This window comes from Oceanisphaera arctica (assembly GCF_002936955.1).
GTDB lineage: Bacteria > Pseudomonadota > Gammaproteobacteria > Enterobacterales > Aeromonadaceae > Oceanimonas > Oceanimonas arctica.
In genome coordinates, this window is the sequence record NZ_MPZM01000002.1 from 57,672 (window position 1) to 115,342 (window position 57,671).

At 55.8% G+C, this 57,671-nt stretch carries 52 protein-coding genes, 1 tRNA gene, 2 pseudogenes and 1 riboswitch (2 of these 56 cut by a window edge); of the genes and pseudogenes, 28 read left to right on the forward strand and 27 right to left on the reverse strand.

Going from position 1 to position 57,671, the window contains the following annotated elements; translation table 11 throughout:
* Both UN63_RS01475 and rimO read right to left on the reverse strand, forming a co-directional pair.
* Positions 1-400 carry the 5' portion of a MurR/RpiR family transcriptional regulator gene (locus UN63_RS01475; protein ID WP_104485015.1) on the reverse strand. 452 nt of this gene lie to the left of the window's left edge, so 400 of the gene's 852 nt are visible here — the first part of the coding sequence; its start codon is at positions 398-400; its stop codon lies off the left edge, out of view.
* A 272-nt stretch (positions 401-672) separates the two neighbouring features.
* Positions 673-1,995, reverse strand: coding sequence for a 30S ribosomal protein S12 methylthiotransferase RimO (gene rimO / locus UN63_RS01480; RefSeq protein ID WP_104485016.1), 1,323 nt, complete (start codon positions 1,993-1,995; stop codon positions 673-675).
* A 736-nt stretch (positions 1,996-2,731) separates the two neighbouring features.
* On the opposite strand from rimO, the gene UN63_RS01485 reads away from it, so the two are divergent.
* The gene (locus UN63_RS01485) at positions 2,732-3,190 is read left to right on the forward strand and encodes an ATPase (RefSeq protein ID WP_104485017.1); all 459 of its coding nucleotides are present in this window, start codon (positions 2,732-2,734) and stop codon (positions 3,188-3,190) included.
* 123 nt (positions 3,191-3,313) lie between these two features.
* On the opposite strand, the gene UN63_RS01490 is transcribed toward UN63_RS01485, so the two are convergent.
* The 3 genes and pseudogenes from UN63_RS01490 to UN63_RS17430 all read right to left on the reverse strand — a co-directional run.
* Positions 3,314-5,617, reverse strand: a complete 2,304-nt coding sequence (locus UN63_RS01490; protein WP_104485130.1) for a copper-transporting P-type ATPase — start codon at positions 5,615-5,617, stop codon at positions 3,314-3,316.
* 165 nt (positions 5,618-5,782) lie between these two features.
* A pseudogene (locus tag UN63_RS01495) lies at positions 5,783-6,218 on the reverse strand (transposase); the annotation flags it as partial.
* A gap of 5 nt (positions 6,219-6,223) precedes the next feature.
* Positions 6,224-6,307: pseudogene (locus tag UN63_RS17430) on the reverse strand (transposase); the annotation flags it as partial.
* Between the two features lie 97 nt (positions 6,308-6,404).
* Here UN63_RS17430 and UN63_RS01500 point away from each other — a divergent pair.
* Entirely contained in the window at positions 6,405-7,136 is a 732-nt protein-coding gene (locus UN63_RS01500) for a Crp/Fnr family transcriptional regulator (RefSeq protein ID WP_104485018.1), read from the forward strand.
* A gap of 201 nt (positions 7,137-7,337) precedes the next feature.
* On the opposite strand, the gene UN63_RS17020 is transcribed toward UN63_RS01500, so the two are convergent.
* The 4 genes from UN63_RS17020 to UN63_RS01515 all read right to left on the reverse strand — a co-directional run bounded on the left by UN63_RS17020 (position 7,338) and on the right by UN63_RS01515 (position 8,923).
* Positions 7,338-7,487 carry a hypothetical protein gene (locus tag UN63_RS17020; protein WP_181068140.1) on the reverse strand — a complete coding sequence of 50 codons (150 nt, stop codon included), beginning with the start codon at positions 7,485-7,487 and terminating at the stop codon, positions 7,338-7,340.
* A 209-nt stretch (positions 7,488-7,696) separates the two neighbouring features.
* Positions 7,697-7,930 carry a Thivi_2564 family membrane protein gene (locus tag UN63_RS01505; protein WP_104485019.1) on the reverse strand — a complete coding sequence of 78 codons (234 nt, stop codon included), beginning with the start codon at positions 7,928-7,930 and terminating at the stop codon, positions 7,697-7,699.
* A 128-nt stretch (positions 7,931-8,058) separates the two neighbouring features.
* Positions 8,059-8,619, reverse strand: coding sequence for a lipid-binding SYLF domain-containing protein (locus UN63_RS01510; protein ID WP_104485020.1), 561 nt, complete (start codon positions 8,617-8,619; stop codon positions 8,059-8,061).
* A 145-nt stretch (positions 8,620-8,764) separates the two neighbouring features.
* Positions 8,765-8,923 carry a DUF3309 family protein gene (locus tag UN63_RS01515; RefSeq protein ID WP_104485021.1) on the reverse strand — a complete coding sequence of 53 codons (159 nt, stop codon included), beginning with the start codon at positions 8,921-8,923 and terminating at the stop codon, positions 8,765-8,767.
* A 318-nt stretch (positions 8,924-9,241) separates the two neighbouring features.
* Between UN63_RS01515 and UN63_RS01520 the strand changes: the two genes are divergently transcribed.
* Complete coding sequence (locus tag UN63_RS01520) at positions 9,242-9,604, forward strand: high-potential iron-sulfur protein (protein ID WP_104485022.1); 363 nt, start codon at positions 9,242-9,244, stop codon at positions 9,602-9,604.
* A 138-nt stretch (positions 9,605-9,742) separates the two neighbouring features.
* Here the strand turns inward: UN63_RS01520 and UN63_RS01525 are convergent, their stop codons facing one another.
* Complete coding sequence (locus UN63_RS01525) at positions 9,743-10,213, reverse strand: hypothetical protein (RefSeq protein WP_104485023.1); 471 nt, start codon at positions 10,211-10,213, stop codon at positions 9,743-9,745.
* A gap of 774 nt (positions 10,214-10,987) precedes the next feature.
* Between UN63_RS01525 and UN63_RS01530 the strand changes: the two genes are divergently transcribed.
* Positions 10,988-11,449: a hypothetical protein gene (locus tag UN63_RS01530; RefSeq protein WP_104485024.1), complete on the forward strand. Its 462-nt coding sequence runs from the start codon at positions 10,988-10,990 to the stop codon at positions 11,447-11,449.
* Between the two features lie 227 nt (positions 11,450-11,676).
* Entirely contained in the window at positions 11,677-11,790 is a 114-nt protein-coding gene (tnpA, locus tag UN63_RS17435; RefSeq protein WP_425320319.1) for an IS66 family insertion sequence element accessory protein TnpA, read from the forward strand.
* 76 nt (positions 11,791-11,866) lie between these two features.
* Here tnpA and UN63_RS01535 read toward each other — a convergent pair whose 3' ends face one another.
* From UN63_RS01535 to UN63_RS01555, 5 genes are all read right to left on the reverse strand, one after another.
* Positions 11,867-12,232 carry a hypothetical protein gene (locus UN63_RS01535; protein WP_104485025.1) on the reverse strand — a complete coding sequence of 122 codons (366 nt, stop codon included), beginning with the start codon at positions 12,230-12,232 and terminating at the stop codon, positions 11,867-11,869.
* Between the two features lie 25 nt (positions 12,233-12,257).
* Entirely contained in the window at positions 12,258-15,359 is a 3,102-nt protein-coding gene (locus UN63_RS01540) for an efflux RND transporter permease subunit (RefSeq protein WP_104485026.1), read from the reverse strand.
* Positions 15,360-15,367: 8 nt separating this feature from the next.
* Positions 15,368-16,462, reverse strand: a complete 1,095-nt coding sequence (locus tag UN63_RS01545) for an efflux RND transporter periplasmic adaptor subunit (protein ID WP_219821045.1) — start codon at positions 16,460-16,462, stop codon at positions 15,368-15,370.
* A 25-nt stretch (positions 16,463-16,487) separates the two neighbouring features.
* Positions 16,488-17,036, reverse strand: coding sequence for a hypothetical protein (locus UN63_RS01550; RefSeq protein WP_104485028.1), 549 nt, complete (start codon positions 17,034-17,036; stop codon positions 16,488-16,490).
* Positions 17,037-17,306: 270 nt separating this feature from the next.
* A complete protein-coding gene (locus UN63_RS01555; protein WP_104485029.1) occupies positions 17,307-17,990 on the reverse strand; it encodes a heavy metal response regulator transcription factor in 684 nt (227 codons plus the stop codon).
* A gap of 192 nt (positions 17,991-18,182) precedes the next feature.
* Between UN63_RS01555 and UN63_RS01560 the strand changes: the two genes are divergently transcribed.
* The 4 genes from UN63_RS01560 (at position 18,183) to UN63_RS01575 (ending at position 21,995) form a co-directional block, all read left to right on the forward strand.
* Entirely contained in the window at positions 18,183-20,003 is a 1,821-nt protein-coding gene (locus UN63_RS01560; RefSeq protein ID WP_104485030.1) for a copper resistance system multicopper oxidase, read from the forward strand.
* A 26-nt stretch (positions 20,004-20,029) separates the two neighbouring features.
* Entirely contained in the window at positions 20,030-20,989 is a 960-nt protein-coding gene (locus tag UN63_RS01565) for a copper resistance protein B (RefSeq protein ID WP_229793477.1), read from the forward strand.
* 40 nt (positions 20,990-21,029) lie between these two features.
* Positions 21,030-21,515 (forward strand): cupredoxin domain-containing protein, encoded by a 486-nt coding sequence (locus tag UN63_RS01570; protein WP_104485031.1) that lies wholly within the window; start codon positions 21,030-21,032, stop codon positions 21,513-21,515.
* A 132-nt stretch (positions 21,516-21,647) separates the two neighbouring features.
* Complete coding sequence (locus tag UN63_RS01575; RefSeq protein ID WP_244905166.1) at positions 21,648-21,995, forward strand: c-type cytochrome; 348 nt, start codon at positions 21,648-21,650, stop codon at positions 21,993-21,995.
* A 4-nt stretch (positions 21,996-21,999) separates the two neighbouring features.
* Here the strand turns inward: UN63_RS01575 and UN63_RS01580 are convergent, their stop codons facing one another.
* Complete coding sequence (locus tag UN63_RS01580) at positions 22,000-23,436, reverse strand: heavy metal sensor histidine kinase (protein ID WP_104485032.1); 1,437 nt, start codon at positions 23,434-23,436, stop codon at positions 22,000-22,002.
* A 403-nt stretch (positions 23,437-23,839) separates the two neighbouring features.
* Positions 23,840-24,421 (reverse strand): superoxide dismutase [Fe], encoded by a 582-nt coding sequence (gene sodB / locus UN63_RS01585; RefSeq protein ID WP_104485033.1) that lies wholly within the window; start codon positions 24,419-24,421, stop codon positions 23,840-23,842.
* Between the two features lie 361 nt (positions 24,422-24,782).
* On the opposite strand from sodB, the gene UN63_RS01590 reads away from it, so the two are divergent.
* Positions 24,783-25,121 (forward strand): Grx4 family monothiol glutaredoxin, encoded by a 339-nt coding sequence (locus UN63_RS01590; RefSeq protein WP_104485034.1) that lies wholly within the window; start codon positions 24,783-24,785, stop codon positions 25,119-25,121.
* 368 nt (positions 25,122-25,489) lie between these two features.
* On the opposite strand, the gene UN63_RS01595 is transcribed toward UN63_RS01590, so the two are convergent.
* The 3 genes from UN63_RS01595 to UN63_RS01605 all read right to left on the reverse strand — a co-directional run bounded on the left by UN63_RS01595 (position 25,490) and on the right by UN63_RS01605 (position 28,821).
* The gene (locus UN63_RS01595) at positions 25,490-25,819 is read right to left on the reverse strand and encodes a TusE/DsrC/DsvC family sulfur relay protein (protein ID WP_104485133.1); all 330 of its coding nucleotides are present in this window, start codon (positions 25,817-25,819) and stop codon (positions 25,490-25,492) included.
* Between the two features lie 42 nt (positions 25,820-25,861).
* Positions 25,862-28,042, reverse strand: a complete 2,181-nt coding sequence (gene yccS, locus UN63_RS01600) for a YccS family putative transporter (RefSeq protein WP_104485035.1) — start codon at positions 28,040-28,042, stop codon at positions 25,862-25,864.
* 119 nt (positions 28,043-28,161) lie between these two features.
* Positions 28,162-28,821, reverse strand: a complete 660-nt coding sequence (locus UN63_RS01605) for a Bax inhibitor-1/YccA family protein (RefSeq protein ID WP_104485036.1) — start codon at positions 28,819-28,821, stop codon at positions 28,162-28,164.
* Between the two features lie 247 nt (positions 28,822-29,068).
* Here UN63_RS01605 and UN63_RS01610 point away from each other — a divergent pair.
* The 6 genes from UN63_RS01610 to UN63_RS01635 all read left to right on the forward strand — a co-directional run bounded on the left by UN63_RS01610 (position 29,069) and on the right by UN63_RS01635 (position 36,328).
* Positions 29,069-29,159: transfer RNA gene (locus UN63_RS01610), tRNA-Ser, on the forward strand.
* 73 nt (positions 29,160-29,232) lie between these two features.
* The gene (locus UN63_RS01615) at positions 29,233-29,895 is read left to right on the forward strand and encodes a TIGR01621 family pseudouridine synthase (protein WP_104485037.1); all 663 of its coding nucleotides are present in this window, start codon (positions 29,233-29,235) and stop codon (positions 29,893-29,895) included.
* Between the two features lie 46 nt (positions 29,896-29,941).
* A complete protein-coding gene (locus tag UN63_RS01620; RefSeq protein ID WP_104485038.1) occupies positions 29,942-30,631 on the forward strand; it encodes an SDR family NAD(P)-dependent oxidoreductase in 690 nt (229 codons plus the stop codon).
* A gap of 165 nt (positions 30,632-30,796) precedes the next feature.
* On the forward strand, positions 30,797-33,646 hold the full coding sequence (ptsP, locus tag UN63_RS01625; RefSeq protein WP_104485039.1) for a phosphoenolpyruvate--protein phosphotransferase: 2,850 nt from the start codon (positions 30,797-30,799) through the stop codon (positions 33,644-33,646).
* Between the two features lie 13 nt (positions 33,647-33,659).
* Positions 33,660-34,604, forward strand: coding sequence for a 1-phosphofructokinase (gene pfkB / locus UN63_RS01630; protein WP_104485040.1), 945 nt, complete (start codon positions 33,660-33,662; stop codon positions 34,602-34,604).
* Positions 34,604-36,328, forward strand: a complete 1,725-nt coding sequence (locus UN63_RS01635; RefSeq protein WP_104485041.1) for a PTS fructose-like transporter subunit IIB — start codon at positions 34,604-34,606, stop codon at positions 36,326-36,328. Before pfkB ends, UN63_RS01635 begins: the two co-directional genes overlap by 1 nt.
* Positions 36,329-36,439: 111 nt before the next feature.
* Here UN63_RS01635 and ribA read toward each other — a convergent pair whose 3' ends face one another.
* A complete protein-coding gene (ribA, locus tag UN63_RS01640) occupies positions 36,440-37,033 on the reverse strand; it encodes a GTP cyclohydrolase II (protein WP_104485042.1) in 594 nt (197 codons plus the stop codon).
* Between the two features lie 215 nt (positions 37,034-37,248).
* Here ribA and cmk point away from each other — a divergent pair, with 215 nt between their 5' ends.
* The 7 genes from cmk to UN63_RS01675 all read left to right on the forward strand — a co-directional run bounded on the left by cmk (position 37,249) and on the right by UN63_RS01675 (position 42,926).
* Positions 37,249-37,926, forward strand: a complete 678-nt coding sequence (gene cmk, locus UN63_RS01645; RefSeq protein WP_104485043.1) for a (d)CMP kinase — start codon at positions 37,249-37,251, stop codon at positions 37,924-37,926.
* A gap of 165 nt (positions 37,927-38,091) precedes the next feature.
* Complete coding sequence (gene rpsA, locus UN63_RS01650) at positions 38,092-39,762, forward strand: 30S ribosomal protein S1 (protein ID WP_104485044.1); 1,671 nt, start codon at positions 38,092-38,094, stop codon at positions 39,760-39,762.
* 69 nt (positions 39,763-39,831) lie between these two features.
* A complete protein-coding gene (gene ihfB, locus UN63_RS01655) occupies positions 39,832-40,113 on the forward strand; it encodes an integration host factor subunit beta (protein WP_104485045.1) in 282 nt (93 codons plus the stop codon).
* Positions 40,114-40,221: 108 nt separating this feature from the next.
* Positions 40,222-40,509, forward strand: a complete 288-nt coding sequence (locus UN63_RS01660) for a LapA family protein (RefSeq protein WP_104485046.1) — start codon at positions 40,222-40,224, stop codon at positions 40,507-40,509.
* An 8-nt stretch (positions 40,510-40,517) separates the two neighbouring features.
* Positions 40,518-41,687 carry a lipopolysaccharide assembly protein LapB gene (lapB, locus tag UN63_RS01665; protein ID WP_104485047.1) on the forward strand — a complete coding sequence of 390 codons (1,170 nt, stop codon included), beginning with the start codon at positions 40,518-40,520 and terminating at the stop codon, positions 41,685-41,687.
* Between the two features lie 134 nt (positions 41,688-41,821).
* Positions 41,822-42,535 (forward strand): orotidine-5'-phosphate decarboxylase, encoded by a 714-nt coding sequence (gene pyrF, locus UN63_RS01670; protein WP_104485048.1) that lies wholly within the window; start codon positions 41,822-41,824, stop codon positions 42,533-42,535.
* A gap of 169 nt (positions 42,536-42,704) precedes the next feature.
* Entirely contained in the window at positions 42,705-42,926 is a 222-nt protein-coding gene (locus tag UN63_RS01675; protein ID WP_104485049.1) for a DUF3820 family protein, read from the forward strand.
* Positions 42,927-43,011: 85 nt separating this feature from the next.
* Here UN63_RS01675 and UN63_RS01680 read toward each other — a convergent pair whose 3' ends face one another.
* Entirely contained in the window at positions 43,012-43,419 is a 408-nt protein-coding gene (locus UN63_RS01680) for an H-NS family histone-like protein (protein WP_104485050.1), read from the reverse strand.
* A 380-nt stretch (positions 43,420-43,799) separates the two neighbouring features.
* Positions 43,800-43,973: riboswitch (Lysine riboswitch) on the forward strand.
* Positions 43,974-44,046: 73 nt separating this feature from the next.
* On the opposite strand from UN63_RS01680, the gene UN63_RS01685 reads away from it, so the two are divergent.
* Entirely contained in the window at positions 44,047-45,615 is a 1,569-nt protein-coding gene (locus tag UN63_RS01685) for a Na+/H+ antiporter NhaC family protein (protein ID WP_104485051.1), read from the forward strand.
* 611 nt (positions 45,616-46,226) lie between these two features.
* On the opposite strand, the gene putP is transcribed toward UN63_RS01685, so the two are convergent.
* From putP to UN63_RS01700, 3 genes are all read right to left on the reverse strand, one after another.
* Positions 46,227-47,690 (reverse strand): sodium/proline symporter PutP, encoded by a 1,464-nt coding sequence (gene putP / locus UN63_RS01690; protein WP_104485052.1) that lies wholly within the window; start codon positions 47,688-47,690, stop codon positions 46,227-46,229.
* 253 nt (positions 47,691-47,943) lie between these two features.
* Entirely contained in the window at positions 47,944-48,672 is a 729-nt protein-coding gene (locus tag UN63_RS01695) for a DUF3379 domain-containing protein (protein ID WP_104485053.1), read from the reverse strand.
* A complete protein-coding gene (locus UN63_RS01700) occupies positions 48,665-49,180 on the reverse strand; it encodes a sigma-70 family RNA polymerase sigma factor (protein ID WP_229793474.1) in 516 nt (171 codons plus the stop codon). The genes UN63_RS01695 and UN63_RS01700 overlap by 8 nt, the downstream gene beginning before the upstream one ends.
* A 337-nt stretch (positions 49,181-49,517) precedes the next feature.
* Here UN63_RS01700 and fadI point away from each other — a divergent pair, with 337 nt between their 5' ends.
* From fadI to htpG, 3 genes are all read left to right on the forward strand, one after another.
* Complete coding sequence (gene fadI, locus UN63_RS01705) at positions 49,518-50,831, forward strand: acetyl-CoA C-acyltransferase FadI (RefSeq protein ID WP_104485055.1); 1,314 nt, start codon at positions 49,518-49,520, stop codon at positions 50,829-50,831.
* Positions 50,832-50,863: 32 nt separating this feature from the next.
* A complete protein-coding gene (fadJ, locus tag UN63_RS01710) occupies positions 50,864-52,978 on the forward strand; it encodes a fatty acid oxidation complex subunit alpha FadJ (protein WP_104485134.1) in 2,115 nt (704 codons plus the stop codon).
* A gap of 586 nt (positions 52,979-53,564) precedes the next feature.
* The gene (gene htpG / locus UN63_RS01715) at positions 53,565-55,478 is read left to right on the forward strand and encodes a molecular chaperone HtpG (protein ID WP_104485056.1); all 1,914 of its coding nucleotides are present in this window, start codon (positions 53,565-53,567) and stop codon (positions 55,476-55,478) included.
* A gap of 383 nt (positions 55,479-55,861) precedes the next feature.
* Here htpG and hepT read toward each other — a convergent pair whose 3' ends face one another.
* Both hepT and mntA read right to left on the reverse strand, forming a co-directional pair.
* Entirely contained in the window at positions 55,862-56,212 is a 351-nt protein-coding gene (gene hepT / locus UN63_RS01720; protein WP_104485057.1) for a type VII toxin-antitoxin system HepT family RNase toxin, read from the reverse strand.
* Positions 56,213-56,263: 51 nt separating this feature from the next.
* Entirely contained in the window at positions 56,264-56,662 is a 399-nt protein-coding gene (gene mntA, locus UN63_RS01725; protein WP_104485058.1) for a type VII toxin-antitoxin system MntA family adenylyltransferase antitoxin, read from the reverse strand.
* A 731-nt stretch (positions 56,663-57,393) separates the two neighbouring features.
* Between mntA and UN63_RS01730 the strand changes: the two genes are divergently transcribed.
* Positions 57,394-57,671 carry the 5' portion of a hypothetical protein gene (locus tag UN63_RS01730; RefSeq protein WP_104485059.1) on the forward strand. Its footprint extends 43 nt past the window's final position, so 278 of the gene's 321 nt are visible here — the first part of the coding sequence; the start codon lies at positions 57,394-57,396; its stop codon lies beyond the right edge, outside the window.

Here is a 57,671-nt window from a genome sequence, read left to right on the forward strand (position 1 = left end):
AGAACGACAGCTTCTTGGCCTGAGTCAGCAAGTCGACGCAGCGATTGACCGCCTGTGGGTCCAGGGTGTTACGAGCCGAGTCCAGACAGGCCATGCTGGATTCGAAAATCTTGGCAGTATAAGACTCGGGACCGTCGTCGTCTTCCACATGACGGTTTACATAGGGAGTGCCGTTGGCCAGGCTCTGGGCCAGATGTAATTTGAAGTCCGGGAAGCCCTTGGTGTCGAGCCGGCGGCAAAAGCGATTGACGGTTGGCTCGCTAACATCCGCCAGCTTGGCCAGGGTTGCAATACTGGAGTGGATGGCAGTTTGTGGCGAGGCGAGGATCACTTCTGCCACTTTTCTTTCAGACTTGCTGAAATTCTCGATACTTTTTGTAATTTTTTCTAATGTATTCATCTGGACTACCGGGCTCGATGAGACGGGCCAGGACTGACCCTGGACGGCGTAAAAAACAGGAACCACTATACATGACAATCGATTGGGTGAAGAGTCTCACTCGACCAAAGTATGACTGAACTCGAGAAAAATCATCGCAAGCTGAAACCAGGAGCAACAGAAATGTTGTTTAGCAACAAAGGTGGTGAATTAATAACTGCCTGGGGCCGGATATAAAAAGACGGGCACAAAAAAGCCCCGTTGCCGGGGCTTTTGCATGAAGTGAATGGCTCTCAGGGCAGTTCGCCCCAGAGATCGTACTCGTCTGAATGGGTGATGGTCACCTGTACCATCTGGCCGGGGGTGAGGCCGGTTTCGCCGTTCAGATAGACTACACCGTCGATTTCGGGCGCGTCGGCGCTGGAACGACCGATGGCACCTTCTTCGTCCACCTCGTCGATCAGCACCTGTATTACCTTACCCACTTTTTGCGCCAGCTTGCGGGTAGAAATAGATTGCTGCAGCGACATAAAGCGCTCGAATCGTTCCTGCTTGACGTCTTCCGGTACCGGATCCGCCAGTTCATTGGCACGGGCACCGTCAACCGGGCTGTAGGTGAAGCAGCCAACCCGGTCCAGCTCGGCCTGCTCGATAAAGTCGAGCAGCAGCTGGAAGTCTTCTTCGGTTTCACCGGGAAAGCCCACAATGAAGGTAGAACGAATGGTGATCTCCGGGCAAACTTCGCGCCAGCTGCGAATACGCTCCAGGGTGCGATCTATGGCACCGGGGCGCTTCATTAATTTAAGAATGCGCGGGCTGGCGTGCTGCAGCGGAATATCCAGATAGGGCAGGATGATACCGTCGCGCATCAGCGGGATCAGGTTGTCCACGCTCGGGTAAGGATAGACGTAGTGTAACCGTACCCAAACGCCCATCTTGCCCAGTTCTTCGCACAATGCCTGAATGTGGGTCTTGACCGGCATGCCGTCGGCGAAGCCGGTTTTATGCTTGACGTCTACTCCGTAGGCGGAAGTATCCTGGGAAATGACCAGCAGTTCCTTCACGCCGGCATTCACCAGGCGGCGAGCCTCGCTCAACACATCGCCGATGGGACGGCTGTCCAGATCGCCGCGCATAGAGGGGATGATGCAGAAGGTGCACTTGTGGTTACAGCCTTCGGAAATCTTCAGGTAGGCGAAATGCTTGGGCGTGAGTTTGACGCCCTGCGCGGGTACCAGATTGACGAAGGGGTTGTATTCCGGACGCGGCACGTAGCGATGTACATGCTCCAGCACCTGCTCGTAAGAATGGGGACCGGTAATTTCCAGCACCTTGGGGTGCACTTCACGGATTTGATCTTCCTTGGCACCCAGACAACCGGTGACGATCACCTTGCCGTTTTCACTCAGGGCCTCGCCGACCGCTTCCAGGGATTCCTGCACTGCGCTGTCGATAAAACCGCAAGTATTGACGATCACCAGATCGGCATCATCGTAGGAAGGCACCACATCATAACCTTCGATACGTAGCTGGGTCAGAATACGCTCGGAATCGACCAGATTTTTCGGGCAGCCCAGGCTAACGAACCCAATACGTGGCACTTTGCTATCTATCATTGCTTGTTTTTTAACCAAATTGACGGGTAGGGCGGCAATTGTAGCGCAAACAGGCAGGTCAGGACAGTAAACCATCAAGGGCCTCACTGAGGGCTTAATTACCTTCTTCATTGACGGGGATGGCGGCAACAAACGGGGCTCTTGTTGTTTGGCGAGCCTCAGCCTACCTTACTGCCGTGACGTGCACCGCCTCAAAAAATGTCATCTAGCTGGCTTACGTAATCAATGCACTCTCGTGATGCCTTTATCAGGTGCGGATTGAGGGTGATGAGCACCTGGGGGAGGGGAGCAGCTGCCTGCATGGTGAGAATGCGCACTGGTGGCTATGCCGTGCCTGGGTAAAATCTCTTCCACACATTCGATGCAAATACGTTATACATCGTAGTCGAGCATCTTCATGCTGACCGCGCTTTCATCAAACCGGCTACAGCGCGGTTTAACCGAAAGTGGCAATATCAGCTCTGGCTGTTGAAAGCACAACTATAATGAGGGAGGTGAAGAGCTAGCAGGGAGTCGCAGTTTTTCAAGACTGCTATTAAATTGATTCTATCAACTCTAGATTCGTTTTGGCCCACCTATATCAGTTTCATTTCAGGCTGCTGTGGTCTGCTCGACGGAGAGTCCTGCATTGGTCTCCTTGATATGACTGCCGGGAATGTTGGGGTTTTACTAAGATTCTCGGGTACGACCCAAACTCATCACCCAGACATCACATCTACTTCAAAGGCCAATCAAAATGGATGTAAAAACATTTGGAGAACTGATCGACTGGACTCGTGACCTGCATGCCCACCTGGCGCGCTGTCTTTCCCATGGTGCGACACATAATGAGGAAGAAAGAGCCCGAGCGCTTCTGGGCTACCTGGCCGCCCACGAGTCTGAAATGGAACGTATTGTGAACGAGTTTGAGCGTCAGGCCGCCACAAAAGTTCTGGATACATGGGTTTATGACTATCAGTCTCATAATCCCATAAAAACTCACCGGACCTGTGACGAGCCATATGCAAAGCTTGATTTTAACGGTATTTGCCGAGAGGTATTCGACTTTCACGATCAAATTATTTATCTCTATCAAACACTGGTCGGAAAAGCCGCGATCCCGGAGGCAAAAGAGCTGATGGAGTCCTTATTGACGATGGAGCAAAACGAATTTCAGCGTCTGGTCCGTCAGGTTGGACGGATGGACGATCTCTGATTCTATAAGTACTGCGATGTAGAGCTTACCTGCTTTTAAGTATCAGTGTCGGCGGTCGGCTGAATCCCAGTGAGATCATACCCCTGGATCAGGAACTCAGGTTTAGAAACCAGCCTAACGGGACTAGATTTTCTCGTGTCGCAAACGTAAGGCGTTCATCACCACAGAGAGGGAAGACGCACTCATTGCAAAAGCGGCGAACATTGGGCTTATCAACATACCGGTAAAGGGGTAGAGAACGCCCGCAGCAATGGGAACACCTGCCCCGTTGTATACCAATGCGAAAAACAGGTTTTGCTTGATGTTACGCATCGTTGCAACCGACAGCTTTCTAGCTCGGACAATCCCGTCCAGATTTCCCTTAACCAGAGTAAATCCGGCGCTTTCAATGGCAACGTCTGCACCTGTCCCCATGGCAATACCCACATCCGCCTGAGCAAGAGCAGGCGCATCGTTCACACCATCCCCTGCCATAGCCACTTTTTTTCCCTGACTTTGAAGTTCACTGATAATCCTGGCTTTGTCTTCCGGCAGGACATCCGCCCGGATTTCATCAATGCCTAACTTGGCGGCAACAGCCTTAGCAGTTCGCTCGTTATCACCGGTTGCCATAATAATCCGGAACCCCAGTTTATGGAGCGCTCGCAGCGCTGCCGGAGTCGTTTCTTTGACCGGATCAGCCACGCTAACAAGACCGGCTACCGTACCGTCCAATACGACGAACATCACCGTTTCACCTTCGTCACGTCGGGTGTTGGCAACATCAACCAAATGGCCACCATCCAGTCCCAGTTCCTCCAACATTTTGGCATTTCCCAGTGCTACCGGTTTTCCATCAACCACGCCTTTGACGCCTTTTCCTGTAATGGCCTCAAAATCATCGGCTTTACCGAGTGTCACATTACGCGCTTCGGCACCCGTTACGATCGCTTCCGCCAGAGGATGTTCAGACCCCTTTTCCAGCGTGCCCGCGAGCCGCAGAACCTCTGTCTCATCATGGCCTGATTCTGGCAACACCGCGACGAGCTTGGGTTTTCCTTCCGTCAAAGTGCCGGTCTTGTCGACAATCAACGTATCAACCTTGGCGAAGCGTTCCAGGGCCTCTGCGTTCTTTATAAGTACTCCCAGTTGTGCCCCACGACCGGTGGCGGTCATGATCGACATGGGGGTTGCAAGTCCCAATGCGCACGGGCAGGCAATAATCAACACGGCAACCGCAGACACCAGCGCATAAGACAGTGCCGGCACAGGCCCCCAGAGCGCCCAGGCGATAAAAGACAGCACCGCGATCCCGATGACGGCCGGTACAAACCTACCCGCCACCATGTCGGCAAACTTCTGGATCGGAGCGCGGCTGCGCTGGGCATTGGCGACCATTTCGACAATTTGGCTCAGCATCGTATCGGCCCCCACCCGAGTGGCCTCCATGACGAAACTGCCGGTACCATTAATCGTGGCGCCTGTGACCTTCTCACCTGCTGCTTTTTCCACTGGCAACGGCTCGCCGGAAATCATCGATTCATCGATGGACGACCGGCCTTCGACAACCACACCGTCTACCGGCACTTTATCACCAGGGCGCACACGCAGGTGATCACCAACCCGTATATCTTCAAGAGGTACCTCTGCCTCGGTGCCATCGGGCCTGATCAATAGCGCCGTTTTGGCCGCCATATCCAGCAGTGCGCGTATGGCCTTGCCAGTGCCTTCGCGAGCCCGAAGTTCCATCACCTGGCCGAGAAGAACCAGCGTGACAATGATGGCGGCAGCCTCGAAATAGACACCAACATGACCATCAGCTCCGCGAAAACCGTTCGGAAATATACCCGGCGCCAGTACCGCAACGATACTGAAAACATAGGCTGCACTGATTCCCATACTAATCAGGCTAAACATGTTCAGGTTCATAGTGCGAAACGAATTAAAGCCACGAATAAAGAACGGCCAACCTGACCAGAGAATCACCGGTGTCGCAAGAACCAGCTCAATCCACTGCGATATCCTTTCACCAAAAAAGTCGCGAACCGCCATGATACCAACGAAGGGGGCCATGGTCAGAATCAGCAACGGTATTGAAAGCACCACTGCGACCCAGAAGCGACGGGTGAAATCCACAAGTTCCGGGTTGGGGCCCTCATTACCCATGGCTGTAGACTCAACCTCCAATCCCATTCCACAAAGCGGGCAGGCTCCGGGTTTGGCTTGGCGGACTTGAGGGTGCATGGGACAGGTATAGACGGTTCCCTCATACCCTGAAGGAACCGTATTGTACTTACGATCATCATCTGAAGATTTCTCCTCACTCCTGGGCTGCTGATGACAGGCGTGATCAGAATGCACCTTGCTACCCCCCTCTTCTAATGGCACAAGATGCATTCCACATTTTGGGCAATCACCAGGCTCATCCGAGATCACTTCAGGGTGCATTGGGCAGGTATACTGCGTGGCGGTCGTACTGGGCACGGACGTCCCAGAATTGGCTGTGTGATTTTTTGAGGACATAATTCGACTATCCTTTTGATTATCATCTTCAACCGGCGTTGTTGATCAAATCAAAGCCGGGGCAGCCTGTCCCTACAGGGCTTTCCGCCCTTAACTGATCGGCTGACGAACAGGCATACCAAGTCCTATGACTTTGTTCATGACCTGAACGCAGGCCAGGATTTCACCGACTTGGCCGTTGTATTTACGCAAGCTCAACTTGGGACTCACCAACTGTTTGTATCGGGACATCGCCGTTTCCGCCAGCGACCGCTGATGGTAGCCATACGTGGTTTTCCAGTCGGCCAAGTGACCTGATTTCAGCGCAGCAACGGCCTCGTTCCTCGGATGCCCTTCGTCCCAGTAGCCGGCATTCTTTCGGGGTGGGGGATCGTCGCGATACTGCCTTTTCTGAGCTGTAACTGATGGCACTCCTTGGTATCTTAGCACCATCGGCCGAGACCTGGTGCAACTGGCGCCGAAGCGGGTTGAGCAGCGTCGGCAGTACCTCGGTATCAACCACATTTTCCAGGCTGACTTCAGCGGCACGTCCATCAGCTGAAAAATGGAGTTGATAAAGCCTTCCAATGCCCGCAATGGCAAGCCGAAGAAGGCTTTGAGCATCAGCGCCGGTTCGCAGCCCCTTGTGCGCTTCACCGTGGTAAAAACCGTGCTTTCGCTCTCCAGCCCTTGCTTGACTAAAATGGTTATAAATCTAATCACGGAGGCGGATATGCCGAGCAAGCCCACCCCTTCTACACCTATGCAAAACCGCCTGCTGGCGGCATTGCCTAACGCCGTGCAGCAGCGGCTGTTCCCGTATCTTGAACCGATGTCGCTGCCGTTGGGAGAAGTGTTGTATGAATCGGGGAGCCGCTTGCGCTATGTCTATTTCCCTACCGATGCCATCGTTTCGCTGCTTTATGTCATGAAAAACGGCGCTTCGGCGGAAATTTCGGTCGTGGGTAATGAAGGTATTGTCGGCATTGCCGTTTTCATGGGCGGAGACAGTACCCCGAGCCGAGCCATCGTCCAGAGTGCCGGTAATGGCTACCGGCTGATAAGTTCTCGGTTCAAGGAGGAATTCTTGCGTGATGCCGATACGCGGCTACTGATGCTGCGTTACACCCAGGCGTTGATAACCCAGATGGCGCAAACGGCGGTATGCAATCGCCACCATTCGGTTGACCAGCAGCTGTGTCGCTGGTTGCTGCTGTCACTGGATAGGCTGCCGGATAACAGCCTGACCATGACCCAGGAGCTGATTGCCAACATGCTCGGGGTGCGCAGGGAAGGCGTTACCATCGCTGCCCACAAGCTGCAACAGCTCGGTATCATCGAATACCATCGTGGGCACATCACAGTGCTGGACAGGGTCAGACTGGAACAGCTGAGTTGTGAATGCTACGCCGTGGTCAAAAAAGAAACCGATCGGCTGCAACCTTCCCCCCATGGTGGCAAATAAAAACCATTTCCACATTGCTCTGAAAACAATTTTCCCTGACAAAAATTTATTCTGAAAACAACAAAGCGGGAGTCCGTCAAAGACGTCTCCCGAAGCTCTTGAACCTGGTCACCGACGTCCACCGTTCAAAGGTAAAAACGGCGGAAGTTAACGGTGATAATCAAGGTCTGCGTTTTTCGCTCAAGACCTTATCCCACTTTATTATTTTGCTTTTTGTGGGGGTTGCTGCTGTTGTTGAGCATCAGCCTTGGTCGCTGCCTTTGGTTCATTTTCTCCCAGCTTGCGTTTTTGCTGGGGATCTTGAGGCGCGTTTTTTTTCTCGGGCTGATTGGGGGTATGGGTTTTGTCCATGGTAACCTCTGGGTGTATCGCCCTCCGCGATATTGCGTTCTGACGATATGATAAGCATGACAGTGAACTGGTGCTGCGTCTGTATGCCATCGCACTCAGCACGCCAATAAGCGGTATATTTTCAGATTGTTTATATTGATTAGGCTTTGGCTCAGCCGATCTACAACCAATACCGCGAGATGCAGCCTCCGATATCACTGTCCGTATTTCTATCCTATTGCCGGATCATGTAACAAGGGTGCCATTATCATAACCGCTCCTACACGAATGCCATCCAGTGCACCCAATACGCCGAATGCCTGTAGTAACCAGATGACGACGGCAATCACCACCACAACATTCAAAATGTTCTTGATTTTCCTATCCATGGGAATATAAGTGTTGACCAGCCAGAGTAGAACACCTACCACGATCAATATAATAATGAGGTTAATAAGAGGCATGATAGTTCTCCTGTCAGGTTATTCAGCAGCATCCGATGTGTTATTACCATCGGCACTCTCTGGATGAGGTTGAATGAAGAACAGTGGCGAGGAGGAGCAGGCACCAATGGTGCCTGCTCCTTATTCGACTACTGTTTGATTTTGGTAATCTTGGTTCCCTCCAGACTTATCCCCGCCATCAATCCTTGCTGGCTGAAAATAAAAGCATAAGCATCATGTTGTAGTGATGAACTAGACAGGTTTTTGGCAATACCTTCGTCCACCAGAACCACGGTGGGGCCTATACCCATCTCCCAGCCATTGGTATCTTCAACATAGCGAACAGCCTCGTCCGTCATCAGTAAAACGGCATAACCATAAGTCTGGGCTCCTATTTGCAGTCCCCAGGAGCCGGTGACGGAGTTATAATAATCGACTACGGACGACCCTTTTATCAGGGTGCCTTCGCCATAGCTGCCACCGAACACAAAACCCGCCTTCACCATATTGGGAAAAACCAGTATCGCCTTTGCCGTATGAGAAAGCTGTTCGGCAACCGGCTCCGTTTTATAGAGCGTTTTCAGGGCCTGCCAGGAATCTTTGTCCAGATTTTCAGTGCTGGCGGCGGTGGCCTGATTAATCACTCCGATGGATAAAAATGCTGTTGTCATAAACATGATCGCAAAAAAGTCACGTCGAATGTTGTACATATCGTTACTCCTTCCAGTCAGCAAGCCCCGAGCAGGGTTTAACTTATTCGTCATTGATACGCCTGTTCAACGGCCATTTCGATACCCTGCCGTACAATAAGCGGCATGATTTTTGTGTCTTATACAGCCTGTTTTAATCGGCTGATCAGATCCTGCCCAGCAGCAGCAGCACCACAACCACCAGTAGCACAAACCCCAGAAGGCCGCTGGGGGCATAGCCCCAACTACGGCTGTGGGGCCAGCTGGGAAAGGCGCCGATAAGCAGCAAAATAAGCAGGATTAACAGAATGGTTCCCAATGTCATGTCTCCCGGCAGGGTGACTCACAAGGGTGCTGGTGAGCACGTCACCGGCACCAGCCCCGGGTGCCGCGACCCTTGGCAGCTGCGCCCGAGAGGAGGTAGTAACAACAGGGCGCCCTGCGTGACGCCTGTCGGTACTACCATCTCCTCGCGATTAGATTACTACCCAACCTTGGGGTGGTCTGTACGCCATCGTACATACGGTGCCGGCATGACTGGCTAGACTTCTATTCAGCTCTCTTGCGGTCCGTAGGTTATGGGCAAGGAGATGCTGGCCGTACCGGAAACGCCACAGGCCCTTTCGACCCGAAGGAGGTTGAGATGAAACATGAAAGTGATAACAGGCTGTCATATGGAAACCACGCGCCGGACCCCCTTTCCCGTAGGGCCGTATTGCGCAGAGCTTTGGCAATAGGGTGCGGGGTGCTGATCCCCTTTACCCTGATCGGTTGTGATAAAAAGGAAGAATCAGCAACCGGTATGGCACCGACAGGCGCCTACCCGAAGGCGTCTACGTCGACCAAGGTTCAGCAGGCCAGTGTTCATTATCAGAGTCAGCCCAATGAGAGCGGGCAAAAATGCAGTCAGTGCCAGAATTTTATCTCCGAGTCGAAGAGCTGCCAGCTAGTCGAGGGCGAGATCAGCTCCGAGGGCTGGTGCGATCTGTGGACGAAGAAAGTGTAATGTAACAAGGTAGCAATTTAATGGCTGAAAAACAGCAGGGCTCAGTCCAGCTGGCGGCGAATGGTCATGACATGAGCCACTGCATGCCTTGCTGGTCACTTGATGGCTGACCTCATGCGTCACCCCCCCATTACGGCTTCATCGAAAGAGGGGCTGGTGGCGCGGTCGGGAGTTCGTACTTGATGTACGGAAATCCCTGGCTGGCATGACAGCCATTGCATCCCAATATTCCAGCATTAAATGCTTTCTCGAACGCTTCAAAATTTTCCGCCAGAATAGTTTCGCCGAGCCTATCGAGATAGGCAGATTCAAACGCCTTAAGGGACATTCCTCGCTCGGGCGAGTTACTTCGGCAACTTCCTGGATCTCGAGCACCTCTTTGAGCTGGTAGGCGGCCAGTCCCCAGTTGCCACCTTTCGCGGCGTAGTAAATGTTGGTATAGCGATTCGCATATTCCACCATGACGGTACCGAGGCCAGGCTGGATACTTACGAGAGTCTCTATTTTCTCTTCGGTATTACCTTTGAGCCAGCCCGATGCGGCATAGCTTACTCCGGTGAGCGCGATTAGACAGGATGTGATTATTACTGCTTTGGTCATCTTGGACATGAGGTTTTCCTTTTTTGCTGTGGATTAACCATTTTCGACCCAGTTAGGAATCACGTGACTTTGGCTGTATAAGGAAAATTTGGTTCCTTACAAGATGTTTCCATATCAACAAAAAAGCATTGTGGGCGGCTTTGCCTGCCCCGTGAGGAAAGACATAATCTGCCAGCATCGAGGTGGAAAGGGGCTAGGGACGAGCGGCTACGACCAGCAGATGTGAATCTCTTATGAACGTCGTCACGCTAGGGCGGGGCCAGTCGAACTGGCCGTGCGCGCCACTTTCAGTTGAAGCTCTCCATCCATTGACGGCGACCAGCTCAAACAGCTCGCTGTGGGCACTCGCACGGGGAGCCGTTATGGCAGTCGCAGCACGGTCCGGGGGAGCTTGATCGTGTCCTTCATGGGCTTGCAGGGGCGCAGCTACGGATATCAGGGCACAGAGAAACAGAGCCAGGCCCGAGAGGCGGTTTAAACAAATTGCGGATAAGGCGGATAACAATGAAATATCTCCCTTCATTCATGCGGTCATGACGGCCCTGCGCACCGGGAACGTACTCGAATATGGTGGCCATCGCTGGCGCCGGAAGCATACCCGAGCGTGAGCCAGGATAATAATGAGAAATTTGTAATGAAGCGTTCACAGCTCTTCTGCCTAGACTCAACATAGAAGGTACAAAGAACAGATCTGGTTTCCATTCGGATGGCTTATGCCGAAAATTCCAGGTCGGATTACCCGGTTAGTTCCCGTGACAGCAGGAAACTGCTAAGGAAAGTATCATGAAAACATTGGTCAAGATGTTGATGGTCACCGCCGTGATGGCAGGCCCTGTCTTTGCTGACAGCCATCACCCGCAGGAAAGGGGACACAAGGGCGATGCCATGATGGGCATGATGAATCATGAACAGATGCAGACCATGCATCAGCATATGGAAAAGATGCAGGCTCTAATGGCAGAGATCAGACAGGAAAGTGACCCCGAAAAACGCACGGCATTGATGCAGACTCATATGCAAGATATGCAGGAGGGGATGCAGATGATGAGTAGCCAGGGAGGCATGAGCCCAGGAAGCAAAGGGATGTCACCCATGGGGATGGAAGAGCGCATGGGCATGATGGAGCAGCGTATGAGCATGATGCACATGATGATGCAGCAGATGATGGAGCATGACGTTGAGGAAAAAAATACGAATAAGTACCACCATCGCCATGGTGAGGACATTGAGTGGGTATTGGTCTGAATTACTTGGGACAACCGAGGCTGACAAACCCGATGCGGGGTACATTGTTGTCTATCATTGCTTGTTTTTTGACCAAGTAAACAGGGGAGGGCGGCAATTGTAGCGCAAACAGGCAGGTCAGAACAGTAAACCATCAAGGTCTTCACCAAGCGCATATGAACCATTACCAGCCATAGCTGAGTAGCAGAAGGTGAGTTAGATACAGCGCACATGATGGCTTGCAGCCAATGCCCCCACAGCAAAAACGCCAGTACTGGCAAGCACAACTGCAAGCCCAGGGAGACAGTGGTCTCAGCAAGGCAGCATTCTGCCAGCGCCATGGTTTCCGTTATCGACTATAAGGCTGAAATTAGTGGTGATTATGTGCCGCTCGGCGGCCCATGGTGGGCCTCCTTATGCATTTTCCTGCTGCCTGCCTCATTTTAATGCAAAGCGGATTTGCTCTTTACCCACATCAGGTACGTTTACCCTGATCACCGCCTTGGCATTTGGCTCAGGGGTGATGCCTGGTCCTGCAAGGGCATTGTCACCGGCGGGTGCCAGCGGGAACTGTGATTTTTTGCCACCACTGAGCAATATCAGCTCACCACTGGCGGCGGATGCGTCGATGGGGGTGCCATGCTCGCTCAAATAGACCATGGTCACATCGGATTGGGCGACCAGCTCTATCGTTATGGCTTTGCCTTCTGTGATCAGGCCGCCATGGATCGGGGTGAGATCCCCATGGGCATGTACCCAGGTGGGTAACAGCAGGCTGATGGCCAGCAAAACATGTTTTTTCATCAGCAATCTTCCTTCGGTGAATGTATCAAAATGCATCATCGGATTTATCTTCAAGCAACATGTTCAGGGGGGCCTGTCCGTACAGCCAGAACATCAGCGGCGTTAACAGGGTATCCAGCAGGGTAGAGCTCACCAGTCCGCCGAAAATGACCACGGCGACCGGGTGCAGTATTTCCTTGCCGGGGGCATCCGCCGCCAGCAACAGCGGTAACAGCGCAAAGGCGGCAACCAGCGCTGTCATCAGCACCGGTGTCAGTCGCTCCAGTGAGCCACGCACTATCATGTCTTTGCTGAAGGTCTCGCCTTCAAATTTACAGAGGTTGATGTAGTGGCTTATCTTGAGAATACCATTACGTGTCGCGATCCCGGTCAGGGTGATAAAGCCCACCAGGGAGGCGACCGACAGCGAAATATCCGCCAGCCACATGGCGGCCACACTGCCGATCAGGGCCATGGGAATATTGCCCATGATCATCAGTGCCAGCCGAGATGAACGATAACGGCTGTAGAGCACCATGAAGATCAGGGAAAACGACACCAAAGACAGCAGAGCAATCAGTCGGGTCGCTTGCTCCTGGGCCTGGAACTGGCCTTCGAGGTTGATAAAGTATCCCTCTGGCAAGGGCGTGGCGGCTATGGTCTGACGGATCTGCGCAACCACCGCAGCCAGATCCGAGCCATCGGTATTGGCGGCAATCACGATACGGCGGCGGCCGTTCTCCCGGCCAATCTGATTGGGGCCGTCACCTTCCTCTATGCTGGCGACCCGAGACAAGGGGATCCGGCCATGGGGTGAGTCAATCAGCATATTGGCCAGCCCCTGGGGGCTGCGCTCCTGGTCGGGGAGGCGCACCACCAGATTGAAGCGTTTGTTGCCGTCGATGATCTGGGTAACCGTATCTCCCTCGGTGAGGGTTTCCAGGCTCGACAGCAACTGGCCGGGGGAGATGCCGTATAGTGCTGCCTGGGTATAATCGAGACGAATTTTGATCTGCGGGATCAGTACCTGCTTTTCAATTTGCAGATCAGTCAGCCCCGGTATTTGCAGCAATTGCTCACGCAAACTGGCAGCCTGCCCGCGCAGGGTATCCAGATCATCACCGAAGATCTTGATGGCAATCTGGGCCCGGACCCCGGACAACAGATGATCCAGCCGGTGTGAAATGGGCTGACCCAGCAGGGCAACGGCAGGAAGAGGGGCCAGTTGGGCGCGAATATCCGCCATGATCGCTTCTTTACTGCGCTCGCTCGACTTCAAGTCCACATCCAGTTCACTGGAATGCACTCCTTCGGCATGCTCATCCAGCTCGGCCCGGCCGGTACGGCGGCCAACGCTTGTTACCTCGGGGACATTCAGAATCGCCGTTTCGGCCAGGCGACCAATGCGGTTGGACTCGTCCAGTGAGGTCCCCGGGTTGAGCAGCAAACTGATGGTCAGGGTGCCTTCATTGAACGCGGGCAAGAAGGCGCGCGGAAAAAAAGGCACGGTGGCAACGGCCAGCAACAGCAGACCACAGGCACCCAGTAACAGGGGCCGGGCATGGTCAAAACTGGCAAGTAGCAGGCGTTTATCCCACTTCTTAAGCCATGTCACGAGGAAGGAGTCGCCATGAGCGATGCGTTTCATCCTGGGCAGCAGATAGAAGCACATCACGGGGGTGACCGTCAGGGCCACTACCATGCTGGACAGGATGGAGGTGATATAGGCAATGCCCAGTGGGACAAATAGCCGACCTTCTATGCCGGGTAAGGCAAACAGAGGCACAAACACCAGCACGACGACCAGGGTGGCAATCACTACCCCGGAGCGTACCTCGTTACAGGCGGCGGCGATGGTGTTGATGATCCGACCAATGCCCTGGGGTTTGCGTTGCTTGAGGCGGCGGAGCACGTTCTCCACATCTACCAGGGCATCATCGACCAGTTCACCGATGGCGATGGCGAGTCCGCCCAGGGTCATGACATTGATGGACAAGCCCATCAACTTGAACACCAGCGCTGTCATCGCCATCGATAGCGGGATCGCCGTCAACGAGATCAGGGTGGTACGCACATTGAGCAGGAACAGAAACAGGATCACCGCCACCATGATGGCACCATCGCGCAGGGCTTCCTGCACGTTGAAGATCGATGCCTCGATAAAATCTGCCTGTCTGAAGGAGATCTGCGGCGGTGTCATGCCCGGGGGCAGGGAATGACGCAGTTCCGCCAGGGCCAGCTCGATGTCGTCGGTGAGTTTGACCGTATCGGCATTGGGCTGTTTCTGCACGCTGACAATCACCGCAGGGTGACCATTAAAACCGGCATCTCCCCGCTTGGTGGCAGCGGCAAACTTGACCTCGGCAATCTGCTTGAGCTGGATGGGGTTATCGTTGCGCACCGCCACCGCGATATTCTTGAGATCTTCCAGCCGGGTGGTGCGTCCCAGATTGCGGATCAGGTATTCACGGGCATTTTTTTCCAGAAAGCCCCCGCTGGTATTGCTGGAAAACGCCGCCAACGCCTGCTCCAGCTGCGAGAAGCTGATATCCAGCTGGTTCATCAGAGCTGTGTTGGGCTCCACCCGGAACTGCCGCACTTCGCCACCGATGGGTATCACCTGGGCAATACCCGGGATCGAGAGCAGGCGGGGACGCAGAATAAAGTCCACATACTCGCGTACCTGCATCGGGCTTGCCCCGCTGCCATCGGCAGGAAAAGCGATCAGCATGATTTCACCCATCACGGATGAAATCGGGCCCATGGTGGGGCTTACCCCGGCGGGTAACTGTTCCCGTATTTCATTGAGCCGCTCGGAAACCAGCTGCCGATTGCGGTAGATGTCCGATCCCCAGTCAAACTCGGCATAAACAATGGACAGGCCCACACCGGATACTGAGCGAACCCGGGTGACGCCGGGCATGCCGTTGAGTCGGGTTTCCAACGGAAAAGAAACCAGCTGCTCGACTTCTTCTGGTGCCATCCCCCCGGCTTCGGTCATGATGGTCACCGTCGGCTTGTTCAGATCCGGAAACACATCCACCGGCATCTGCCAGGCAGTTACGCCGCCGTATACCATCAGTATCAAGGCTATGACCATCACCATCAGGCGGTTGCGTAAACTGGTGTTGACTATCCAACTAAACATATCTTCCCTCAGCGGATCTGGTTAAGCAGGGTGGCGCCTTGTACTACCACGCGCTGCTGTTCCCGCAGGCCGGTCACCACCACCTGTTCACCATCAAGGGGCTGGACCTGGACCGGCTCGGCGACAAAATACTCGGCGTCGACATGTAGCCAGACCACGGGTTCATTGGCCGCATTCTTGACGATGGCGGAAGCCGGAAGCGGCATGCCGCGCAGGGACTGATCGGTTTGCGCTACTATGCTCAGCAGCTGTCCGAGTACCAGGTCACGGGCATTTTCCGCTCGGAACAGCAGGGGAACTGCGCCTTCACGCAAGGCCTTGCCACTGCCGATATACGTCAAGGGGGTGTTGTCGTTGGGGATATTGGCTGAAATTATCTGGTTGGCGACCCTGGGATCATAGACCTGGGCCTCGATCAGCAGGCGGGCGGGGTCGATAATTTCAAACACTATCTCTTTGCTTTCCACCACCTGACCGTTCACCACCGAACTGGAGGCGATCACCCCGTCGATGGGCGACACCAGCAGTTCGGGTTTGACCATCCCCTGCTTTAATGCCTTTATCTGGGCGGTCAGCCCTGCCAGCTCTGCTTCTGCGGCATCTATTTCTTTGCGGGCCACCACGGTCGTCAGTTTTCGCAAGCGCGCCAGTTCTTTCTCGGCCAGTTGTCGGCGAATTTCCCAGTCCGCGACTTGGGCGGCCTGGGTTGCCAGATCGAAGGTCGAGATCGAGGGCGTAACCTGGGCCAGTACCTCTCCCTTGGCGACGTTCTGACCCAAGAGGGGCAGACCGGAAGGACCCGCCATCAGGCGTCCGCCCTGCAAGGGCTGAACCCGGCCACTGGCATTGGGATCCATTACCACATGGCCATTAAGCTCCACGGTACGGGGCACCTGACGCGTCTCGGGTACCAGGGTTCGCAATGCCAGCCGCCGCTGGGTTTCTTTTGGCAGAAACACACGGCCATCGGGCAGGCGCCGGGGTTTATCGCCGGCGAACACGGCGCTGAGGCTGGCAGGCTCGGCATGACCCGTATCACCATGATCTTCATCGCCGTGGGCTTGCACCAGCAGGGGGGAAAGCAGCAGCGCTAAACTTAACATCGGAATTTGTATCTTCATGGTGTGATTACTTCCGGGCAGACGGGTACGTACGACGTAACAGCAGATACAGCAACAGCAAGGCGATGACGATAGCGACGGCCATCAGAGCAAACATCGGCATGGGGTGTTCAGGCGCTGTGGCAACAGGTAAAGGGCTGATGTCCAGGGTGGTGGTCAGTAGATCGAGGTCATCGTCGGTGGTAATGGTAAACATCAGCTCATACTGGCCGGGGGAGATGACAAAGGGCGCCTCAACCCTGTAGGTACCCGGACTGAGCTCGGTGGCCTCGGCCTGCCAACTGTCGCTTTCCAGCTCCAGGGTTGCGCCGGTGACAGGTGCATTATCCTGCCACCGATCGAGATAAATAATGAGCTGTGATCCGTCCGGTACCGCCACCAGTTCAAACAGCTCACTGTGGGCGGTCGCACGAAGGGCCGTGATGGCAGTGGCGGCCTGCTCCGGGGGAGCATGATCGTGTCCTTCATGAGCGTACAGAGGGGGTGCTACGGATATCAGGGCGCAGAGATAAAAGGCAAGGCCTGCGAGTCGTTTTAAACGAATGGCGGATAACAATCGAACATCTCCCTTGGTTCATGCTGTCATGACGGCCCCTGAGTACCGGGAACGTCAGCGGATACGGTGGCCATTGCGGGCGAGGGGAGCATACCCGAGCGCGAGCCAACATAATAATGACAAATCTGTAATGAAGCGTTGCGGTTAACCTGACCAGGCTGATCATGATGTTAATGAGAAAAACCAGGTAACACCATCGTCATATCCGGTGTCTTGGCCTGTGAGCTATCTTTCCGTCAATATCCTGTGTGCCTTGTCTATGTTCAGGAGCTAGGGTTGATTCGGAACGTCCAGGGTATATCCCATGCCACGCACGGTTTGAATCAACTTGGGCTCAAAATCATCATCAATTTTTGCCCGTAAACGGCGGATAGCTACGTCGATCACATTGGTATCACTGTCGAAGTTCATGTCCCACACCAGAGACGCGATCAGGGAGCGGGGCAGCACCTCTCCCTGCCTGCGCACCAGCAGCTCAAGCAAGGCAAACTCTTTATTGGTCAGGGTGATGCGTTCACCGGCCCGGATCGCCCTACGCTTGGTTAACTCCAGGGTCAGATCGGCGACATGCAGGCAGTCTTTCAAGGTCGATGTTGTTCCCCTGCGGAGCAGGGTGCGTACCCGGGCCAGTAATTCCGAAAAGGCAAACGGCTTGACCAGATAGTCATCTGCGCCCAGCTCCAGGCCTTTGACCCTGTCTTCCACGCTGTCGCGAGCGGTTAAAAACAGCACAGGCATCTGCTTATCTTCGTTCCTTAATGACTGAAGGAGCTGCCAACCATCAATGTCCGGCAGCATCACATCCAGAATGATAAGGTCGTAGGGCTCGTTCATTGCCTGATACTGCCCATCCGTCCCATTGCGTGCCAGATCAACCACAAAGCCGGCTTCGCTCAGGCCTCGTTGCAGGTAATCGCCGGTCTTGATTTCATCTTCGATAATCAGAAGCTTCATGAGGGCCTTGCCGTACTCGATCGAATGGCTGATAGCCTATCAGAAAAAATCGGGGAGACCAGCAGCAGGCACGGAACGCAGGCTGCCGTACCTTAGATGACAAATTTGTAATGGGGCAGTCATCTGCGGGACAGTCTCCAACCGGTAAGCTGAAGACACTGGATAACCAATTATTAATAAAAAGGGCGTAGCATGATGAAGCCTTCTTGTAACAAGCCGGATTTACCTCGTCGTCGATTTGTGCAGGGACTGGCCGCCGGCGGTGTGGTACTGGGCATGGCTCCCATGCTGAGACCGGCTCAGGCCGCCAGCCCGGGTACTCTGACCGGAGACGTTCCCGTTCTGACCGGTACCGAATTCGATCTGGTGATCGATGAAACGCCGGTCAACTTTACCGGCAAGGCACGCATGGCCACCACCATCAACGGCTCCATTCCCGGGCCCACGCTACGTATGCGTGAAGGGGACGAGGTCACCATTCGTGTTACCAATCGGCTCAAGGAGTCGACTTCCATTCACTGGCACGGCATCATTTTGCCCTATCAGATGGACGGCGTACCGGGCATCAGTTTTCCCGGCATTCCCCCCGGCGAAACCTTCACTTATCGGTACAAGCTGGAGCAGAACGGCACCTACTGGTATCACTCCCATTCGGGTATGCAGGAGCTGACCGGTATGTACGGTGGTCTTATCATAGATCCGGCCGAAGGCGACAGCATTGAGGCAGACCGCGAACACCTGGTGTTGCTCTCCGACTGGACCGACGAAAATCCGATGCGGGTATTCGGCAAGCTCAAGAATCAGGGTGATCTGTACAACTTTAATCAACCCACCGTATTCGACTTCTTCCGCGATGTATCCAGCGATGGCCTGATGACGGCGCTTAACAAACGGCAGATGTGGAATGAAATGCGGATGAGCCCGACCGATCTGGCGGATCTGTCGTCCCAGACGCTGACTTATCTGATGAACGGTACCACTCCCGCCGGTAACTGGACTGCGTTGTTCAAGAAAGGCGAGCGGGTACGGTTGCGCTTTATCAACGGTGCCGGCAACAGCTTTTACGATGTTCGTATACCCGGGCTCAAGATGACGGTGGTCCAGGCTGATGGCCTCAATGTAGAGCCGGTGACGGTGGATGAATTCCGCTTTGGGCCTGGCGAGACCTACGATGTGGTGGTTGAGCCCCAGGCCGAGGCTTATACCTTGTTTGCTCAGGCGATGGACAGAACCGGCTATGCCAGTGGTACCCTGGCCACGCGAGAGGGGCTTAGGGCCGCCGTACCCGAGCTGGACTCGCCCCAGTGGCTGACGATGTCCGATATGATGGGCGATATGGGTGGCATGGATCACGGCGCCATGGGTGGAATGGCCGGAATGGATCACAGCGGCATGGTCATGGGCATGGGCATGGACATGGCTGGAATGGATCATGGCAGCATGGCGGGGATGGACCACGGTGCCATGGCCGGAGGTCTGGCCAAGGCCAGCAGCGAGGTGCGCCATGCCCGTACCGAATATGGGCCCAGTGTGGATATGCGGGTAGATACGCCGCGCACCAATCTGGATGATCCGGGTGTCGGGTTGCGTAACAACGGCCGTCGGGTACTGACCCTGGCCGATCTGCGCACCCCGGGCGGCCCCATGGATCCAAGGCCGGCCGAGCGGGAAATAGAGCTGCACCTGACCGGCAACATGGAGCGTTATACCTGGTCGTTCGATGGCGTCGAGTTTGGCAGCTCTACACCGGTTCACCTGAATTACGGCGAGCGGGTACGCATTATTCTGCATAACGACACCATGATGACCCATCCCATGCATTTGCATGGCATGTGGAGCGAGTTGGAAAATCCGGACGGTAGTTTTCAGGTGCGCCGCCACACCATACAGGTACAACCGGCTCAGCGAATCAGCTTTCTGGTTACCGCCGACGCCCCGGGCCGCTGGGCCTGGCACTGTCACCTTATGTTCCATATGGATGCGGGTATGTTCCGTGAAGTGGTGGTGTCATGAGCCGGAACAACAGAGGGAAAATGACGATGAAATCCGGATTGAACGGCATGCTGCTGGCCCTGACGGTGCTGCCAACAGGAGTAGCGCTGGCTCAGGATGCTCATACCGGGCATGGCTCGGCACCGGTAAACAGCCAGATGGAAGGCATGGACCACGGCCAGATGCAGGGCATGGATCATAGCCAGACGCAGGGTATGGATCATAGTCAGATGGAAGGTATGGATCATGGCAGCATGCAGATGCAGGGTGGTTCTGCCCCAGCCGATGCCCGAGATCCCCATGCCTATTCTGATGGCATTACTCTGGAAGAAGGACCCTATGCTTTGCCCGGTCCGCGCCAGTTACGCTTGGCCGACGAGCACGCCTTTTACGGCGTGCTGGTAGACCGGCTGGAGCGGGTGGATAACGGTGAAGGCCATGCACTGACTTACGATACCCGCGCCTGGTTTGGCTATGACTACGACAAAGCAGTACTGAAGGCAGAAGGCGATATTGAACAGGGTCGGCTGGCCGAAGCCAGTACCGAACTATTATGGAGCCATGCGCTAACGACCTTCTGGAACAGTGAGCTGGGTGTGCGTTACGACACGGGTCACGGGCCGGATCAGAGCTGGCTGGCCTTAGGGGTGGCGGGTTTGGCCCCTTACTGGTTTGAACTCGATGCTACCGCCTATCTGGGCGATGATGGGCAAACGGCGCTGGCCGTGGAAGGGGAGTATGAACTCTTGCTGACCCAACGCCTGGTACTGCAACCAAGGGCGGAATTGACCGCCTATGGCAAGGACGATGCCGAGCGCGGCCAGGGCCGAGGTTTGTTCGAGCTGGTGGCCGGTGCTCGTCTGCGCTATGAGATAAGCCGCCAGTTTGCGCCTTATGTCGGCTGGGAATGGGCGACGGCGTTGGGTAATAGTGCCGATCAGGTACGAGAAGAAGGCGAAGCGACGCAGCAAACCCGTTGGGTTGCCGGGGTCAGGTTCTGGTTTTAAACCATCATTGCGCTAAAAACACATACCAAGGAAAAAACACATGAAAAAAACACTGTCCGTTTTAATGCTGTCTTTGTTACCAGGTCTGGCGATGGCTGCCGGCGAACATGGCGGCCATCAGGGTCATGACATGGCGGCCATGCAGCAAAATATGCAGGGTATCGGTCAGCCCGGCAAGGCGGCCGAGGTCAGCCGCACCATTGAAGTGGTGATGAGCGATAACATGCGTTTTTCACCCGAACAAATCCAGGTTAACGCCGGTGAAACCGTGCGGTTTTTCATCAAAAACTCGGGCAAGCTGGCCCATGAGCTGGTGATTGGCAATCTTGAGTCGTTGCAACAGCATGCCGAGATGATGCGCCAGATGCCGGATATGAAACACGCCGAACCCAACATGATCAGCTTGAAACCGGGTCAGAAAGGCGGCCTGGTTTGGCATTTTGATCAGGCCGGGACCGTCGACTTTGCCTGCCTGATCCCCGGCCATATGGAAGCCGGCATGAAAGGCCGCGTACAGGTGATGTAAGAGGGTTGGCATGGGCAGAGGTTCATGCCATTTTTTCAGCCAGCCGAACTTTTCAGCCAGTTGAACAAGAGGACAAGCAACGCCGTGAACAAAACATCAAGGCCTACTCGTTGGTGGCCATGGGCAGTCGCCGTGGTGGTACTCGCACCGCTCGTCATGGTTGGCAGCCATTTTTTGCCGGGCGATTTATCCGTCGGGGCAGAGCAAATACAGCGGGGCAAGCAGGCGTATAACGAGAACTGCGCCAGCTGTCATGGGGCAGACTTGAAGGGTACCCGTCAGGGGCCGCCGTTTATTCACAAGGTGTATGAGCCATCTCATCATGGTGACGAGGCTTTTTACCGCGCAGCAGCCAACGGAGTGCGCGCCCACCACTGGCGCTTTGGCGACATGCCGCCGGTGCCCGGGGCAACCCGCGAAGAGGTCGGCGACATCATTGCCTATATTCGCGATAAGCAGCGGCAACACGGCATAGAGTAAGCCGCTATCCGGTAGCAGTGCTCGGGTTGGTACGGGCAAAATGGGCCGTGAAGCAGGTTTCCCGTTCATCGGAGTGTACGGATAAAGTCCCATCGTGCGCGGTGATAATTGCCTTGGCGATAGCCAGACCAAGTCCGGTGCCCTCGGTTACCGATTGACGGGCACTGTCTGCCCGGTAAAAGCGGTCGAACAGGCGAGGCCATTGTTCGGGCGGAATGGCAGGGCCCGGATTGGCGACCTCAACGATGATGCCCGTGCTGTCGCTATGGATAGCAATGCGCACTTCGCCTTGCGCCTGTGTATAGCGAATGGCATTGGCAAGCAGGTTGCTGAATGCCCTTTGCAGCATGGATCTGTCACCCAGTAGATTGGCGTTGCCCTGCCGTTGTAACCGTACCAGTTGTTCACTGGCGAGCGGCTCGAAAAACTCCATCAATTCATCCAGCTCATCGGCCAGGACAAGCGGCTCGCGCTGCATGGCCAGCTGGCCTTGCTCCGACTTGGCAAGAAACAGCATTTCACCGATCATCCTTGCCAGTCGCTCGGCGGTTTCCAGATTGGCATAGAGTACTTCCTTATAGTCCTCGGCATCTCGCGGGTGGGTCAGCGCCACCTGAGTTTGCATCATCAGGCTGTTCACAGGTGTACGCAGCTCGTGGGCAATATCAGAAGAAAACTCTGACAGCCGCTGGAATGACGCCTCCAGGCGGTCAAGCATGGTATTGAATGCCTGGATTGGAGCGTAGAGCTCTGAAGGGGCATTATCCAGTGCCAAGCGCTGGTCGAGTTGACTCGCGGTCACGCTTTTAGAAACCGATGCCAATTCACGCAACGGCTTTAACCCTATCCGAGAGGCCAGCCATCCGAGAAAGAGTGAAATTAAGCCGATACCCAGGGTAAACCAATACAGCCCGTTTTTTATTTCATTGATAAAATGCTGGTGATAGCTGGTATCTATGGTGGCTCGTACAAGAAAATAAGGGGGGAGGTCAGCCTGCTTCCCGGCACTTCCCGGTACCAGCTGCTCTGTTACACTGCGAAAAACGGTGCCGTTTTCACGCCAGTTTTCAATGCTGCCCGGAGTCAGCCCCCGTCTGCCATTAACCCATGTCATGCCGGGCTGTGACGAGCCAGGTGGGTGAATATCGGCCAACACCTGTCCTTGCGGATCCAGGATAAGAATATAGAGGCTGTGGTGACCTAGCAGGGCATCATTAAGCTGACGATTCAGGGATGACCAGTCCTGTGCTCCGGACTTGATATGTGCCGACAGGAAGTTCGTGGCCAGTTGCAGCTTGCCGGTGATCTCTGTGTCATCCTGCTTATCGAAATGGTGACCCAAGGTATGCAGCAGCAGTACGCTGACCAGTATCCAGATGCCGAGCATGGTGAGCCCAAACATAATGCTTAAGCGGGTGGTCAGGGATAGTAAGCCCTTCACTCTGGGGAGCGCTTCTGAACGGGTAATCCCATCGTTACATTTCCTCAACAGGGTATTCCTGGATAACAGCTTCCGGGTATCCCGGGCTTTGTAGCCCAGCTTCCCGACATCATCACAATGAGTGCCACCCTATGTCAAGATACAGAAAAATGGGGTTAAAACTGATAAAAATCAATCTTATAGATGTGAGCTGGTGATCTATTAACAGTGTATTGGTCAGATAACCCTGAGCCAACCGAGAGACACAACGCCGATACGGGGAACAGTCATACTCACTGGGCTTAACTCATTTTAAAGAGGTAGAAATAAAAGAGGGCGAATTTTACACCCAAACGGGCTGTATAAAAAAGACTCTACAACAAAAACACCCCGGCGAGCCGGGGTGTTTTTAACTAACCAGGGTTTACTTGGCGAAGTTTTCTGCCACGAATTCCCAGTTGACCAGAGACCAGAAGGCCTTTACATAGTCGGGACGCACGTTGCGATAGTCGATGTAGTAGGCGTGTTCCCATACATCACAGGTTAGCAGCGGGGTAGCGGCGTCGGTCAGCGGGCAACCGGCGTTGGAGGTGTTGGCGATGGCCACGGAGCCGTCGGCCTTCTTCACCAGCCAGGTCCAGCCGGAGCCGAAGTTGGTCACACAGGATTTGGTGAACTCTTCCTTGAAGGCGTCGAAAGAACCGAAGGTCGCCTTGATGGCATCGGCCAGGGCGCCGGTAGGCTCGCCGCCACCGTTGGGAGCCAGGCAGTTCCAGTAGAAGGTGTGGTTCCAGATCTGGGCGGCGTTGTTGAAGATGCCACCGGAAGAAGTCTTGATGATGTCTTCCAGAGATTTGCCTTCGAACTCGGTGCCGGGAACCAGGTTGTTCAGGTTGACCACATAGGAGTTGTGGTGCTTGCCGTGGTGGTATTCCAGGGTTTCCTGAGAGATATGCGGTTCCAGTGCGTTTTTGGCGTAAGGCAGAGCGGGAAGTTCAAATGCCATTATTATATTCTCCATTTTGATGGTGCCAGCCTGAGGCTGGTCTCGACATTGCTGACTTGCTTTCTTTCCATGGCGGGGCAGCCGACATTTCATAGCCGCAAACCGCTAAATTGCTGAAAGGATTGTAGCAGTTTGCCGGACGGCTAAACAACAATAGCTTTTGTAGGGGTACCATAGGGCTGAAAGTGCTGAAAAACGGCGACTTTTAGCCGGAACATCGAGGGGCAGGGGCCTGATCCGGGGTAATGCATTGCCAATACCAATTTATGGCGTCCCGCTCTTGTGACCACAGAGGGATAAAGTAGAATGTGGTTTTTAACAAATCATGTTTTTAACATACAGCCGTCTGCTGAGGTGCCCCATGGAAACAATTGAAAAAATCAAAACCCAAATCAGTGAAAATCCGATTCTGCTCTACATGAAAGGGTCGCCAAAATTCCCCAGCTGTGGTTTTTCTGCCCAGGCCTCTCAGGCGCTGATGAACTGTGGCGAACCCTTTGCCTACGTGGATATTCTGCAGAACCCGGAAATTCGTGCCGAAATGCCGAAATATGCTAACTGGCCGACCTTCCCCCAGCTGTGGGTAGACGGTGAGCTGATCGGTGGCTGCGACATCATCATGGAAATGTTCCAGCAAGGCGAACTGCAGCCGCTGATCAAGGAAACCGCTGCCAAGTATCCCAAGTCGGAACAAGAGTAAGCGAACAGATAGCTGGAAGCCGTAAGCTTCAAGCGGTAAGCAAAAAGCCCGAATTGATTCGGGCTTTTTTGTGGCTGCTTGCTGCAAACGGCCTGATCATATTGAGGCCTCTTCTTGAACACCGAGTTGTCTGTAGATGGCACAAACAGGCAGCTCCCAGGCATCAGGGAGGATGAAGGGATCTGCTCCACCGACCCTCCGCGCCAAGGCCGGAAAATGCTCCTGCCGTTCCGGCATTCCCGCCATCCATGGCAGTCAGATGGCGCGGCGGAGCCTAATGGAGGTATTCATGGCGTGTCGGCGGAGCGGGCCATTTATCCGACCTTTACAGTGCCACCAAATAGATCAGCTATTTAATCTGTTTGGTATTAAATGCACTTCACCGGTTTGGGCAGGCCGGCGAGCTTGGTGGCCTGCTTGGCCGGGCCCTTGGGGAACAGCCGGTACAGATAGCGGCTGTTACCTTTCTCTTCGCCCAGCTCCTTGGCCATGGCCTTGACCAAGGCGCGCATGGCCGGCGAGGTGTTGTACTTGAGATAAAAGTCGCGCACAAACAGGATGACTTCCCGGTGCTCGGGGGTCAGTGTAATGCCTTCCTGCTCGGCCAGAATGGCCACCATCTCCGGCTGCCAGTCTTGATGCTGTTTAAGATAGCCCAGGGCATCGGTATCGATAGTGCGCCCTTCAAACTCGAACATAAGCATTCATCTTCTTCTTGGTTTTCTCTGTGGCCGCCAATGTTACCCAAGTCTCGGGCTCGGTGCATCTTCCGCCGGCGTCTGCTGCCGAAAACCCCGGGCCAGCTGGTAGAGATCGTTCACCAGCAGGGTGATATGACCCAGTAACTGGTGGCTGAGGATCAGCCATTCATCATCAGTGCTGGCATCGGTATCGGATTCTGTTTTGCCGGCCTCTGCTGTATCGGTTGACAGCGGCGGATAGACCGGCAAGGTGTCTTCGCTGCGCAATGCCTGGGCCGAGGCCAGCAGTCGGGATACCAGCTGCCGGATCTGCTCGTCCTGCAAGGGCGCGCTGTGCCTGCGATGGGCACCGAGGGTCGACAGATAAGACAGCAGGGCATGGTTGCGATAGGCGATATCGAAGCACAGGTTCAGCCAGTATTTGGGCACCGGCTCTACCCGGATATTCTGCCAGGCCAGCGCGAGCTGATTATCCGCCAGGTGAGCTAGCTTGCGCGGCAGCCGGTAGTCGAGCTCGTCATGTCGGCCCTGTGCGAACTGTCGGGCAATGGCCGCCAGATAATGGGCGTTGGCCTCCATGGCATCGGCCATCAGCCGCGGCAGGTGGCGGCGCTGCCAGTCGGGCCAGATAAACCAGACCGCCACAAAGGCCAGGGCGCAACCGGCCAGGGTGTCGAGTAACCGGGGCAGAAACACCGGCTCGGTTATGCCGCCTTGCAGATTGAAGGCCAGCAGCACGAAGAGGGTGACAAAGCCCACCGCCCAGCTGTAATAGACCTTGACCTGGGTAAAGAAGATAAAGGCGCACAGCAGCAGTATCACCAGTTGAGCACCGACCGAGGGAAACAGCATCAGCAGGGGGATGCCTGCCAGAATGCCACCCAAAGTGCCCAGGGTTCGTTGCACCAGTCGCTTGCGAGTGGCGCTGAAACTGGGCTGACAGACGAAGAGGATGGTCAGTAGTATCCAGTAGCCACGTTCAAGCTCGAGGGTGGCGATCAGGCTGTAGCCCAGGGCAAAGCACAGGCTCAGGCGAACCCCGTGGCGAAACAACAGGGAATTGGGATGCAGCAGCGCCTTGAGCTTGGGCCAGAACGGCACAGGCTCCGGGCGAGCCAGCTCGACGGACACGTCTTCGGGCAGCGGCTGGCGCCGGGTCAGGGTTTCGGCCCGCAACAGAGCCTGCTGCAGGTGTGCCATGTTGCGGCCGAGAAACTTCATCGGACTGAGCAGAGAGCGGGGGTAGTGCCGCTTGAGGTGACTGTAATCCAGTTGATCCTGCAGGGCGCTCAGCTCCCAGGCGATGCGCTTGCGATGCTGGTAGCCATTATGAGTGAGAATGGCATAGCCTAGCCGGTAGCAGGCTTCTCCCAGCTCCACCAGCAGGGTCTGATAACCGGCCAGCAGATCGACCTGTTTCAGATCCCGGTTCAGCTGCTGATAGGAATAGTGGCTGGAGGTAGCGCGTTCGTGCATCTCCTGCACCAGCAGATAGAGCGCCAGCAGACGGCCTAGCTCCTGCTCCTGTTTGCCCCGGCCCTGAATACGGCGATTCAGCATCAGCTTGGTGGTTTCCAGGGCGCTGACCAGCTGGATATTGAGCTGGGCCAGCTGATGACGCAGATGTTGGTGCTGCTCTTCGGGGCTGTCGAAGAAGCGGGATTTTTCCAGCAGATAACGGGACAGGGCAAAATAGCACTGGGCCAGTTGCTCATGCACCTGCTTGTAGGGCCAGACAATAAGCACCAGCCACGATAGCAGACCATACCAGGCCGCCCCCAGGGTCAGCAGCAGCGGCTGATACCAGAAAGAGGGGCTGTCGGCGTGCCCCTGCATGGCGTAGAGCGACACCAGCAGGGTGCCAAAGCCCAGGGTGCCGGCGGCTGGCCCCCAGGCACCCATCAGGATCAGCACAAGGGTGCTGAGTACCAGCAGAGGGCCGAACAGCAGCGGGCTGTCAATCAACAGACTGACCAGGGTGATGGCACCGAAAAAGCACAGCAGACTCAGCAGCAGATGGCGTAGTCGGCCTTTGGGGTCCTGATCCACCTCGCTCAGGGCACCGGCCATGGCGCCCAGGGTCAGGGTAACGGCGGCGGGGGTCTGATCCAGCCACCAGCCGGGTAGCAGCAGGCTGGTCATGGCCAGCAGTACTTTCAGGGCAAAGAAGAAATGGCTGTCAGTAAAGACTCGCCTGAGCCAGATTGTTACGGGAGACATAAGGTGCTTTCAAGTGACAGGGCTTACCTTCGATAATACTCGAGTCGGCGCCGAACAACAGACTCTGCGGCCACAAAAAAGCCCCGCGGGGCTTTTTGCATTCGATGAGCGGGGAAGGATTAATCCCGGCTCAGACCCAGCAGTTGCAGCAGGCTGAGGAATATGTTGAAGATGGACACATAGAGCGTCACGGTAGCGGAAATATAGTTCTGCTCGCCGCCGTGGATGATGGCGCTGGTCTGCATCAGGATGGCTCCGGACGAGAACAGAATAAAGAGCGCGCTCAGGGCCAGGCTCAGCGCCGGCAGGGCCAGGAAGATATTGGCGACGATACCGACCAGCAGTACCACAAAGCCGGCCATCATCATGCCGCCGAGAAAGGACATGTCCTTCTTGGTGGTCAACACATAGGCCGACAGCGACAGGAAGGTCAGGGCGGTGCCACCCAGCGCCAGCATCACGGTTTCGGTACCGGAAGCGGTGCTCAGGTAATAGTTGATGATGGGCCCTATGGTGTAACCGGTAAAGGCGGTAAAGGCGAAGATGAACAGCAGGCCCAGACCGCTGTTGCGGTTACGCTCGGTCAGGTACATCAGGCCGTAAAAGCCGACCAGGGTAATGATGAGACCCGGGCGAGGCAGGGCCAGCATGGCGCTGACGCCGGCCGACAACGAGGCCATGACCAGAGTCAGGGCCAGCAGCATATAGGTGTTGCGCAGTACCTTGTTGGTGGCCAGCGCACCCGACTGGGTACGGGACAGAGTATCGTTATATCGCATCGTTCAGACTCCTTTAGTGTCTAAAAGCTGTGTCCGACCTGTGTTCGAACTAAGGAAGAACAGGGCGGCTAAAAATAATACCGATCATTTGGACATATCATGACCCGGTTGTCGAGCTTTCTGTTCCCGAATTCAAGGGGTTGCCCCGTTAATCAGCGCCAGAGTGAACATTAAATGGTCACTCGAATCAATATTGGCATTTATCAGTTTACAATACAGCTCGGCTTTGGGTAGTATGCACGCCGTCGGAGGGGTGGCAGAGTGGTTGAATGCACCGGTCTTGAAAACCGGCATGGGTTTATAGCCCATCCAGGGTTCAAATCCCTGCTCCTCCGCCATACCATAGAGAAGCCCGCTGCGTTTATTCGCAGCGGGCTTTTTGCATTTTTATTATCCGCTCAGAGGCCGGTCATGGACATTCTGCTGGAACATCGCGATTACCTCGTCATCAACAAGGCTGCCGGCATCGGCATGCATCAGGACGGGGGTCTGCCCGGGCTGGTACGCCAGCTCAGCGAAACCCTGGGCGAGCCTCTTTATCCGGTACATCGGCTGGACAAGATCACCACCGGTGTCTTGCTGCTGGCCCGCAACCCGGACGCCAATCGTGAACTCAGCCGTCAGTTTGCCGAACGCAGCACCCGCAAATGGTATCTGGCGCTGTCGGATCAAAAACCGATCAAAAAGCAGGGCCTGATCAAGGGGGACATGGAAAAGGCGCGCGGTGGCAGCTGGAAGCTGTGTCGCACTCAGCACAATCCGGCCATTACCCGTTTTCACAGCAGTCTGCTGGCCGAGGGCCTGCGCGCCTTTTTACTGCAGCCCCAGACCGGCAAGACCCACCAGCTGCGGGTGGCACTGAAAAGCCAGGGCTGCCCTATTCTGGGTGACAGCCGCTACGGTGGCAGTGCGGCAGACCGGGGCTATCTGCATGCCTGGCAACTGAGCTTTTCCTTTCAGGGCGAGCGGATCACGGTGCGGGCGCCGCTGACCGAAGGTGAACAGTTCATCAGTCACGCCGCCGAGCTGGAAATCTGGGCCTCGGAAATCATGGCTGCAAGCAAAGTCGACTAAACTCGGTCATCCTTCCCGATCACGGATCGCGACAAGGAGAGACCAGATGCACTACTGGATAATGGGCGGTGGCGGTATCGGCCGAGCCCTGGCTCGGGAATGCCTCGGGCGGGGGGATAAGGTCGTGCTGTTCAGCCGTACCGACTCCGGAATGGAAGGGGTTGATTGGCTGGCGGTGGACAACACAGATATCGAAGCGCTGGCCGCGGCCACCGGGGATCTGCCGCTTCCGGAGCGGGTAATCAACACCCTGGGCATGCTCCACCAGGGCGAACAGCAGCCGGAAAAACGCATCGAACAAGTCACCGAGGCGGCACTCGCCAACAGTATTCACATTAATACCTGGCCTACCCTGGCCATGGCCCAGTTACTTTCTTCCCGCCTGTCACGCCAGCAGCCGCTGCAGTTTGCCGCCCTGTCGGCGCGGGTGGGCAGCATAAGCGACAACCGTGCCGGCGGCTGGTACAGCTATCGCATCAGCAAGGCGGCGCTCAACATGGCGATCAAAACCTTGAGCATCGAGTGGCAACGGCGCTTTCCCGCCGCCTGCGTGGTGGGGCTGCATCCAGGCACCGTGGCCACTGAGTTGTCGGCACCCTTCCGCTCCGGTCTGGCCGAGGGCCAACTGCACAGCCCACAACAGACGGCCCGCCATCTGCTGGCGGTGCTCGACGGACTCGGCCCCGAACATTCCGGTCGGGTCTTCGCATGGGATGGCCAGGAAATTCAGCCCTGATTGCTGTGAACTCTTGCTCGGTGAGTCATGTCTTTCCGGGTAACAGGAACACACTTGCTCGCCTGCCTGAAACGATTCAGTATAAATTCAGTGATCAAAACGACCCAGGTTCTACCATCTTGTTGTTTCAAGGTATCCATCTTTTGTCCATCAGCAGGTGATGTCATGTTTTCTCTGACTGCACAAGACGTAAAAACCGGAGTCCCTCTGGCCGACAAGGCCGCCGTAATACAGGCATTGGCCGACTGGCTGGAGCAGGATGGCCATGTGGCCGCCGGTTACGGGGCCGGCATGCTGACACGTGAAGCGCAAAACTCCACCTATCTGGGGCAGGGCATTGCCATTCCCCACGGTACTCAGGAGTGCCGTCACCTGATTAAAAATACCGGCATCAAGGCCATGCATCTACCTGATGGAGTGCCCTGGGGCGGTGGAGAAAGAGCCTACCTGGTGCTGGGCATCGCCGCCGGCTCCGATGAACATTTGGATTTGCTTAAACAATTGGCCAGAACCTTGTCTCGGGACGGGCTGTTTGAACGGGTAAAGGCCGCCCGGCAGTCGCAGGAGGTGTTGCAACTGTTACAGGGTAACGCCGAGTCGGCAACCGAAACGAAATTCGTACTGAGCGCCGATAGGGTGGCAGTCAAGGCCCGTGCCGGCACTCTGGAACTGCTGGTCGAACAGGCCGCAACGCTGATGCAATTGAACCCGACCGAAGAGTCGGCGTTGCAGCAGAGCGCCGGGATGTATATCGGCCAGGGCTGGTGGTTGAAACAGATCCCGGCCGACGACAAACCTGGTGCGGCCTTGCTGACCGCCAGCGGCATCACTCACCGTCAGCAGCCGGTATCCGGCCTACTGGCGCTGGCGGTAAGGGGCTCGGAACACAAGACGCTGCTGACCCGGGTGGCCGATTGGTTGGCGGCGGGCAGGGGAGCCGAGCTGGCGGGGCAGGACTCTGCCGAGGCGCTGCTGAACGTCTTGAAGCGGGGGCCGGTCTCCTTGAGCAGTCATCAAAGGACGGTGGTGGTGCGTAATACCCACGGCCTGCATGCCCGACCCGGCGCTATGTTGGTGCAGGCCGCCAAGAACTTCGATGCCGATATTCAGGTTTGCAACCTCGACGGTGACGAACACTGGGTATCGGCCAAGAGTCTGATGAAGATGATAGGCCTGGGCGTCAAGGCCGGTCACCAGCTGGTGTTCAGAGCCGAAGGCCCGGATGCCGAGGCCGCCCTGGATGCATTGACGGAGGCGGTGAACGGGGGCCTGGGGGAGGCGTTTGTCGCCCAGGCGACGGAGCCACAGGCCGAAGAGCACGACATTCACGAGCCGCAGGGCATCGACCCCAACACTCTGGTGCGTGGTGTGGCCGCTTCACCCGGTATTGCCATAGGGCCGGTATTCGTGGACGCCCCTCTGCGGTTCGATTATCCGCAACAGGCTGGGGATACCCAGGCCGAACAACAAAAGTTGAGTGCTGCCATAGAGCAGGCCAGTGCTGAGCTGAGCGCTACCCTGAGACGACTTAGTGATACACAGGCACGAGACATGATGTCCATGCATCGGGAGCTGCTGGCCGACTCGTCCCTTACACAAGGAGTGAGCTGCCGCATCAAACAGGGGCAGTCTGCCGCCGCCGCCTGGTGGAGCGAAATTGACTCCGCGGCTGACCGGCAGGCGGCCAGTAGTGATGCCCTGCTGGCCGAGCGGGCTGCCGACATTCGTGATATCGGTCGCCGGGTGATGGCGATTTTGTGTCATAGCCGTATGACGCCGCCCCCCGAGCATCCTTATCTCTGGCTGGCGCAGGATATCGGCCCCTCGCAGCTGGTCAACCTGGACCCGAGCCGGGTGCTGGGGCTGGTGACCGTCGGCGGTGGCGCCTCGTCTCACAGCGCCATTCTGGCTCGCTCCCTGGGTATTCCGGCGTTGGTGGCGGCGGGCGGTGCCGTGATGGCTCTGCCGTCGGGCACCGAAGCCATTCTCAATGGTGATGACGGTACGCTTTGGGTAGCTCCCGAGGCGGCGATGCTGGAGCAGGCCCGAGTCCGTCAGCAAAGGGAGAGAGAGCAGGCCGAACAGGACTGGATGCGTCGGCACGATGCTGCCATCACGTTGGACGGGCACCGGATAGGCGTGGCTGCCAACCTGGCTGATACCGGCCAGGCGAGGGAAGTGATGGAAGTGGGCGCCGAAGGGGTGGGCCTGCTGCGTACCGAGTTTGTATTTATGGCCCGGCACAGCGAGCCGGATCTGGACGAGCAACTGGCCTTTTATCGGCAAGCGTTTGATGCCCTCGACGGTCGGCCGTTGGTGGCCCGAACCCTGGATGTGGGTGGCGACAAACCCTTGCCTTATTGGCCAGTACCCAAAGAAGACAACCCTTTCCTCGGGGTACGCGGCATAAGGCTTTGCATGCAAAAGCCCGAACTGCTGAAAACCCAGTTGCGCGCCTTGCTGATGGCCGCCGGCGACAGGCCCTTGCGCATCATGTTTCCCATGGTGGCAGACTGGTCCGAATGGCGATGGGCCAAGGCCCTGTTCGACAAGATTCAGTCTGAGGTGCAGGCCACCGATGTGCAGGTCGGCATCATGGTGGAAGTACCTTCCGTCGCCCTCAATGCCGCTGTTTTTGCCGAAGAAGTCGATTTTTTCAGTATCGGCACCAACGATCTGACCCAGTACACCCTGGCGATGGACAGGGGCAACGGCGGACTGGCCAGACTCTCTGATGGTCTCAATCCGGCGGTGTTGCGTTTGATCAAGATGGTGGTGGATGCCGCCCATGCCAAAGGAAAATGGGTGGGAGTCTGTGGTGAGTTGGCCTCTGATCCGGTGGCGCTGCCGCTATTGTTGGGGCTGGGAGTGGACGAGCTGTCTGTCAGTCTCAAACGGGTTACACTGGTCAAGGCACAAGTGCGTGAATGGAGCCTGAGTAGCTGCCGGAAGCTGGCTGAACAGGCCTTGCAGGCAGTCGATGCTCCGGCGGTACGACAACTATACAACAACTAATAGGAGAGGCCCGATGAGCATATTAACCCTGACCCTTAATCCGGCACTGGATCTGACCGTGTCCCTGAAACCACTGAACACCGGGGCGGTCAACCTGGCCAATCACGGTCATCTTGGCGCCGCCGGCAAGGGCATCAACGTGGCCCGAGTGCTGGCCGATCTGGGGCATCGCCCCCGGGCCACCGGTTTCCTGGGTCTGAACAACGACGCGTCCTTTCGTGCAATGTTCGAACGTTATGGTATTGAAGACGACTTCGTGCGTTTGGCTGGTGATACCCGAGTCAACGTCAAGATCAGTGAAGAGGGCGGCCGAGTTACCGATATCAATCTGCCGGGATTACAAGTGGAGAAGAGCGATTGGAACCGACTGCTGGCGCGACTTGAGTCGCTTGAGCGTCATTTCGACACTCTGGTGGTGGCGGGCAGCCTGCCGCCCGGGGTCTATCCCAAGCAGCTCGAGGGGCTGATCGACATGTGGCGCGAACGGGGCAAACTGGTATTGCTGGATGCGAGTGGCGAGACGCTTCGCGTTGGTATTAAAGGCTTTCCCGCCTTGATCAAGCCCAACATCGACGAGCTGGTCGATTTGGTCGGACGCCCCATTCGTGATGAGGCTGATCTGGCCGACTGTGCCCGGGAACTTCAGCAACAAGGCATTCAGCATATAGTGGTATCAAACGGTGCCGAGGGTGTGCACTGGTTCAGCCCTAGAGGGGCTTGGAAGGCCCGGGTACCGAAGGTAAAAGTGGTCAGCACAGTGGGTGCCGGAGACAGTCTGGTGGCCGGGCTTTGTGCCGGGCTGCTGGAAGGCCGGGATGAAGCTTTTACCCTGCGGCGTGCAGTCGCTCTGTCGATCATGGCGGTGACTCAGGTGGGTGTCGGTATCAGCAATAAGCAGCAATTGAATGATTATCAGGATGCCATTGAAATTACGCAACTAGAGCCGAGCAAAGTGTAATGAAAACCTTGGTTATTACCGCTTGCCCCAGCGGCATGGCCAGCAGTTATCTGGCCGCCCGCTTGTTGCGCCAGGCGGCACAGGATCTGGGCTGGCAGACGAGCGTGGAATGTTACAGCCAGCTTGAGCCGGTCACGACCTTCACCCCGGCGCAGATCGAGGATGCCGAACTGGTGCTGGTAGCGGCGGATACACCACTGGATCTGTCCCGCTTCATCGGCAAGTCGCTGTATCGAAGTGATATTCAATCGGCACTTAATGAGCCCAGGTCCTGGCTGCAACAGGGCAGGGAGCAGGCGGTGATGCAGGAGGAAGGCACACCGGCGGCCGGGGTGAAACTGGTGGCCATTACCGCTTGTCCGACCGGAGTGGCGCATACCTTTATGTCTGCCGAGGCGCTGAGCGAGGCCGCCAACGCCATGGAGATTCAGATCAAGGTGGAAACACAGGGCTCGGTCGGTGCCCAGAACGCGCTGACCGCCGCCGACATCAAAGCCGCCGATGCGGTGATAGTGGCGGCAGACATAGAGGTGGATCTGAGCCGGTTTGACGGTAAACGAGTTTATCGCACCAGTACCGGGACGGCGCTGAAAAAACCGCAACACACCCTGAAGAGTGCCCAGGCTGAAGCCCGATTATACCGGCACAAGGGAAAGAACCCGGCGGGAGCAGACGGGACTAATAACCTGCAAGATGACAAGCAGGCCGGCCCTTATCAGCATCTGCTGACCGGGGTGTCGTTCATGTTGCCGATGGTGGTCGCCGGCGGTCTGATTATTGCGTTGTCGTTCGTGTTTGGCATCGAGGCGTTCAAGGAAGAAGGCAGCCTGGCAGCGGCGCTGATGCAAATCGGCGGGGCCTCGGCCTTTGCCCTGATGATACCGGTGCTGTCTGGCTATATCGCCTATTCCATTGCCGACCGGCCGGGCATTGCTCCCGGCATGATTGGCGGCATGCTGGCCAGCACCCTGGGTGCCGGTTTTATCGGCGGCATCATCGGCGGTTTTCTGGCTGGCTACAGTGCTCGTTATCTGGCGAACAAAGTGCCGATGCCCACCAGCCTGATGGCGCTGAAACCCATATTGATTATTCCGCTGTTTGCCAGCCTCTTTACCGGCCTGGTGATGATTTACGTGGTCGGTGGGCCGGTGGCGTTGGTGATGACCACCATGACCGACTTTCTCAACAACATGGGCTCGGCCAATGCGGTGCTGCTCGGTATCATTCTCGGCGCCATGATGTGCTTCGACATGGGCGGCCCGGTCAACAAGGCGGCCTATGCCTTTTCGGTCGGGCTGCTGGCATCACAAACCTACGGCCCCATGGCGGCGGCCATGGCGGCAGGCATGGTGCCGGCGCTGGCCATGGGTATTGCCACCTTTCTCGCCCGGCGCAAGTTCAACAAGAGCGAGCAGGAGGCAGGCAAGGCCTCTTTCGTGCTGGGATTGTGCTTTATCTCCGAAGGTGCCATTCCCTTCGCCGCACGGGACCCGTTGCGGGTGATCCCCTGCTGCATGCTCGGCGGCGCACTCACCGGGGCCCTGTCCATGTACTTTGGCGCCAAACTGTTGGCCCCCCATGGCGGCATCTTCGTGTTTTTTATTCCCAATGCCATTCAGCAACTGCAGTGGTATGTGCCAGCCATTGCCGCCGGATCCCTGGTCAGTGGCGTGCTTTACTCGGTACTGAAGCGCAGCGACGCTCAGATGTTGGCGGGAAAATAAATCGTGAGGGATGAAGTGTGAGGGGGTATCTGTCACTCCTCACGTTTTAATACCAACAAAAAAGCCCCGGGCAATGACCCGAGGCTCCGATACCGCGTGAAGATGTTGGCATCATTCCTTAAGCATATGGCCCAGTTTGCCGGCTTTGGTGTCCAGGTAATGCTCGTTGAAGGGATTACGCCCTTCCTGCAGCGGTATACGCTCTACCACTTCGATACCGAAGTTTTCCATCGCCTTGACCTTGCGCGGGTTGTTGGTCATCAGCTTCATCTGCTTGACGCCCAGGCCGTGCAGCATATCGGCACAAATGGTGTAGTCGCGCATGTCGGCGGCAAAACCCAGCTCGACGTTGGCTTCCACCGTGTCCTTGCCCTGATCCTGCAGGTGATAGGCATGAATCTTGTTGAGCAGGCCTATGCCTCGTCCTTCCTGGCGCACATAGAGCAGTATGCCGCGCCCTTCCTTGGCTATTCTTTCCATAGCGGCCTGCAGCTGAAAGCCGCAGTCGCAACGCAGGCTGAACAGAGCATCACCGGTCAGACACTCGGAGTGAATGCGGCCCAGTACCGGCTGTCCATCGTCGATATTCCCCATCACCAGGGCGGCATGATCCTTGCCGGTGCCTTTTTCTTCAAACCCGATCAGGGTAAAGGTGCCCCAGGGTGTCGGCAGTTTTGAGTTTGCCATCCGGGTAACACTGCTCATGGCGTTCCTCTTTTGATTATCAAGTAACAAAAAATGGCGCTCATTGTAAAGCGGATGGGCGTGCAGGTATAGGCGCAATATCGGCTTAGGTCGCGCGATGGCTTTATTTTTATCGTGTTAATGAATTGTGAGTTATGCCTTTATATGTCAACTCGGGTATAATGCCGGCCGCGCGGCACTAGGTGCCCAGACTAATTTATTCATTGGAGAATGCCATGACTGAACAAGCTCCCGTCATTACCGTGGATGGCCCAGGCGGCGCCGGCAAGGGAACCCTTTGTCAGTTGCTGGCCGAGAAACTGGAATGGCACCTGCTTGATTCCGGCGCTATCTATCGCGTACTGGCACTGGCGGCCCGGCATCACAATGTGGCGCTGGACGATGAAACCGGATTGTTGCCATTGGCGGCCCACCTGGATGTACAGTTTCCGGTGGTAGATGGTCACATCAAGACCATCCTCGAAGGAGAAGACGTTTCCCGTTCTATTCGCACCGAACAAATGGGAGACGCTGCCAGCAAGGTCGCTGCCTTTCCCCGGGTTCGAGAAGCCCTGCTTCGGCGTCAGCGCGCCTTCCGGGCCAGTCCCGGTCTGATTGCCGACGGTCGGGATATGGGTACCGTGGTTTTCCCCGATGCACCGGTCAAAATTTTCCTCGATGCCAGCGCCGAAGAAAGGGCGCAGCGGCGGCTTATTCAGTTGCAAGACAAGGGCTTTGATGTTAGTTTTGACCGTCTTTTAAGCGAAATTCAGACGCGTGACGAGCGAGATCGCAATCGAGCCGTAGCGCCGCTTAAAGCCGCAGCCGATGCCCTGGTGATCGACTCGACCAACTTATCCATTACACAAGTACTGGACAAAGTGCTGAGTCATACTAAGGTTAAGCTCGGTTAAGCTTTATTTCGGTTAAAAAAAGCACGAAAGAAAAGATAAGTTAAGCGAGGTCGCTGATGCGGCCTGGCCCTGCCCGCCCCAAGGAAGGGACGGGTCTATGCTAATCACCCCACCGGTGCCGGATTGCCCTGTGGATGTTCAACTTAAAAAGTGTATTCATTAAACATGATTGAATCTTTTGCCCAACTCTTTGAAGAGTCTCTGAAAGAACTGGAAACCCGTCCGGGTTCCATTGTTAAAGGTACTGTAGTAGCCATCGAGAACGGTATCGTTCTGGTTGACGCAGGCCTGAAGTCTGAATCCGCCGTCCCTGCCGAGCAGTTCAAAAATGCTCAGGGCGAGCTGGAAGTCAGCGTTGGCGACGTTGTAGACGTAGCGCTGGACGCGGTAGAAGACGGTTTCGGTGAGACTCTGCTTTCCCGCGAAAAAGCGAAGCGCCACGAGTCCTGGCTGCAACTGGAAAAAGCCTACGAAGATCAAGAAACCGTTATCGGTGTGATCAACGGCAAGGTCAAGGGTGGCTTCACTGTAGAAGTGAACACTATCCGTGCATTCCTGCCTGGTTCGCTGGTTGACGTACGCCCGGTACGCGACACGCTGCACCTGGAAGGTAAAGAGCTTGAGTTCAAAGTGATCAAGCTGGACCAGAAGCGCAACAACGTTGTTGTTTCTCGTCGTGCCGTTATCGAAACTGAAAACAGTGCCGAGCGCGAGCAGCTGCTTGAGAACCTGCAAGAAGGTCAAGAAGTTAAAGGTATCGTCAAGAACCTGACCGACTACGGTGCTTTCGTAGACCTGGGCGGCGTAGATGGCCTGCTGCACATTACCGACATGGCCTGGAAGCGCGTTAAGCATCCAAGCGAAATCGTGAACGTGGGTGACGAAATCAACGTTAAAGTGCTGAAGTTCGACCGTGAGCGCACTCGTGTGTCTCTGGGTCTGAAGCAGCTGGGTGAAGATCCGTGGGTTGATATCGCTAACCGTTACCCAGAAGGCACTCGTCTGTCTGGCCGCGTGACCAACCTGACCGACTACGGCTGCTTCGTTGAAATCGAAGAAGGCGTTGAAGGCCTGGTACACGTGTCTGAAATGGACTGGACCAACAAGAACATCCACCCATCTAAAGTGGTTTCTGTTGGCGACAGCGTAGACGTAATGGTGCTGGATATCGACGAAGAACGTCGTCGTATCTCTCTGGGTCTGAAGCAGTGCAAATCTAACCCCTGGCAGCTGTTTGCGGAAACCCACAACAAGGGTGACCGTGTTTCCGGTAAGATCAAGTCAATCACTGACTTCGGTATCTTCATCGGTCTGGACGGCGGCATCGACGGTCTGGTTCACCTGTCCGACATTTCTTGGAGCGGTGGCGAAGAAGCCGTTCGTGAATTCAAGAAAGGCGACGAGATTGACGCCGTTGTTCTGCAGGTCGATCCCGAGCGCGAACGCATCAGCCTGGGTGTGAAGCAAATCGACGAAGACCCCTTCAACAAGTACCTGTCTGACAACAAGAAAGGTGCTATCGTTAAGGGTACCATCACTGCCGTTGACGCCAAAGGCGCCGTGGTTGAGATGGAAGAAGGCGTGGAAGGTTATGTCCGTGTTGCCGACATCTCCCGCGACCGCATCGAAGACGCATCCACAGTACTGAAAGTGGGTGAAGAAATCGAAGCGCGTTTCATGGGCGTAGATCGCAAGAACCGTACTCTGAGCTTGTCTATCCGTGCGAAAGACGAAGCAGAAGATAAAGTAGTTCTGGATAACCTGAACCAACAGCAACCTGAAGATGTTGGTTTGAGTGCCATGGCTGAAGCCTTCAAGGCTGCCAAAGGCGAATAAGCCTTTCCAAATGTAAAAGGGGGCCTTCGCGCCCCCTTTTTGTTGTCTGGTGATCAGGAGAAACACATCATGACCAAATCCGATCTCATTGAAAGACTGTCAGAGCAGTACAGCCACCTCTCCGCCAAGGAAGTGGAAAATGCCATCAAGGAAATTCTCGAACAGATGGCATCGACCCTGCAAACAGGCGACCGCATTGAAATCAGAGGCTTTGGCAGCTTTTCATTGCATTATCGGGCACCCCGACAGGGGCGTAACCCGAAAACCGGCGAAAAAGTGGAGTTGACCGGTAAATACGTACCGCATTTCAAACCCGGTAAAGAATTACGCGAGCGGGTTAACCCTGCCTGAGTACACATCAGTTTGTTCTATATCACTTTTCATGGCAACTCGACTGGCGAGCATCCGGCTTTTACGGGATAATGCCAATACTCGAAATCAGGAAGTTGAGAGGGTAAGGTGAAAATTATTTTTGGCCTGGTAATCCTGGCAATTCTGTTTGCAGTAGGACTGACACTGGGCTCGCAAAACGATCAGCTGGTTCATGTTAACTATCTGCTGGCGCAGGGCGACTATCGCCTTTCTACATTACTGGCGGTGGTATTTGTGGCCGGTTTTGTTATCGGCTGGCTGGTGTTCGGTCTGATATTACTGCGTCTCAAGATGAACAACAGTGGTTTGCGCAAGAAAGTCGAGCGTCAACAAAGGGAATTGGAAGAGCTCAGAGCATTGCCCATTAAGGATTAACGAGCCCTATGCTGGAATTGCTGTTTCTGCTGCTTCCGGTCGCAGCTGCCTATGGCTGGTACATGGGGCGCAGGGGAGTCCGGCAGGATGCTCAAAATAAATCCAATCATTTCTCCCGGCAATACGTTGCCGGGCTGAATTTTCTGCTTTCCGACGAGCCTGACAAGGCCGTTGATCTGTTTATTCAATTGCTGCAGGTCGACAGTGAAACCATTGAAACCCACCTTGCCCTCGGTAACCTGTTTCGGTCCCGGGGTGAAGTTGATCGCGCCATTCGCATACACCAGAATCTGATTGCCCGTCCTAATCTGTTATTGGAACAGCGTCATCTGGCGATGCTGGAGCTGGCGCGGGACTTTCTGGCGGCGGGCTTGCTCGACAGAGCCGAGCATATTCTGGTAGAGCTGAAAAACGACCCGGATTATGAAGAAGAAGCTCTGAGCCAGCTGATGCAAATCTACCAGCAGCTGAAAGACTGGGAGCAGGCCATTACCGTTGCCGAGCGGCTCAAGAAGCGGCGGGGCCTCAAGGCCCTGGTGCCCATGGGGCATTTTTACTGCGAGCTGGCCGAGCAGCAATGGCGTCAGCCAGATGCCAAAGCCGCCATCGTTCAGCTCAAGAAGGCGCTGAAGGCCGATGCGGGCTGCGTCCGGGCCAATATGCGTCTGGCCGCTATTTATATGGAACAGCAGCAATGGTCGCAGGCGGCTCATTGCCTGCTACAGGTCACCGAGCATGATGCGGACTTTATCAGCGAGGTACTGGCAGACTTGCAGTATTGTTACCGGATGCTGGGCAATGAGGCGGAGTTTGTGCAGCGACTGGAGCAGTGGGTCGCCGCAGACAGCGGTGCTACTGCTGTGCTAATGCTGGCCGACAAGGTCGGCGAAACACAGGGTGCTCTTGGTGCCGAGCAACTGGTGTTGTCGCAACTGCAGCGACACCCGACCATGAAAGGCTTTTACCGGCTGATGTCATATCATGCGGCCAATGCGGAGCAGGGCAGGGCACGGGAAAGTCTGGAAATGTTGAAGTCGCTGGTGTCCGAGCAAATCAGGCTCAAGCCCAGCCATCGCTGTGGCCAATGCGGCTTTTCTTCTAAAACATTATTCTGGCAATGTCCTTCCTGCAAACAGTGGGGCTGCATCAAACCGGTGCGTGGCCTCGATGGCGAATAAGTGATGGTGAGGGGGGAGGCGTAAAGAGTGAGGCGTAAAGCGCCAGACACCGAATTTTCGGATGTGGTTTTTACCCCTCTCGGCTTACGCTTTTCTCCTCACGATACGTTGTATAAAAATTAAAGGGTAAACCCATGCAAGATTCAAAAAACCTCGATCCCAAAATCCTGATTGCCCTCGATTTTGCCGATGAACAACAGGCGCGGGCGCTGATTGCTAAACTCGATCCTGCCAGCTGCCGACTGAAAGTCGGCAAGGAAATGTTCACCCTGTTCGGGCCTGACTTTGTACGCTCTCTGGTGCAGGCCGGATTCGATGTTTTTCTCGACCTCAAGTTTCACGATATTCCCAATACCGTCGCCAAGGCGGTGGCCGCGGCTGCAGAGCTGGGTGTCTGGATGGTGAATGTACATGCCAGCGGTGGCCCACGGATGATGCAGGCGGCCCGTGAGGCCTTGCTGCCTTACGGTGACAAGGCGCCCTTGCTGATAGCGGTAACGGTACTGACCAGCATGACAGCTGAAGAGCTGATTCAGGTTGGTGTGCTGCGGTCTCCGGCAGAGCATGTGCTGGCCCTCGCGCGACTGACGCGTGACGCCGGGCTCGACGGCGTGGTCTGCTCGGCTCAGGAAGCCAGCCTGCTGAAAGCTGAGCTGGGGCCCGACTTCAAGCTGGTGACCCCGGGTATTCGCCCGGCCGGCAGCGATGCAGGCGATCAGCGCCGTATCATGACGCCAGAGCAAGCGGTGAGTGCAGGCAGTGATTACCTGGTGATTGGCCGACCGATCACGCAGGCGGCCGATCCGGCGGCCGTACTGACCCAGATCAATCTCAGTCTGATGCCATAATCATTCTTTAAACCCAGCGGTAAGCTTTAAGCCATAAGCTGTCAGTTTTAAGTTAAAGACAAACACTATGGTTTTGTAGACGGTGCCTAGCCATCAGGCTCGGCGCCGTTTGCGGGTTCTTGCGCGCGCTAATGACACAGTTACTAACCTATTCTGATGGGGGCTTCCCATGACACTGCAGTCGGCAGAGCTGCTGAGCATTATCCGCAAGCCGATGCCCTTCGGTAAATACCACGGGCAGCCCTTACTCCGCCTGCCCATGGCCTACCTGTGTTGGCTGGAGCGAAAAGGCTGGCCGGCCGGTACCCTGGGGACAGAGCTGGCACTGGTGTACGAGCTGAAGCTGAACGGCGTCGATCAGCCGTTATACTCATTACTGGAACGGCGTTAACGGCGGTATATTTGCCGGTGCTAACGGAGTAGAAACAAAAACAGGGCCATATGGCCCTGTTTTTAATCATAAGCACATTACTTGCTTATTTGATAAGGAAGTCTTCCAGTGTTTTCTCACCGCTTTCCAGCGCTTGCTGAATAGCGGAAGGTTTACGGCCCTGGCCGGTCCAGGTTTTGTGTTCGCCGTTTTCATCTTGATATTCGTATTTGGCAGGGCGCTTGCTACGTGGAGCACTGGCTTTTTTGCCGGGCTCGGTCAGTTCAACCAGCTCGCTGATATCGATACCATCGGCGGCGAGCAGATCCATATATTCCTTCAGCTTGCGCTCACGTTCTTGTGCAGCGGCCTGTTCGGCGGCTTTGGATTCGCGCTGTTCTTCAATAACAGAAGCCAGCTTGGCTAAGCCTTCTTCCATCTGGTCCAGAGTCAGTTCACGAGTGGCGGCGCGAAGGCTACGAATGTTAAGCAAGGTTTTCAAAAAGTCTGACATTACATACACCTGTTGGGCTATCTTGATTTTATAATAAATTAAATTTACATCTTCATTTTAAATGAAGCAAGTTAATTAATGAGATCATTTCAATAATATTAATTATAAAAGCCATTCCAACAGTAGAATTACGTATATGTCGTTGCATTTTGCGAAATTTAATTGCCGATTAAAAAAGACCAGCTCGGTTATTGAAACTTCATATCCGGGTTGTGTATCGGCGGCTCTACCTGGCCTGAATGTTGGTCTATGAGTACAGCGGTGGCAGACTGAATTTTAAGCATATAAAAACCTGAAACATGGTTTGATCAAAAATAGAACTGTTGTTTTTTGGTCAAATGTGTTGATTTTTATCTTTTTGGCAGTAAAATCCTCCGTCTTACCTGCGTAGAGGTGCATAACGTATCAGTAGACCAGTTCAGGGTGATGCCGTTTATCCTGGTCAAAAGGACGTTATGCCGAAGTCATGTCATTTATCCGATGACTCGGCTGGGATCGGTACCGAAAGGGCCGATACTGTCATGAATAGTTATTCATGATGCGCTATTGCTGGGAAAGAGAAGACGATCTTGATATCGGCCTCCTGCTCCTGGTAGTTATATTGACAACTCAGAATCAGGTATTGCCGTGGAATCACATCCTTTTATTCAGACCTTCTGGTCTCTGCTACCACCCTTGCTGGCCATTGTGCTGGCCATCTTCACCCGTCGTGTCCTGTTGTCTCTGGGACTGGGAATCATCCTTGGTGTACTGTTGCTACAGCAATTCAATCCGCTGACTGCCGTCACGCATCTGGGTGGAAATATTATCGGCCTGTTCTGGTCCGATAATGCCGTCAATGAATGGAATGTTAATATATTACTGTTTTTGCTGCTATTAGGTTGCATTATAAGCATGCTGAGCCGTACCGGTGCCACACTTGCGTTTGCAGAGTGGGCGCAGTCTCGTATTAAAAACCGGCGACAGGCCAAGGTAATGACCGGATTACTGGTATTTATCTTCTTCATCGATGATTATTTTCACAGTCTTTCGGTGGGTACCATTTGTCGGCCAGTGACGGATCGTTTTCATATTTCGCGCGCCAAGCTTGCCTATTTACTGGATTCGACTGCGGCCCCTGTTTGTGTGTTGATGCCGGTTTCTTCCTGGGGGGCTTATATCATTGCACTGGTGGGAGGCATTCTGGCCAGCCACGGCCTCACCGGACAAAGTGCGTTTAGTACTTTTCTGATGATGGGTGCAATGAATTTTTATGCCATTTTCACCCTGCTGATGGTGTTGCTGGTTATCCGGGGTGGCTGGGATCTGGGCGCCATGGCACGGCATGAACAACAGGCCATGAACGGTGAGCTGTTTGACAAGGCCAAAGGCACGCCGCCCGGCGTGGCCGACAGCAGTATCACCGTAGGTCGTGTTAGCGATCTGTTGCTGGCGATAGGCACCCTGACGCTGGTAACGGTGGCGGGCTTGCTGCTGACCGGTGCTCAGGCGCTGGCACAGAACCAGGTGGAATTTTCGCTGCTGGCTGCCCTTGAAAACACCAATGTGGGTCGATCTCTGGTGTTTGGTGGCGTAGCGGGGCTACTGGTCTGCGCCTTCGCCATGTTTAAGCACAAGGCATCGCTGTCAGACTGGGGTCATACCTTGAAGGTCGGGCTCAAGGGTATGTTGCCGGCGATATATATCCTGTTGTTTGCCTGGACCATTGCCGGCCTGATTAGCGAGCTGCAAACCGGTAAATATCTGGCGTCGCTGGTACAGCAAAGCATACCGCTGTTCATGTTGCCGGCTATTCTGTTTCTGCTGGCCGGGGTCATGGCCTTTGCCACCGGCACCAGCTGGGGTACGTTTGGCGTAATGCTGCCCATTGCCGCCGACATGACCATGGCCATTGATGCATCCTTGCTGCTGCCGGGGATGTCGGCGGTGATGGCGGGAGCGGTATTCGGTGATCACTGCTCTCCAATATCTGACACCACTATCCTGTCTTCTACCGGTGCCTCCTGCCACCATATCGATCATGTGATCACGCAGCTGCCTTATGCGCTCTCTATCGCCCTGGTCAGCGTCATTGGCTATCTGGCTCTGGGCTACAGCGCCTCAGTCGGAATGGGCCTGATGGCGGCGCTGGCGGCCTTTATGCTGGTGCTGGCAGGATGGGCCTGGCAACAGCGCGGCCTTTCACCGGCACAGTAACGGCTAACGTTTGGCGGTAAAAAAGGCCCGGTATCAATATGATACCGGGCCTTTTTTGTTGTCATACCTATCCCATTAAACAACCGATCGCTCTTCATCCCGAACAAAGGGCCCGCTCCACCGACCCGCTTCAAGCACCTCCATGTGACGCTCAGCACATGACATCCCTGTCATGTGATGGTCGGTGGAGCAGATCCCTTTGTCCTCCTTGATACTTCGGCGTCGCCTGTTGGTGCAGTCTGCAGACAACTCGGTGTTCCAGAAGAGGTAGCAGAGCCAGCCTCCCCCGACCGTGACATGCCATGGCCGAAAAATGCTCCTGCCGTTCCGGCATTCCCGCCCTCCCTGGCGGTCAGATGGCATGTCCGAGCTTAGAGGGGGCGAGCTTGTCTCGCCGTGACGAATGATTTCAGCCTGACCGAACATCCGGTGAATGTTCGCAGCTGGCGGACATCGTGAGTGTCATTCCCTGTAGCGTGTCGAGGGAGGTGGCTGTGTTGCCTCTGATCTCGGGTTTAAAAATGATCAGATGTTTATTCAAATTGGTATCAGCTTTGCCGGGCAAACAAAAAAAGGAGCCTTTCGGCTCCTTTTGTGTTTGCTATGAAAGATTAAAGCTCGGATTCCATCCGTCGGAAACCCAGTACCACGGTTTTAACAGGCGGGGTATCCATTCGGCTGATCAGGATGCATGCCAGGCCGCCAATCAGGAAGCCGGGTACAATTTCGTACAAATCGAACAGGCCGCCACTCAGTTGCTTCCAGCCGATCACGGTCAGTGCACCCAGCACAATACCGGCAAGGGCACCGTTGCGGGTAAGGCGTGGCCAGTACACAGAGAGAATAATCACGGGGCCAAAGGCGGCACCAAAACCGGCCCAGGCATAGCTGACCAGACCAAGCACGGTCGATTGCGGGTCGAGTGCTATCAGCATGGAGCAGACCGCCACCCCTAACACCGCAAATCGGCCTACCCACACCAGTTCGTTATCACCGGCGGCCGGGCGTAACCAGCGCTTGTAAAAGTCTTCGGTAATGGCGGAAGAGCACACCAGCAACTGGGAATCGATGGTACTCATGATGGCCGACATGATGGCGGCAATCAGCAAACCGGCCACCCAGGGGTTAAACACCGTATTGGCCAGGGCCAGGAAGACGGTTTCCGGGTTATCCAGCGGGGCACCGGCAAAATAGACGGCACCGGCCAGGCCCACACCCAGGGAGCCAATCAGCGACAGCAGCATCCAGCTCATGGCGATACGGCGAGACAGAGGAACGGATTTTGGCGAGTCGATGGCCATAAAGCGGGCCAGAATATGCGGCTGACCAAAGTAGCCCAGTCCCCAGGCCAACAGGCTGATGCCGCTGAGCAGAGAAAAGTCGTGGAACAAGTCCAGTTTGGTTGCGTCCATGGTGCTCAGGGTCGTCAGGGTCTGGTCGATGCCGCCCAGCTCGTTCATCACCGCCCAAGGCACCACTATCAACGCCAGCAGCATCAGTATGCCCTGAAAAAAATCGGTCCAGGATACCGCCAGAAAGCCGCCCATAAAGGTATAAGCGACGATAACGCTGCCACCGATAATCAGTGCGGTCAGGTAGGGCAGGCCAAAGACCTTTTCGAACAGTATGGCGCCACCCACCAGCCCGGAGGCGGTATAGAAAATAAAGAACAGCAGTATGGTGACGGCTGCAATGACCCGGATAAGACCGCTGTTATCGGCCAGCCGATTTTCCAGAAAATCGGGCAGGGTAAGGGAGTCGTTGGCCTGTTCGGTGTAGACCCGCAGCCGCTTGGCCACGAACAGCCAATTGAGCCAGGCTCCGATGACCAGGCCGATGCCAATCCAGGCCTGGTTGATGCCATACAGGTAAACGGCGCCGGGCAAGCCGAGCAGCAGCCAGCCGCTCATGTCCGACGCGCCGACGCTCAGGGCTGCCACGCCGGGACCCAGACGGCGACCACCCAGAATATAATCGCTCAGCGAACTGGTGGCTTTGTAGGCCACCAGACCGATAAGCATGGTCAGCAGCAGATAGCCGACAAAGGTAATCAGAATAGGGAGTTCTATGGTCATAAGTGGGTTCCTGTTGTACCAAACAGCATTTTCGCCTTCCGTGTGGGCGAACTAAACAAATGTTACATCATAAAACCGAATAACTCCCGATTCCTGTAACCTTATGACGGAGTTGCATAATAAATCGACAGGCTTCGCATAGAACTGTCTGATTCAATGTGAATTTTTTGCAAAAAGAAAAGGGTCGGAGTCAGTTTGGAATTCAGTATTCCAGAACATTGACTCCGACCCTTTTTATCCCCATTTACTGTGGTTATATCGCCCTTTCCAGCGAGGCCTTGATCTTGCTGGCCATCTTGCCGACGTCTTCTTCCAGCTCGCTGACCACCACCAGGCGGTTGAGGGTCATGGGGATGACTTCACCGTGATAATGGTCATCCGAGAAGCTGTTTACCAGCTGCAAGGCCCGGTCGGCCGGTACGATAAAGACGTGTACCCTGTCGTGCTCTCCCTGAATCACCAGATGCGCCGCCGGCCCCCCGGCAAACATGCAGTGGTTGGCATAATACACCTTGCCCACATCGGCCATGTCGTTGATACGAGTGCCATAAGGCTCTAATTTGGCGTTGATGGTGCTGAGGCTGACTGCTTCATCCACATATTGGGTGAAAGGCATTTCCCATTGCACATGACTCATCGCCACCTGGCCAATCGAGGGCGGCAGAGGTTCCGCTTCGGCGGAAAAATGCATAAAGCGGGTAGAGAAACCCAGCGCAAAGGTCACGGAAGCGGCCATTGCCAGATGGCGCCAACCGAAACCTTCACGCTTGTCCGGCTGGCGCAACAGGTGCGACAGCATCAGTTTGTCGGGCAGGGTATCGGGCACCGGCTCGTGCAGTGCACGCGCCAGTTTGTGATTGAAGTCTTTTATTTCACCCATAAATTGCCGGTTGCCGGCGTTAGTAGTTGAGGCACTGATAAAGTCAGAACTCTTGTCGTTGGGATCGGCATAAGCCCGACGTCTGAACTCCAGGTCATCCATTGCTTTGGCCTCGCGAGGATTTGTCTTGGTCCATGGCCTCTTTCAGCTTGTTGCGGGCACGAAAGAGGCGGGTCATTACGGTATTCTTGTTCAAGTCCAGTATCTCGGCTATTTCTTCACCACTAAAACCACCCAGTACCTGCAGTAGCAGTGGTTCACGATATTCTTCGGCCAGCTCGGCAATGTGCCGGCGCAGCCATTCGGTTTCCATATCCTGCTCCGGCCCCGGGCTGTGCTTGTCGGGCACCGGCACGCTGTCCAGATCGACCAGATCGAACTGCTTGCGCTCGAAACGACGGGCATTTTCTCGCCGTAATATGGTAATCAGCCATGCCTTGGCGGCTTTTTCGTCTTTCAGGCTGTCCAGCGCCTTCCAGGCACGCAAAAATGTCTCTTGCACCAGATCTTCGGAGACCTGCCTGTCATGGCAAAGCCAGAAAGCATAACGAAACAAGTCGCCATGAAAGGCATACACCAGCGCCTCATAGCGCTTTTGTTTTATTACCATGCTTTTAGAGACCGCATCCGGCTTGGTCTTCTTTCGCCCGAATAAAGAAATCATTGTTCACCGTTGAAATAGGGTGGCTAAATTCAGTCTACTCACTCTTAAAGTCTCGTGCGAGCAATGATTGATGACGGATTATTGTGTTATTGATGCTGATATTGCCGTAAAAAACGCCATCATAGTGACTGATAACCCATCATTTATCGGACATCAATATTTTCAAGCGGCTGTTTAAAACCGGGCATGCCGTTGCTAAGATACCAGGGAGGTCAGACCTCTTTCCGAGCCGAAATTTGCAACTGCGCGGTTTGCCACTTCTGGCTTATAACAAGGAGCGTACATGTCGCCGACTAACCCATTAACTACCCGCAATGGCGATCGTATCGCCATTGTTTCCGGGCTGAGAACGCCGTTCGCCCGCCAGGCCACCGCCTTGCGTGGCATATCGGCGCTGGAGCTGGGCACCATGGTGGTGAACGAACTGCTGGCACGTACGCCCATGGCGGCGACCGAGGTACAGCAACTGGTGTTCGGCCAGGTGATACAGATGCCCAGGGCCCCCAACATTGCCAGAGAAATCGTGCTGGGCACAGAGCTGCCGGTCGGCACCGACGCCTTTAGTGTGACCCGCGCTTGTGCCACCAGCTTTCAGGCGGTGTCTAGCCTGGCCGAGTCGATGTTGGCCGGGCAGGTTCAGGTAGGTATTGCCGGTGGCGCCGACTCTGCTTCGGTGCTGCCTATAGGAGTCTCGACGCGTCTGGCCGAGGCCTTGCTGGATCTGAGCAAGGCCAAATCTTTCGGTGCAAAACTGGCGATACTGCGGGGTCTTGGACTCAAGGATCTGGCGCCGGTACCGCCGGCGGTGGCCGAATATTCCACCGGCTTGTCGATGGGGCAGACCGCCGAGCAGATGGCCAAGAGCCACGGCATCGGCCGTGAGGCCCAGGATGAGCTGGCGCACCGCTCTCATCAACTGGCCACCGAAGCCTGGCAGCAGGGCTGGCTGACGGATGAAGTCATGGCTGCCCATGTGCCGCCGTTCAAGGCAGCCTTCGAGCAGGACAACAATATACGTACCCAGTCCACCCTGGCCGATTACGGCAAGCTCAAGCCCGCCTTTGACCGCCGTCACGGCACCGTGACCGCTGCTAATAGTACCCCCCTGACCGATGGTGCCGCCGCCGTGCTGATGATGACCGAAAGCCGGGCGAAAGAGCTGGGCCTGACGCCGCTCGGCTACCTGCGCAGTTATGCCTATGCAGCCATTGAGGTGCAACACGACATGCTGCTGGGCCCGGCCTATGCCACGCCGCTGGCCCTGGAACGGGCCGGTTGTACCCTGGCGGACATGGACCTGATTGACATGCACGAGGCCTTTGCCGCCCAGACCCTGGCCAACCTCAAGATGTTTGAAAGCCACACCTTTGCCGAGCGCGAGCTGAACCGGGCTCGGGCCATCGGCGAGGTGGACATGAGCAAGTTCAACGTACTGGGTGGCTCTCTGGCCTATGGTCATCCCTTTGCCGCCACCGGTGCGCGCATGATCACCCAAACCCTGAGAGAGCTTAACCGCCGCGGTGGTGGCCTGGCACTGACCACCGCCTGCGCCGCCGGCGGCCTGGGCGTGGCCATGGTACTGGAGGCAGCACAATGACCGATGCTATGACCAAAACAAGGACCGAACAGATGACTTCTTCCACCTTTACTCTGCGTAATGAAGACGGCATCGGCATCATCACCATGGACGTGCCGGGCGAGCGCATGAACACACTGCGCGCCAGTTTCGTTGACGAAATAAAAGCACTGCTGGCCGAGATTGCCGCCGACAGCAGCATCAAGGGGCTGGTGCTGTGTTCGGGCAAGCCCGACTCCTTTATTGCCGGGGCCGACGTACGCATGCTGAATGAGTGCACCAGCGCCGGGCAGGCTGCGGCCCTGTCCCGCGCCGGGCAGGACATATTCAACGAGCTGGCGGCACTCAAGATACCCTTGATAGCCGCCATTCACGGCCCCTGCCTGGGCGGCGGTCTGGAGCTGGCGCTGGCTTGTCATGGCCGGGTGTGCAGCGACGACGGCAAGACCCGACTGGGATTGCCGGAGGTGCAACTGGGGCTCATTCCCGGCTCCGGCGGTACCCAGCGTTTGCCTCGATTGGTGGGTCTGACCCGGGCACTGGACATGATGCTGACCGGCAAGCAGCTAAGGCCCAAACAGGCGTTAAAAGCCGGGCTGGTGGATGACATGGTGCCGCACAGTATACTGCTCGACACGGCAGTCGCCCTGGCGCGCGAGGGCAAACCGAAACGTTCCCGCAAAAAAGACCTGAAAACCCTTCTGCTTGCAGCCAACCCCATTGGCCGCAAGCTGGTGTTCGACAAGGCGCTCAGCACCCTACGTCATAAAACCCGTGGCAAGTACCCGGCGCCGGAGCGTTTGCTGGAGGTGGTGCGTACCGGCCTGAACCAGGGTATAAGCAAGGGGCTGGCCGCCGAAGCCACGGCCTTTGGCGAGCTGGTGATGAGCCCTGAGTCGGCGGCGTTGCGCCAGCTGTTTTTCACCACCACCGACATGAAGAAGGAAACCCGCTGGCAGGGAGAAGATCCAAACTCGCTTGCCCGCATCGGCGTGCTGGGCGGCGGCCTCATGGGTGGCGGCATCGCCTTTGTCACCGCCACCAAAGCCGGCTTGCCGGTACGCATCAAGGACATTTCCCACAAGGGCATCAATCAGGCCATGGCCAACGCGCATGGTTTGTTGGCGACCAGGGTGAAGAAGAAACAGCTGCGGGATAGCGAGATGCAACGGCAGCTGGCGCGGATCACCGGCACCCTGGATTACAGCGGCTTCGAGCGGGTCGATTTGGTGGTGGAAGCTGTGTTTGAAGATCTGGAGATCAAGCGGCAGATGGTGGCTGAGGTAGAGGCGAACTGCCCGGCGCACACTATCTTTGCCACCAATACCTCGTCGCTGCCCATTCACCAGATTGCCGAAGGCGCGGCCCGGCCCGAGCAGGTGGTGGGGCTGCATTACTTCAGCCCTGTCGACAAGATGCCGCTGGCGGAAATCATCCCTCATGTGGGCACCAGCCCTACTACAGTGGCAACGGCGTTGAAACTGGCCCGGGCTCAGGGCAAGACGCCGATAGTGGTGCAGGACAAAGCCGGTTTTTACGTAAACCGGATACTGGCCCCTTACCTCAACGAGGCAGCGCGGCTGCTGCTGGAAGGCGAGCCCATCGAGGCCATCGACAGTGCGCTGCTGGATTACGGTTTTCCGGTGGGGCCCATGACATTGCTGGACGAAGTGGGCATCGACGTGGCCGCCAAAATCTCGCCCATTCTGGTGCGGGAGCTGGGTGAGCGCTTCACCGCCCCCGACGTGTTCGGCAAGCTGCTGGACGACAAGCGGCACGGCAAGAAGAACGGCCGCGGCTTTTACCGTCACGACAAAAAAGGCAAACACAAGCCGGTGGATGAGAGTCTGTATTCGTTGTTGGGTATCAAGCCTCACAGTCGACTGCCGGCTCAGGAACTGGCCGAGCGCTGTGTGCTCTTGATGCTGAACGAGGCGGCACTGACCCTGGACGAGGGCGTAATTGCCTTGGCCCGGGACGGCGACATCGGCGCCATCTTCGGCATCGGCTTCCCGCCCTTCAGCGGTGGCCCCTTCTATTACATGCACCAGCAGGGCATTCAAGCCGTGCTGGATAAAATGGAAGAATACGGCCGCAAATACGGCGAACGTTTCACCCCCTGCGAGCCGTTACGCCGGATGGCAGAAAGCGGGAAAAGTTATTACTGAAAAGCAGCCGTAGGCGCCGCTTCAGCCGGCGCGAATTTTCAGACGGTGCTATGCCTGCAGAATCGGCACCGTCTGCTCCGGCAGCTAAAGCGCCGGCTACAAAACCACGGCGCCGATGTTTGGCCATGCTGTAGGCGCCGCTTCAGCCGGCGCAAATTTTCAGACGGCGCTATGCCTGCAGAATCGGCACCGCCTGCTCCGGCAGCTAAAGCGCCGGCTACAAAAACACGGCGCCGATGTCTGGTCATGCTGTAGACGCCGCTTCAGCCGGCGCGAATTTTCAGACGGTGCTATGCCTGCAGAATCGGCATCGTCTGCTCCGGCAGCTAAAGCGCCGGCTACAAAAACACGGCGCCGATGTCTGGCCATGCTGTAGGCGCCGCTTCAGCCGGCGCAAACCGTCAGACAACGCAAGCCCCACAGACATAACGCCAATCCTGCAACCATGGTGTGTGTCTTTAACTTAAAGCTCACGGCTTGCAGCTTGGTTTCCGCTTTGCCTCACGTTTTTTCCGTTTGCCCTTGAAATCCACCCGGCCAGCCCCATCTTTCTGTACAGAAGTCAAACCCAAGCAAGGAACTCAAGATGTCAGAAGCTGTGCATACCGAAACTCATGGTTTTCAAACCGAAGTCAAACAACTGCTCAACCTGATGGCCCACAGCCTCTATTCCAATAAAGAGGTGTTTCTGCGCGAGCTGGTGTCCAACGCCGCCGACGCCGCCGACAAACTGCGCTTCAAGGCGCTGTCTGACAGCGCCCTCTATGAAGCGGACGGCAACCTGCGGGTGCGTCTGGTGCTGGACAAAGACAACAAGACCCTGACCATCTCCGACAACGGCCTCGGCATGAGCCGGGACGAAGTCATCGAGCACCTGGGCACCATCGCCAAATCCGGCACCAAGTCCTTTTTCGGCCAGCTGTCTGGCGATCAGGCCAAAGACTCCCAGCTGATCGGCCAGTTTGGCGTAGGCTTCTACTCCGCCTTTATCGTGGCCGACAAGGTCACCGTGCTCAGCCGCGCCGCCGGTCTGCCTACCGACCGGGGTGTACGTTGGGAATCCGACGGTGACGGCAGCTTTACCGTGGCCGACATAGAAAAGGCCGGTCGCGGCACCGACGTTATTCTGCACCTGCGTGAAGCCGAGCTGGAATTCCTCGACGACTGGCGCCTGCGCAGCATCATCGGCAAATATTCCGATCACATCAGCATCGCCGTGGAAATGTGGAAAGACGGCGAGCCCGAGCAGGCAGTGGAAGACGGCGAAACCATCGCCGCCACCGAAGGCGAGTGGGAGCAGGTAAACAAGGCCACCGCCCTGTGGACCCGTTCCAAGGGTGAGGTGAGCGACGAAGAATACCAGGAATTCTACAAGCACATCTCTCACGACTATCAGGACGCCCTGGGCTGGAGCCACAACAAGGTAGAAGGCAATCAGGAATACACCAGCCTGCTGTATGTGCCCGCCAAGGCACCGTTCGACATGTGGAACCGGGATCAGAGCCACGGCCTCAAGCTGTATGTGCAGCGGGTGTTCATCATGGATGATGCCGAGCAGTTTATGCCAACATACCTGCGGTTCGTGAAAGGGGTGCTCGACTCCAACGATCTGCCGCTGAACGTATCGCGCGAAATTCTGCAAGACAACAAGATCACCGCCCAGCTGCGCAAGGCCTGCAGCAAGCGCGTGCTGACCATGCTGGAGCAGATGGCGAAGAACGACGCCGACAAATACCAGGGCTTCTGGAAAGAGTTCGGCAACGTGCTGAAAGAAGGCCCGGCCGAAGACTACGGCAACCGCGAGCAAATCGCCGGTCTGCTGCGCTTCGCCAGCACCCATAACGACTCCGATGCCCAGACAGTGTCGCTTGAAGATTACATAGCGCGCATGAAGGAAGGTCAGGACAAGATCTACTACATCACCGCCGACAGCTATGCCGCCGCTAGTCACAGCCCGCACCTGGAAATCTTCCAGAAGAAGGGCATCGAAGTACTGCTGATGTGGGAGCGGGTCGACGAGTGGCTGATGAACCACCTGAGCGACTTCCAGGACAAGCAGTTCGTGTCCGTCACCAAGGGTGAACTGGACCTGGGCGAGCTGGACGACGAAGAAACCAAGAAAGCGCAGGAAGAAGCCAAAGAAGCACTGGCACCGTTGCTGGATCGGGTAAAAACCGCATTGGGCGACGAGATCAAGGAAGTGCGTCTGACCCATCGTCTGACCAGCACCCCTTCTTGTGTGGTGGCCGGTGAGCATGACATGAGCACCCAGATGATCAAGCTGATGCGCTCTGCCGGTCAGCCGGTGCCCGAGCAGAAGTACATTCTGGAGCTGAACCCAGAGCACGTGCTGGTGAAAAAACTGGAAACCCTGGCAGAAGGTGACCAGTTCAACGAGTGGTCCCAGCTGCTGCTGGAGCAGGCCCAGCTGGCCGAGCAGGGCGGTCTTAAAGACCCCGCCGCCTTTGTGGCCCGCATCAACCGCCTGCTGCTGGGTTAATCTTCCCCGCTGAATAAACCAAAAACCCGGCCAGGCGCCGGGTTTTTTATTTCTCGGTGTCATGTCTTGTAGCCGGCGCTTCAGCCGCCGGGGCAGACAACATCGATTCTGCAGGTATCAAGCTGTTTGTGGGTTTGCGTAGGGTCGACTTATTTTAGGTAAAGAGTATTCGACCGATGGTGTTGCACCCAGGTGGGGCAGGCGTCGTTCTGCTCCCTCCCCTTAGCCTCGAATTTGGCAGAACTACAGCGGGGTGCAAGGCAAGGGGAGGGTTGGGGAGGGGTTACTGGCGAATACCCGCGTGATGCCTGCAACCTCGCTGCCAAGGGGGAGGGGCTGTTCGGCGCCATACCTGAAAATTCGCGCCGGCTAAAGCGGCACGGTTAACCCAGCGCCTTGATCCCCGAACGGGCAAACTCGATAAGCGCCTGATGATAATCCGGTGCGATCACATCGTGCACAATCACGGGATCCACTTCGAGGTAGTCATGCACCAGCGCATTTCTGAGCCCGATCACCTTGCGCCAGGGGGTGCTTTTGTCAATAACCCCTTTTTCAACCAGCCGGTTGAACGCGGTAAGCGCTTCATTACTGGCCATGCCGGTTTCTTTTTTGGCCCAGTGCTTGGCCAGACCAATGCATGATTCTATGAGCACTTGCAGAGTTCTCTCTGCCGCTCTTTGTTCAAAACGGCTCCAGGGGGCTTGTTGCAATCGCCGCTGCAGCTCGGTCAAATCTGGTCGACATGTTCTTTTTGCGCATTCAGGTAGGCATTTGGTCCGGTGTTAACCATGTTGTTCTCCGGCTTTGTGGGCATGAACGTAATCCAGCTCCCACATGGAATAAATACGCTGCTCTGCCTGCATTCGGTTAGAAGGGGACAGGTCCAGTAACAGCTTGCCCTGGCTCAGCACACTCCAGCCAAGGGGGACGGGAGCAATGGCCAGGTCCACCACACTAATGGTGCCTTCCAGCATGGCAAGCTGATGTTGCCAGTCTATCGCTACTTCTTCCGGCCTTAGCCGGCGAGACAATGCATCTGGCTCCCAGAGGGTAAAGACCACCGCCAGATCGTAGTCGCTACCGGCATGATGCTCCCCCCTTGCCCGCGAACCATAAAGCCAAAGAGCGGCAATATCTGAACGCTGGCGCGCCAGCTCAATAATGTTCGCCAGTTGCTCCATATGCACTCCTGTGGGGTGGCGGTCTGAGAATAAGACGTTTAAACCATAGCTTCCTGTCCATGGCAACTTTAACATCTTTCTTTGTATCATCCGCATGGGTCGGAAGCTGCCGGGGCAAACGGCGCCGATGCTGCAGACACAGCACCGCTTGCAGATTCGCGCCAGCTAAAGCGGCGCCTGCAGGTATCACACGGTACCGTGTTTTTGTAGCCGGCGCTTTAGCTGCCGGAGCAGACGGTGCCGATTCTGCAGATATGGCGTTGTTTGTTGGTTCACGCCAGCTAAAGCGGCGCCTGCAGGTATCACACGGTACCGTGTTTTTGTAGCCGGCGCTTTAGCTGCCGGGGCAGACGGCGCCGATTCTGCAGATATGGCGTTGTTTGTTGGTTCGCGCCAGCTAAAGCGGCGCCTGCAGGTATCACACGGTACCGTGTTTTTGTAGCCGGCGCTTTAGCTGCCGGAGCAGACGGTGCCGATTCTGCAGGCATAGCACCGTCTGAAAATTCGCACCGGCTGAAGCGGCGCCTACAGCATGGCCAAACATCGGCGCCGTGGTTTTGTAGCCGGCGCTTTAGCTGCCGGGGCAGACGATGCCGAGTCTGAAGATATGGCATTGTTTGCAAATTCGCGCCAGCTACAGCTGCATGACGCTTTGTCTCCTTGCACTACAGCTTGCCGGATGACAGGTTAGCCCCCATAATAAGCAGCAAAGTACGTCATTGGCGCACACCATGATTTTTATCGAAACACCAATTTTTACCTCTGACGTCAAGGATTTACTGGGTGACGACGAATATCGGGAGCTACAGCAGCACCTGGCAATCAACCCGAAATCCGGGCCCGTTATTCAGGACACTGGTGGCCTCAGGAAAGTTCGCTGGAGTGCACAAGGAAAAGGGAAACGAGGTGGAGTCAGGGTGATTTACTATCATGTCAGCTCGGATAGCCAGATAAGAATGATACTTATCTATAAAAAAGGTGTTCAAGACGACTTAACACCAGAGCAAAA

Coding starts and splice junctions, on each gene's coding strand:
- UN63_RS01535 (WP_104485025.1), bottom strand. CDS start 12,232: ATGAAAAAACATGTTTTGCTGGCCATCAGCCTGCTGTTACCCACCTGG.
- pfkB (WP_104485040.1), top strand. CDS start 33,660: ATGAGCATATTAACCCTGACCCTTAATCCGGCACTGGATCTGACCGTG.
- tnpA (WP_425320319.1), top strand. CDS start 11,677: ATGCCCCCACAGCAAAAACGCCAGTACTGGCAAGCACAACTGCAAGCC.
- UN63_RS01485 (WP_104485017.1), top strand. CDS start 2,732: ATGGATGTAAAAACATTTGGAGAACTGATCGACTGGACTCGTGACCTG.
- UN63_RS01560 (WP_104485030.1), top strand. CDS start 18,183: ATGATGAAGCCTTCTTGTAACAAGCCGGATTTACCTCGTCGTCGATTT.
- cmk (WP_104485043.1), top strand. CDS start 37,249: ATGACTGAACAAGCTCCCGTCATTACCGTGGATGGCCCAGGCGGCGCC.
- mntA (WP_104485058.1), bottom strand. CDS start 56,662: ATGGAGCAACTGGCGAACATTATTGAGCTGGCGCGCCAGCGTTCAGAT.
- UN63_RS01590 (WP_104485034.1), top strand. CDS start 24,783: ATGGAAACAATTGAAAAAATCAAAACCCAAATCAGTGAAAATCCGATT.
- rimO (WP_104485016.1), bottom strand. CDS start 1,995: ATGATAGATAGCAAAGTGCCACGTATTGGGTTCGTTAGCCTGGGCTGC.
- UN63_RS01510 (WP_104485020.1), bottom strand. CDS start 8,619: ATGTACAACATTCGACGTGACTTTTTTGCGATCATGTTTATGACAACA.
- lapB (WP_104485047.1), top strand. CDS start 40,518: ATGCTGGAATTGCTGTTTCTGCTGCTTCCGGTCGCAGCTGCCTATGGC.
- ribA (WP_104485042.1), bottom strand. CDS start 37,033: ATGAGCAGTGTTACCCGGATGGCAAACTCAAAACTGCCGACACCCTGG.
- UN63_RS01520 (WP_104485022.1), top strand. CDS start 9,242: ATGAAACATGAAAGTGATAACAGGCTGTCATATGGAAACCACGCGCCG.
- rpsA (WP_104485044.1), top strand. CDS start 38,092: ATGATTGAATCTTTTGCCCAACTCTTTGAAGAGTCTCTGAAAGAACTG.
- UN63_RS17020 (WP_181068140.1), bottom strand. CDS start 7,487: ATGGACAAAACCCATACCCCCAATCAGCCCGAGAAAAAAAACGCGCCT.
- putP (WP_104485052.1), bottom strand. CDS start 47,690: ATGACCATAGAACTCCCTATTCTGATTACCTTTGTCGGCTATCTGCTG.
- fadI (WP_104485055.1), top strand. CDS start 49,518: ATGTCGCCGACTAACCCATTAACTACCCGCAATGGCGATCGTATCGCC.
- UN63_RS01675 (WP_104485049.1), top strand. CDS start 42,705: ATGACACTGCAGTCGGCAGAGCTGCTGAGCATTATCCGCAAGCCGATG.
- pyrF (WP_104485048.1), top strand. CDS start 41,822: ATGCAAGATTCAAAAAACCTCGATCCCAAAATCCTGATTGCCCTCGAT.
- UN63_RS01525 (WP_104485023.1), bottom strand. CDS start 10,213: ATGTCCAAGATGACCAAAGCAGTAATAATCACATCCTGTCTAATCGCG.
- fadJ (WP_104485134.1), top strand. CDS start 50,864: ATGACTTCTTCCACCTTTACTCTGCGTAATGAAGACGGCATCGGCATC.
- UN63_RS01615 (WP_104485037.1), top strand. CDS start 29,233: ATGGACATTCTGCTGGAACATCGCGATTACCTCGTCATCAACAAGGCT.
- UN63_RS01515 (WP_104485021.1), bottom strand. CDS start 8,923: ATGACATTGGGAACCATTCTGTTAATCCTGCTTATTTTGCTGCTTATC.
- UN63_RS01680 (WP_104485050.1), bottom strand. CDS start 43,419: ATGTCAGACTTTTTGAAAACCTTGCTTAACATTCGTAGCCTTCGCGCC.
- UN63_RS01555 (WP_104485029.1), bottom strand. CDS start 17,990: ATGAAGCTTCTGATTATCGAAGATGAAATCAAGACCGGCGATTACCTG.
- UN63_RS01620 (WP_104485038.1), top strand. CDS start 29,942: ATGCACTACTGGATAATGGGCGGTGGCGGTATCGGCCGAGCCCTGGCT.
- UN63_RS01565 (WP_229793477.1), top strand. CDS start 20,030: ATGAAATCCGGATTGAACGGCATGCTGCTGGCCCTGACGGTGCTGCCA.
- UN63_RS01545 (WP_219821045.1), bottom strand. CDS start 16,462: ATGTTAAGTTTAGCGCTGCTGCTTTCCCCCCTGCTGGTGCAAGCCCAC.
- UN63_RS01700 (WP_229793474.1), bottom strand. CDS start 49,180: ATGGTAATAAAACAAAAGCGCTATGAGGCGCTGGTGTATGCCTTTCAT.
- ihfB (WP_104485045.1), top strand. CDS start 39,832: ATGACCAAATCCGATCTCATTGAAAGACTGTCAGAGCAGTACAGCCAC.
- UN63_RS01605 (WP_104485036.1), bottom strand. CDS start 28,821: ATGCGATATAACGATACTCTGTCCCGTACCCAGTCGGGTGCGCTGGCC.
- sodB (WP_104485033.1), bottom strand. CDS start 24,421: ATGGCATTTGAACTTCCCGCTCTGCCTTACGCCAAAAACGCACTGGAA.
- UN63_RS01505 (WP_104485019.1), bottom strand. CDS start 7,930: ATGCCTCTTATTAACCTCATTATTATATTGATCGTGGTAGGTGTTCTA.
- UN63_RS01490 (WP_104485130.1), bottom strand. CDS start 5,617: ATGCACCCTGAAGTGATCTCGGATGAGCCTGGTGATTGCCCAAAATGT.
- UN63_RS01500 (WP_104485018.1), top strand. CDS start 6,405: ATGCCGAGCAAGCCCACCCCTTCTACACCTATGCAAAACCGCCTGCTG.
- yccS (WP_104485035.1), bottom strand. CDS start 28,042: ATGTCTCCCGTAACAATCTGGCTCAGGCGAGTCTTTACTGACAGCCAT.
- UN63_RS01570 (WP_104485031.1), top strand. CDS start 21,030: ATGAAAAAAACACTGTCCGTTTTAATGCTGTCTTTGTTACCAGGTCTG.
- ptsP (WP_104485039.1), top strand. CDS start 30,797: ATGTTTTCTCTGACTGCACAAGACGTAAAAACCGGAGTCCCTCTGGCC.
- UN63_RS01635 (WP_104485041.1), top strand. CDS start 34,604: ATGAAAACCTTGGTTATTACCGCTTGCCCCAGCGGCATGGCCAGCAGT.
- UN63_RS01540 (WP_104485026.1), bottom strand. CDS start 15,359: ATGTTTAGTTGGATAGTCAACACCAGTTTACGCAACCGCCTGATGGTG.
- htpG (WP_104485056.1), top strand. CDS start 53,565: ATGTCAGAAGCTGTGCATACCGAAACTCATGGTTTTCAAACCGAAGTC.
- UN63_RS01695 (WP_104485053.1), bottom strand. CDS start 48,672: ATGGATGACCTGGAGTTCAGACGTCGGGCTTATGCCGATCCCAACGAC.
- UN63_RS01530 (WP_104485024.1), top strand. CDS start 10,988: ATGAAAACATTGGTCAAGATGTTGATGGTCACCGCCGTGATGGCAGGC.
- UN63_RS01595 (WP_104485133.1), bottom strand. CDS start 25,819: ATGTTCGAGTTTGAAGGGCGCACTATCGATACCGATGCCCTGGGCTAT.